The sequence below is a fragment of the Tessaracoccus luoxuelianae genome, from assembly GCF_055326245.1.
On the sequence record NZ_JBUZNO010000006.1, the window covers coordinates 111,276 to 167,309 of the forward strand.

General features: G+C 70.7%; 52 protein-coding genes, 2 tRNA genes and 1 pseudogene (2 of these 55 running past the window's edge). 38 read left to right on the plus strand and 17 right to left on the minus strand.

Annotated features, from left to right (window positions below; genetic code table 11):
• A protein-coding gene (locus tag ACZK39_RS10510) for a hypothetical protein (protein ID WP_463613288.1) crosses the window boundary here: on the minus strand, window positions 1-731 show its 5' portion. The gene continues 91 nt to the left of window position 1, outside the view; the window shows 731 of its 822 coding nt (coding positions 1-731); the start codon lies at window positions 729-731; the stop codon falls past the left edge of the window.
• 174 nt (window positions 732-905) lie between these two features.
• On the opposite strand from ACZK39_RS10510, the gene nagB reads away from it, so the two are divergent.
• From nagB to ACZK39_RS10535, 5 genes are all read left to right on the plus strand, one after another.
• Window positions 906-1,697: a glucosamine-6-phosphate deaminase gene (gene nagB, locus ACZK39_RS10515; RefSeq protein ID WP_182781724.1), complete on the plus strand. Its 792-nt coding sequence runs from the start codon at window positions 906-908 to the stop codon at window positions 1,695-1,697.
• A gap of 84 nt (window positions 1,698-1,781) precedes the next feature.
• Window positions 1,782-2,165, plus strand: a complete 384-nt coding sequence (locus ACZK39_RS10520) for a cold-shock protein (RefSeq protein WP_182781725.1) — start codon at window positions 1,782-1,784, stop codon at window positions 2,163-2,165.
• Between the two features lie 5 nt (window positions 2,166-2,170).
• On the plus strand, window positions 2,171-2,941 hold the full coding sequence (locus tag ACZK39_RS10525) for a DUF3027 domain-containing protein (RefSeq protein ID WP_182781726.1): 771 nt from the start codon (window positions 2,171-2,173) through the stop codon (window positions 2,939-2,941).
• Window positions 2,942-3,008: 67 nt separating this feature from the next.
• Window positions 3,009-4,556 carry an NCS2 family permease gene (locus ACZK39_RS10530; RefSeq protein WP_370585677.1) on the plus strand — a complete coding sequence of 516 codons (1,548 nt, stop codon included), beginning with the start codon at window positions 3,009-3,011 and terminating at the stop codon, window positions 4,554-4,556.
• Between the two features lie 115 nt (window positions 4,557-4,671).
• On the plus strand, window positions 4,672-8,073 hold the full coding sequence (locus ACZK39_RS10535; protein ID WP_463613289.1) for a pyruvate carboxylase: 3,402 nt from the start codon (window positions 4,672-4,674) through the stop codon (window positions 8,071-8,073).
• Window positions 8,074-8,082: 9 nt separating this feature from the next.
• Here the strand turns inward: ACZK39_RS10535 and ACZK39_RS10540 are convergent, their stop codons facing one another.
• Entirely contained in the window at window positions 8,083-8,703 is a 621-nt protein-coding gene (locus ACZK39_RS10540) for a hypothetical protein (protein WP_182781728.1), read from the minus strand.
• Window positions 8,704-8,739: 36 nt separating this feature from the next.
• Between ACZK39_RS10540 and ACZK39_RS10545 the strand changes: the two genes are divergently transcribed.
• The 9 genes from ACZK39_RS10545 (at window position 8,740) to ACZK39_RS10585 (ending at window position 20,281) form a co-directional block, all read left to right on the plus strand.
• On the plus strand, window positions 8,740-9,720 hold the full coding sequence (locus ACZK39_RS10545) for a hypothetical protein (protein ID WP_182798638.1): 981 nt from the start codon (window positions 8,740-8,742) through the stop codon (window positions 9,718-9,720).
• A gap of 12 nt (window positions 9,721-9,732) precedes the next feature.
• The gene (locus tag ACZK39_RS10550; protein ID WP_463613290.1) at window positions 9,733-10,866 is read left to right on the plus strand and encodes an N-acetylglucosamine-6-phosphate deacetylase; all 1,134 of its coding nucleotides are present in this window, start codon (window positions 9,733-9,735) and stop codon (window positions 10,864-10,866) included.
• Between the two features lie 50 nt (window positions 10,867-10,916).
• Window positions 10,917-11,606 carry an iron-dependent transcriptional repressor DtxR gene (locus tag ACZK39_RS10555; protein WP_182781731.1) on the plus strand — a complete coding sequence of 230 codons (690 nt, stop codon included), beginning with the start codon at window positions 10,917-10,919 and terminating at the stop codon, window positions 11,604-11,606.
• Window positions 11,599-12,354: a class I SAM-dependent methyltransferase gene (locus ACZK39_RS10560; protein WP_463613291.1), complete on the plus strand. Its 756-nt coding sequence runs from the start codon at window positions 11,599-11,601 to the stop codon at window positions 12,352-12,354. Before ACZK39_RS10555 ends, ACZK39_RS10560 begins: the two co-directional genes overlap by 8 nt.
• Before the next feature lie 121 nt (window positions 12,355-12,475).
• A complete protein-coding gene (gene trxA, locus ACZK39_RS10565) occupies window positions 12,476-12,835 on the plus strand; it encodes a thioredoxin (RefSeq protein ID WP_463613292.1) in 360 nt (119 codons plus the stop codon).
• A gap of 122 nt (window positions 12,836-12,957) precedes the next feature.
• Window positions 12,958-14,595 carry an NAD(P)-binding protein gene (locus ACZK39_RS10570; RefSeq protein WP_463613293.1) on the plus strand — a complete coding sequence of 546 codons (1,638 nt, stop codon included), beginning with the start codon at window positions 12,958-12,960 and terminating at the stop codon, window positions 14,593-14,595.
• Complete coding sequence (nifJ, locus tag ACZK39_RS10575; RefSeq protein WP_463613294.1) at window positions 14,592-18,164, plus strand: pyruvate:ferredoxin (flavodoxin) oxidoreductase; 3,573 nt, start codon at window positions 14,592-14,594, stop codon at window positions 18,162-18,164. The genes ACZK39_RS10570 and nifJ overlap by 4 nt, the downstream gene beginning before the upstream one ends.
• Entirely contained in the window at window positions 18,164-19,177 is a 1,014-nt protein-coding gene (locus tag ACZK39_RS10580; protein ID WP_463613295.1) for a dihydroorotate dehydrogenase-like protein, read from the plus strand. Before nifJ ends, ACZK39_RS10580 begins: the two co-directional genes overlap by 1 nt.
• An 18-nt stretch (window positions 19,178-19,195) precedes the next feature.
• A complete protein-coding gene (locus tag ACZK39_RS10585) occupies window positions 19,196-20,281 on the plus strand; it encodes a calcium/sodium antiporter (protein WP_463613296.1) in 1,086 nt (361 codons plus the stop codon).
• Window positions 20,282-20,347: 66 nt separating this feature from the next.
• Here the strand turns inward: ACZK39_RS10585 and ACZK39_RS10590 are convergent.
• From ACZK39_RS10590 to ACZK39_RS10610, 5 genes and pseudogenes are all read right to left on the minus strand, one after another.
• Window positions 20,348-20,423: transfer RNA gene (locus tag ACZK39_RS10590), tRNA-Arg, on the minus strand.
• A gap of 168 nt (window positions 20,424-20,591) precedes the next feature.
• Window positions 20,592-20,819 carry a type II toxin-antitoxin system RelE family toxin gene (locus tag ACZK39_RS10595; protein ID WP_463613297.1) on the minus strand — a complete coding sequence of 76 codons (228 nt, stop codon included), beginning with the start codon at window positions 20,817-20,819 and terminating at the stop codon, window positions 20,592-20,594.
• Window positions 20,816-21,079: a type II toxin-antitoxin system Phd/YefM family antitoxin gene (locus ACZK39_RS10600; RefSeq protein ID WP_220489031.1), complete on the minus strand. Its 264-nt coding sequence runs from the start codon at window positions 21,077-21,079 to the stop codon at window positions 20,816-20,818. The genes ACZK39_RS10595 and ACZK39_RS10600 overlap by 4 nt, the downstream gene beginning before the upstream one ends.
• Before the next feature lie 131 nt (window positions 21,080-21,210).
• On the minus strand, window positions 21,211-21,558 hold the full coding sequence (locus ACZK39_RS10605) for a type II toxin-antitoxin system HicB family antitoxin (protein WP_463613298.1): 348 nt from the start codon (window positions 21,556-21,558) through the stop codon (window positions 21,211-21,213).
• A pseudogene (locus ACZK39_RS10610) lies at window positions 21,558-21,774 on the minus strand (toxin HicA). The gene ACZK39_RS10605 and the pseudogene ACZK39_RS10610 overlap by 1 nt, the downstream one beginning before the upstream one ends.
• Before the next feature lie 507 nt (window positions 21,775-22,281).
• On the opposite strand from ACZK39_RS10610, the gene ACZK39_RS10615 reads away from it, so the two are divergent.
• From ACZK39_RS10615 to ACZK39_RS10675, 13 genes are all read left to right on the plus strand, one after another.
• A complete protein-coding gene (locus ACZK39_RS10615; RefSeq protein ID WP_459054943.1) occupies window positions 22,282-23,697 on the plus strand; it encodes an MFS transporter in 1,416 nt (471 codons plus the stop codon).
• Window positions 23,698-23,700: 3 nt separating this feature from the next.
• Complete coding sequence (locus ACZK39_RS10620) at window positions 23,701-25,800, plus strand: molybdopterin oxidoreductase family protein (protein ID WP_463613299.1); 2,100 nt, start codon at window positions 23,701-23,703, stop codon at window positions 25,798-25,800.
• Window positions 25,797-27,281: an FAD-dependent oxidoreductase gene (locus ACZK39_RS10625; protein WP_463613300.1), complete on the plus strand. Its 1,485-nt coding sequence runs from the start codon at window positions 25,797-25,799 to the stop codon at window positions 27,279-27,281. The genes ACZK39_RS10620 and ACZK39_RS10625 overlap by 4 nt, the downstream gene beginning before the upstream one ends.
• A 106-nt stretch (window positions 27,282-27,387) precedes the next feature.
• Window positions 27,388-29,988 (plus strand): nitrite reductase large subunit NirB, encoded by a 2,601-nt coding sequence (gene nirB, locus ACZK39_RS10630; protein ID WP_463613301.1) that lies wholly within the window; start codon window positions 27,388-27,390, stop codon window positions 29,986-29,988.
• Window positions 29,985-30,380 carry a nitrite reductase small subunit NirD gene (nirD, locus tag ACZK39_RS10635; protein WP_463613302.1) on the plus strand — a complete coding sequence of 132 codons (396 nt, stop codon included), beginning with the start codon at window positions 29,985-29,987 and terminating at the stop codon, window positions 30,378-30,380. The genes nirB and nirD overlap by 4 nt, the downstream gene beginning before the upstream one ends.
• Complete coding sequence (locus ACZK39_RS10640) at window positions 30,381-31,526, plus strand: uroporphyrinogen-III synthase (protein WP_463613303.1); 1,146 nt, start codon at window positions 30,381-30,383, stop codon at window positions 31,524-31,526.
• Window positions 31,523-32,209 (plus strand): sirohydrochlorin chelatase, encoded by a 687-nt coding sequence (locus ACZK39_RS10645; protein ID WP_463613304.1) that lies wholly within the window; start codon window positions 31,523-31,525, stop codon window positions 32,207-32,209. The genes ACZK39_RS10640 and ACZK39_RS10645 overlap by 4 nt, the downstream gene beginning before the upstream one ends.
• Before the next feature lie 66 nt (window positions 32,210-32,275).
• Window positions 32,276-32,557 carry a DUF2249 domain-containing protein gene (locus ACZK39_RS10650; protein ID WP_182781753.1) on the plus strand — a complete coding sequence of 94 codons (282 nt, stop codon included), beginning with the start codon at window positions 32,276-32,278 and terminating at the stop codon, window positions 32,555-32,557.
• 47 nt (window positions 32,558-32,604) lie between these two features.
• The gene (locus ACZK39_RS10655) at window positions 32,605-33,015 is read left to right on the plus strand and encodes a hemerythrin domain-containing protein (protein ID WP_463613305.1); all 411 of its coding nucleotides are present in this window, start codon (window positions 32,605-32,607) and stop codon (window positions 33,013-33,015) included.
• Complete coding sequence (locus tag ACZK39_RS10660) at window positions 32,975-34,078, plus strand: DUF8744 domain-containing protein (protein WP_463613306.1); 1,104 nt, start codon at window positions 32,975-32,977, stop codon at window positions 34,076-34,078. Before ACZK39_RS10655 ends, ACZK39_RS10660 begins: the two co-directional genes overlap by 41 nt.
• Complete coding sequence (locus ACZK39_RS10665; RefSeq protein ID WP_463613307.1) at window positions 34,075-36,669, plus strand: multicopper oxidase domain-containing protein; 2,595 nt, start codon at window positions 34,075-34,077, stop codon at window positions 36,667-36,669. Before ACZK39_RS10660 ends, ACZK39_RS10665 begins: the two co-directional genes overlap by 4 nt.
• A 70-nt stretch (window positions 36,670-36,739) precedes the next feature.
• Window positions 36,740-38,119: a UTP--glucose-1-phosphate uridylyltransferase gene (locus tag ACZK39_RS10670; protein ID WP_463613308.1), complete on the plus strand. Its 1,380-nt coding sequence runs from the start codon at window positions 36,740-36,742 to the stop codon at window positions 38,117-38,119.
• Complete coding sequence (locus tag ACZK39_RS10675) at window positions 38,112-38,453, plus strand: hypothetical protein (RefSeq protein ID WP_459054929.1); 342 nt, start codon at window positions 38,112-38,114, stop codon at window positions 38,451-38,453. The genes ACZK39_RS10670 and ACZK39_RS10675 overlap by 8 nt, the downstream gene beginning before the upstream one ends.
• Before the next feature lie 60 nt (window positions 38,454-38,513).
• Here ACZK39_RS10675 and mscL read toward each other — a convergent pair whose 3' ends face one another.
• The 4 genes from mscL to ACZK39_RS10695 form a co-directional block, all read right to left on the minus strand.
• A complete protein-coding gene (gene mscL, locus ACZK39_RS10680; protein ID WP_182781758.1) occupies window positions 38,514-38,879 on the minus strand; it encodes a large conductance mechanosensitive channel protein MscL in 366 nt (121 codons plus the stop codon).
• A gap of 178 nt (window positions 38,880-39,057) precedes the next feature.
• Window positions 39,058-39,678 carry an SAF domain-containing protein gene (locus ACZK39_RS10685; RefSeq protein ID WP_459054928.1) on the minus strand — a complete coding sequence of 207 codons (621 nt, stop codon included), beginning with the start codon at window positions 39,676-39,678 and terminating at the stop codon, window positions 39,058-39,060.
• A gap of 48 nt (window positions 39,679-39,726) precedes the next feature.
• Window positions 39,727-40,014 (minus strand): FmdB family zinc ribbon protein, encoded by a 288-nt coding sequence (locus ACZK39_RS10690; RefSeq protein ID WP_182781760.1) that lies wholly within the window; start codon window positions 40,012-40,014, stop codon window positions 39,727-39,729.
• 39 nt (window positions 40,015-40,053) lie between these two features.
• Complete coding sequence (locus tag ACZK39_RS10695) at window positions 40,054-40,638, minus strand: 5-formyltetrahydrofolate cyclo-ligase (protein WP_459054926.1); 585 nt, start codon at window positions 40,636-40,638, stop codon at window positions 40,054-40,056.
• Between the two features lie 18 nt (window positions 40,639-40,656).
• Between ACZK39_RS10695 and ACZK39_RS10700 the strand changes: the two genes are divergently transcribed.
• From ACZK39_RS10700 to ACZK39_RS10710, 3 genes are all read left to right on the plus strand, one after another.
• The gene (locus ACZK39_RS10700; protein WP_459054924.1) at window positions 40,657-41,952 is read left to right on the plus strand and encodes a molybdopterin molybdotransferase MoeA; all 1,296 of its coding nucleotides are present in this window, start codon (window positions 40,657-40,659) and stop codon (window positions 41,950-41,952) included.
• A gap of 83 nt (window positions 41,953-42,035) precedes the next feature.
• Window positions 42,036-42,776 carry a hypothetical protein gene (locus ACZK39_RS10705; RefSeq protein ID WP_459054923.1) on the plus strand — a complete coding sequence of 247 codons (741 nt, stop codon included), beginning with the start codon at window positions 42,036-42,038 and terminating at the stop codon, window positions 42,774-42,776.
• 45 nt (window positions 42,777-42,821) lie between these two features.
• Window positions 42,822-42,897: transfer RNA gene (locus ACZK39_RS10710), tRNA-Ala, on the plus strand.
• 46 nt (window positions 42,898-42,943) lie between these two features.
• Here the strand turns inward: ACZK39_RS10710 and ACZK39_RS10715 are convergent.
• On the minus strand, window positions 42,944-44,134 hold the full coding sequence (locus ACZK39_RS10715; RefSeq protein WP_459054921.1) for a MarP family serine protease: 1,191 nt from the start codon (window positions 44,132-44,134) through the stop codon (window positions 42,944-42,946).
• Window positions 44,135-44,220: 86 nt separating this feature from the next.
• Here ACZK39_RS10715 and ACZK39_RS10720 point away from each other — a divergent pair, with 86 nt between their 5' ends.
• Together ACZK39_RS10720 and nhaA are read left to right on the plus strand one after the other, a co-directional pair.
• Complete coding sequence (locus tag ACZK39_RS10720; RefSeq protein ID WP_459054919.1) at window positions 44,221-44,817, plus strand: hypothetical protein; 597 nt, start codon at window positions 44,221-44,223, stop codon at window positions 44,815-44,817.
• Between the two features lie 268 nt (window positions 44,818-45,085).
• Window positions 45,086-46,360 (plus strand): Na+/H+ antiporter NhaA, encoded by a 1,275-nt coding sequence (gene nhaA / locus ACZK39_RS10725; protein WP_459054917.1) that lies wholly within the window; start codon window positions 45,086-45,088, stop codon window positions 46,358-46,360.
• A gap of 14 nt (window positions 46,361-46,374) precedes the next feature.
• Here the strand turns inward: nhaA and ACZK39_RS10730 are convergent, their stop codons facing one another.
• Complete coding sequence (locus ACZK39_RS10730) at window positions 46,375-46,860, minus strand: flavin reductase family protein (RefSeq protein WP_182798611.1); 486 nt, start codon at window positions 46,858-46,860, stop codon at window positions 46,375-46,377.
• 50 nt (window positions 46,861-46,910) lie between these two features.
• A complete protein-coding gene (locus ACZK39_RS10735; protein WP_182798610.1) occupies window positions 46,911-48,344 on the minus strand; it encodes a uracil-xanthine permease family protein in 1,434 nt (477 codons plus the stop codon).
• A 93-nt stretch (window positions 48,345-48,437) separates the two neighbouring features.
• Between ACZK39_RS10735 and ACZK39_RS10740 the strand changes: the two genes are divergently transcribed.
• Entirely contained in the window at window positions 48,438-49,523 is a 1,086-nt protein-coding gene (locus ACZK39_RS10740) for an FAD-dependent oxidoreductase (protein ID WP_463613309.1), read from the plus strand.
• A 12-nt stretch (window positions 49,524-49,535) separates the two neighbouring features.
• Here ACZK39_RS10740 and ACZK39_RS10745 read toward each other — a convergent pair whose 3' ends face one another.
• A complete protein-coding gene (locus ACZK39_RS10745) occupies window positions 49,536-51,116 on the minus strand; it encodes a dolichyl-phosphate-mannose--protein mannosyltransferase (protein ID WP_255421954.1) in 1,581 nt (526 codons plus the stop codon).
• Here ACZK39_RS10745 and rsmI point away from each other — a divergent pair.
• From rsmI to ACZK39_RS10770, 5 genes are read left to right on the plus strand one after another with little or no spacing between them, the layout of a single operon-like run.
• Window positions 51,115-51,966 carry a 16S rRNA (cytidine(1402)-2'-O)-methyltransferase gene (gene rsmI / locus ACZK39_RS10750; RefSeq protein ID WP_182798608.1) on the plus strand — a complete coding sequence of 284 codons (852 nt, stop codon included), beginning with the start codon at window positions 51,115-51,117 and terminating at the stop codon, window positions 51,964-51,966. The genes ACZK39_RS10745 and rsmI overlap by 2 nt on opposite strands.
• The gene (locus tag ACZK39_RS10755; protein ID WP_459054913.1) at window positions 51,963-52,829 is read left to right on the plus strand and encodes a TatD family hydrolase; all 867 of its coding nucleotides are present in this window, start codon (window positions 51,963-51,965) and stop codon (window positions 52,827-52,829) included. The genes rsmI and ACZK39_RS10755 overlap by 4 nt, the downstream gene beginning before the upstream one ends.
• The gene (gene rsmA, locus ACZK39_RS10760; RefSeq protein WP_463613310.1) at window positions 52,822-53,676 is read left to right on the plus strand and encodes a 16S rRNA (adenine(1518)-N(6)/adenine(1519)-N(6))-dimethyltransferase RsmA; all 855 of its coding nucleotides are present in this window, start codon (window positions 52,822-52,824) and stop codon (window positions 53,674-53,676) included. The genes ACZK39_RS10755 and rsmA overlap by 8 nt, the downstream gene beginning before the upstream one ends.
• 45 nt (window positions 53,677-53,721) lie before the next feature.
• The gene (locus tag ACZK39_RS10765; protein ID WP_463613311.1) at window positions 53,722-54,621 is read left to right on the plus strand and encodes a 4-(cytidine 5'-diphospho)-2-C-methyl-D-erythritol kinase; all 900 of its coding nucleotides are present in this window, start codon (window positions 53,722-53,724) and stop codon (window positions 54,619-54,621) included.
• On the plus strand, window positions 54,618-55,106 hold the full coding sequence (locus ACZK39_RS10770; RefSeq protein ID WP_182798604.1) for a MarR family winged helix-turn-helix transcriptional regulator: 489 nt from the start codon (window positions 54,618-54,620) through the stop codon (window positions 55,104-55,106). Before ACZK39_RS10765 ends, ACZK39_RS10770 begins: the two co-directional genes overlap by 4 nt.
• On the opposite strand, the gene ACZK39_RS10775 is transcribed toward ACZK39_RS10770, so the two are convergent.
• The gene (locus ACZK39_RS10775; RefSeq protein WP_459056593.1) at window positions 55,073-55,753 is read right to left on the minus strand and encodes a TetR/AcrR family transcriptional regulator; all 681 of its coding nucleotides are present in this window, start codon (window positions 55,751-55,753) and stop codon (window positions 55,073-55,075) included. The two genes, ACZK39_RS10770 and ACZK39_RS10775, sit on opposite strands and share 34 nt — an antisense overlap.
• 101 nt (window positions 55,754-55,854) lie before the next feature.
• A protein-coding gene (locus tag ACZK39_RS10780) for a hypothetical protein (protein WP_182798602.1) crosses the window boundary here: on the minus strand, window positions 55,855-56,034 show its 3' portion. 33 nt of this gene lie beyond the right edge of the window; only the last 180 of its 213 coding nucleotides appear in the window; its start codon lies beyond the right edge, outside the window; its stop codon occupies window positions 55,855-55,857.

Genomic DNA, 56,034 nt, shown 5'->3' on the forward strand with positions numbered 1-56,034 from the left:
AGCAGCTGCCAGCCAAGCGTGGCCAGGCCGATCGCCAGCGCCGAGCGGCCCGCGCGGCCGGTGAGCGCCTCGGTGCGCATCCCGAGTCCTCCGGCGGCCGTCAGCACGAACGGCGACAACGACGGCAGCACGAAGCCGAGGAAGCACAGCCCGCCGGCGATGAAGGCCAACTGCTTCTGCGCGGCCAGTGGGCGTTGAGGCGGGCCGACGGGTGGGGGCGGCGGATACCCAGTGGGGGTCGGGTAGCCGGTGGGCGTCGGGGCCGGGTATGGCGCGGGTGGCTGTGCGCGCCTGGGGGCCGCCTCCGCGAGGGGGTGGGGAACAGCCGGGGGCGGCGAGGGCGCCAACTCGCCCGGCGGCGGGAGCCTGGGGCCGGTGGGCGGCGGCAATTGGTCCCCCATGGCGCTCGCCCATTCCCGCCCTACGGGCTGGGGTGCGGAGGTGACGATGGGGTCGCGCGGGTCCCGCTTCACCGCGACACCCGGGCCCGGCGTCAGCGCGGACGCCGCGACGGCGAAGGAGTCCCGAGGGTCCCTGGCCTGCTTCGGGCCGCTGGACAGTTGGGCGAGTGGAGCCTGGGGGGCCGCGTCGAAGCCCGAGGGCGCCGCGATCGGGCCGGGCGTGGCGGACTTCCACTGGTCCCCGGAGGGCAGTGGCTCGACGCGGGGGGTGGCGAAGCCCTCGGGCCGCTCCGTGGGCGCGTAGGCCGCGCCGTCCTTCCAACTCGCCATGCCCCCATGCTACCGACGCCTCCGGCACCTGACGCGGGCAGGCGACTGCGCACTCAAGATGCTCATGTTCCGCTCATGTGATCAGAAAACGCGCGTTCTGGCTGGCCCGGGCCTACTGTCATCGTGACGCGCTGCCAGACCTGGCTGCGCACGGTTGAGGCGGAGGTCCGGAAGATGGAAGTGGTGCTGTGCGCGGATGCGCAGGCCGTGGGTGAGCTGGCGGCGGACCGGGTGACCCAGTATCTGCAGGGAATCCCCACCCCGGTGCTCGGCCTGGCCACGGGCAGCTCGCCGCTGCGCCTCTACGAGGAGCTGGCCCGCCGCGTCCAGGCCGGGACGCTCGACGTGTCGCACGGCCTCGGGTTCGCGCTGGACGAGTACGTGGGCATCGACCCCGGGCACCCCGAGAGCTACCGCAGCGTGATCACCCGCACCGTCGTCGAGCCTCTGCGGATGGACCCCGCCAGGGTGAGCGTGCCCGACGGCACCGCGACAGACCTGCAGGCGGCGGCGGACCGCTACGACGCGGCCATCGCGGCTGTCGGGGGCGTCGACGTCCAGATCCTCGGCATCGGCACCAACGGGCACATCGGCTTCAACGAGCCCTTCTCGTCGTTCGCCTCCCGCACGCGGATCAAGACGCTCACTCCCGAGACCCGCCGCGACAATGCCCGCTTCTTCGACGCCACCGAACAGGTCCCGTCGCACTGCGTCACCCAGGGCCTGGGTACCATCATGGAGGCCCGCGTGGCGCTCATGGTGGTCACCGGAGAGCACAAGGCGGCAGCTGTCGCGGCGATGGTCGAGGGCCCCGTCGCGGCCTCCTGCCCGGCCTCGATCCTGCAGTTCCATCCGCGGGCGGTGATTATCGTCGACGAGGCGGCTGGGTCCAGGCTGAGGAACGCCGGGTACTTCCGGGAGATCGCCGAAACAGAGCGCACGCTCCCCGGTCTCGGCGGGCGCTGACGCGGCTGCGGCTCCATTGGGGTTCGGCGCTCCGGAGCGGATAGACTGCGCGTTCTGACTACTCCTAGTGCAAGTGAGGGCGACGTGCCTACCGGTAAAGTGCGATTCTTCGACGCTGAGAAGGGCTTTGGGTTCATCACCAAGGACGACGGCGGCGATGTCTACGTGCGCTCCAATGCGCTTCCCGCCGGCGTCGAGGCGCTCAAGGCGGGGCAGCGCGTCGAGTTCGGCGTGATCGAGGGCCGCAAGGGCGAGCAGGCGCTGAGCCTGCGGGTGCTGGAGCTGCCGCCGTCGCTGTCCAAGGCCTCCCGCAAGGACCCGGAGCAGATGGCGGTGATCGTCGAGGACCTGATCAAGATGCTCGACGGCATCGGTAACGACTATCGCCATCGCAGGCACCCGGACACCAAGCACGCCACGCGCGTGGCCGAACTGCTGCGCCGCGTCGCCGACGAACTGGAGCTGTAAGACAGATGCCCAAGCCCAAGCTTGATGTCGTGGCGGCCTCGGCCGTGGATCTGGCCCGCGCCGCCGCCGTCGAGGTGGGCGGCGGGGACTCGGTCGGCGAGCACCTCGGCGTGCTGGCGGAGGACGGCGACAGGGTGGTCACCCACTCGTTCGAGAGCCTCCACCCCGGCTACCGGGACTGGCATTGGGCGGTCACGCTTGTGAGGGCCTCGCGCGCCAAGGAGGCCACCGTCAACGAGGTGGTGCTGCTGCCGCTGCCCGGTGCCCTCCAGGCGCCGGCGTGGGTGCCGTGGGCCGATCGGATCGGGCCTGGGGACATCACCCCCGGCACGCTGATGCCCACCCCCGACGATGATCCGAGGCTCGAGCCCGGCTTCGCTGCCACGGACCTGCCCGCGGACGCGGACACCTCCGAATGGGTGCAGCTGCGCACCACTGTGGCCGAGCTCGGCCTGGGCCGCCCGCGGGTGCTCAGCAGGTTCGGCCGCGACGAGGCGGCTGAACGCTGGCTCGAAGGCCCGCCCGGGCCCGACGACGAGGGCTCCCGAGAGGCGCCCGCCCCGTGCATGACCTGCGGCTACTTCGTCGCGCTCCGAGGCTCACTGGGCACGCTGTTCGGGGCCTGCACCAACCAGTACTCGCCCTGGGACGCGCACGTGGTGTCGTTGGAGCACGGCTGCGGAGGGCACTCGGACGTCGTGGACGCCGAGCGCGCCAGGGAGCTGCCGGCCCCGTCGTTCGACACCATCACCATCGACGAGAACCTGTTCGACTGAGCCTGGCACCGCCCACAACCCGGGGCTGGTGCTGACGCGGCGCCGCGAGGCCGTACGATAACCGTCCGTGGTTACCAATACTCCCAAGGCAGCACGGCTGCACCCAGAAACCGAGCCCCCGCGATCCGGCCTCGACGGATTCTTCGAGATCACCAAGCGCCACTCCACCGTCGGTCGGGAGATCCGCGGCGGCCTGGTGACGTTCTTCGCGATGGCCTACATCATCGCCCTCAACCCACTCATCATCGGCACCGCCGTCGACAAGAGCGGCAACCTCATCTCGGGGCAGCCGAAGTTCACCGACGCCGCCATGACGGTGGTCAACGACGCGGCGGTCGGCCAGTCGATCGGCATGGTCGCGGCGGCCACGGCGCTGATCGCGGGCCTCCTCACGCTCGCGATGGGTGTCATCGGCCGGTTCCCGATGGGCCTGGCCACCGGCCTGGGCCTCAATGCGCTGGTCGCCTACGTCCTGGCGCCCCAGATGACCTGGCCGCAGGCCATGGGTCTGGTGGTGTGGGAGGGCATCCTCATCTTCATCCTGGTGTTGACCGGCTTCCGCACGGCGGTCTTCAAGGCCATCCCACGGACGCTGCGCACGGCCATCTCCGTCGGCATCGGCCTGTTCATCGCCTTCGTCGGCCTGATCAACGCCGGCATCGTGCGCAAGCCCGCCGGCGCGCCCCCCGTCGAGCTAGGCATCAACGGCTCGCTCATGGGCTGGCCCATCGCCGTGTTCTTCCTCGGCATCATGGTGCTCATCGCGCTGCACGTGCTGAACGTCAAGGGCGCGATGCTCATCTCCATCCTCGTGGCGACGGTCGCCGCGGTGATCATCGAGGCCATCGCGAAGATCGGGCCGCAGTTCACCGCTGACGGACTCAACCCCGTCGGGTGGTCGCTCAACGTGCCGCAGCTCTCCAACCTCGCCCTGCTGCCGGACCTGGGCCTGATCGGCCGCGTCGACATGATCGGCGCCTTCTTCCCCGAGGGCGAGTTCTCGATCACCAACTTCCTCGCGCTGGCCATCCTCGTGTTCTCCCTGTTGCTGGCCGACTTCTTCGACACCATGGGCACCGTCGTGGCCGTGGGCAGCGAGGGTGGGCTGCTGGACGAGCACGGCATGCCGCCGCGCACCACCGAGATCCTGCTCGTGGACTCCGTGGCCGCCGCGGCCGGTGGCTTGGGCTCCGTGTCGTCGAACACCTGCTACATCGAGTCGACGGCTGGCGTCGGCGAGGGTGCCCGCACGGGCCTCGCGTCGGTGGTGACCGGCGCTGCCTTCCTGGCGGCGATCTTCCTGGCGCCGCTGATCAACATGGTGCCCTCCGAGGCCGCCGCACCGGTCCTCGTCTTCGTCGGGTTCCTCATGATCGCCCAGGTGGTGGACGTGGACTGGAACGACGCCGAGGTGGGCATCCCCGCGTTCCTGACCATCATCCTGATGCCGTTCTCCTACTCGATCACCACGGGCATCGGCGCCGGTTTCCTCGCCTACGTGTTCATCAAGCTCGTCAAGGGGCACGCCAAGCAGGTGCACCCGCTGATGTACGTGGTGGCGGCGCTGTTCGTCATCTACTTCATCCAAGGCGCCCTCATCGGCCTGATCAACTGAGCCCAACCTCCCGGCCCACGCGGCCGCGACACAGCCCATCGGGATCCGTCAAGCAACCACGGATGGCGATGGAAGCGTCAGTGTCGCGTCCGCGTGGGCCGGTAGTCTGTCGCCCATGTTCCAGAAGGTATTGGTAGCCAATCGAGGCGAGATCGCCGTCCGCGCCTTCCGCGCGGCCTACGAACTCGGCTTCCGCACCGTCGCCGTCTTCCCGTACGAGGATCGCAACGCGGACCACCGGATCAAGGCGCAGGAGTCCTACCTCATCGGGGAGGAGGGCCATCCGGTCCGCGCCTACCTGGACATCGACGAGATCATCCGCGCGGCCAAGGAGTCCGGCTCGGACGCCATCTACCCCGGATACGGCTTCCTCTCGGAGAACCCGGACCTCGCCTCGGCCTGCGCGGCCAACGGCATCACGTTCATCGGCCCCTCCGCCGACGTGTTGACCCTGGCCGGCAACAAGGTGCGCGCCATCACCGAGGCGCGCCGCGTGGGCGTCCCCACCCTCGCGTCCTGCCCGCCCTCCACGGACACCGACGAGCTGATCAGGGCCGCCGAGGAGATCGGATTCCCCGTCTTTGTCAAGGCTGTCGCCGGCGGCGGGGGCCGCGGAATGCGCCGCGTGGACGACCCCTCCAGGCTGGCCGACGAACTGGGCGCGGCCATGCGCGAGGCCGAGGCCGCGTTCGGAGACGCCACCGTCTTCATCGAGCAGGCCGTCGCGGCACCGCGACACATCGAGGTCCAGATCCTGGCAGATACCCAGGGCAACGTGGTGCACCTCTTCGAGCGGGACTGCTCCATCCAGCGCCGGCACCAGAAGGTGATCGAGATCGCGCCCGCGCCCCACATCTCGCAGGAGCTGCGCGACGCTCTCACTGCGGACGCGGTGAAGTTCGCTCGTGCCATCAACTACACCTGCGCCGGCACCGTCGAGTTCCTTGTCGAGACCGAGGGTGAGCGCGCGGGGCGTCACGTGTTCATCGAGATGAACCCGCGCATCCAGGTGGAGCACACCGTCACCGAGGAAATCACCGACGTCGATCTGGTGCAGGCGCAGATGCGCATCGCCGCCGGCGAGTCCCTGGATGAGATCGGCGTACGGCAGGACGAGCTGCAGATCCGCGGGGCCGCGCTCCAGTGCCGGATCACCACCGAGGACCCGCAGAACTCGTTCCGCCCCGATACCGGCCTCATCACCGCCTACCGCTCCGCCTCGGGGGCCGGCATCCGGCTCGACGGCGGCACCACCGGAACCGGCGTCGAGATCAGCCCCCACTTCGATTCGCTGCTGGTCAAGCTCACCGCCCGGGGCCGCGACTTCCCGATGGCCGTTGCCCGAGCCCGTCGGGCGCTGGCGGAGTTCCGCGTCCGTGGCGTGGCCACCAACATCCCCTTCCTGCGGGCGGTCCTGGACGATCCGGACTTCGCCGAGGGCGCTGTCACGACGGCGTTCATCGACCAACGCCCGTATCTCCTCCACGCGCGCACCCCCGCGGACCGGGCCACGAAGCTGCTGCGGCACCTCGCCGAGGTGACGGTCAACCGGCCCAACGGTGAAGCGCCGACCACGCTCGAACCCCTGACGAAGCTGCCCAAGGCAGACCTCGCCTCGCCCGCGCCCGACGGCGCCCGCCAGCGGTTGCTGGCGCTCGGGGCGGAGGGCTTCGCGCGGGAGTTGCGCGAGGCTGTGCCCGTGCGAATCACCGACACCACCTACCGCGACGCCCACCAGTCGCTGCTGGCCACCCGGGTGCGCACCCGGGACCTGCTCGCCGTCGCCCCCACCCAGGCGCGCCTGCTGCCGCAGATGTTCTCGGTGGAGTGCTGGGGTGGGGCCACCTACGATGTGGCGCTGCGGTTCCTCGGCGAGGATCCGTGGGAGCGCCTCGCCACGCTCCGCGAGGCGATGCCCAACCAGAACCTGCAGATGCTGCTGCGCGGCCGCAACACCGTCGGCTACACCCCCTACCCCACGGAGGTGACCAATGCCTTCGTCGCGGAGGCGGCCGCCACGGGCGTGGACATTTTCCGGATCTTCGACGCCCTCAACGACGTCGAGCAGATGCGCCCGGCGATCGAGGCCGTGCGCGGCACCCCGTCGGTGGCGGAGGTGGCGCTCTGTTACACCTCCAACCTCCTGGACCCGGCCGAGAAGATCTACACGCTGGACTACTACCTGCGGCTGGCCGAGCAGATCGTCGACGCCGGCGCGCACATCATCGCCATCAAGGACATGGCCGGCCTGCTGCGTCCCGAGGCGGCCCGCCGGCTCGTCACAGCGCTGCGTGACCGGTTCGACCTGCCCGTCCACCTGCACACCCACGACACCACCGGCGGCCAGCTCGCCACGCTGATGGCGGCCATCGACGCCGGCGTCGACGCGGTGGACGTGGCCAACTCGGCGATGAGCTCGACGACGTCGCAGCCCCCGATGTCCGCACTGGTGGCGGCGCTGGACCAGACCGAGCGCCAGTCCGAGCTGGACCCACAGGCTGTGCTGGACCTGGAGCCGTACTGGGAGGCGGTGCGCAAGATGTACCGGCCGTTCGAGTCCGGGCTTCCCGCCCCGACGGGCCGCGTGTACAGCCACGAGATCCCCGGGGGGCAGCTGTCCAACCTTCGCCAGCAGGCGATCGCGCTGGGCCTGGGGGAGAAGTTCGAGGCCATCGAGGACATGTACGAGGCGGCCGACAAGATCCTCGGCCGGCCCACGAAGGTCACCCCGTCGTCGAAGGTGGTGGGAGACCTCGCCCTGCATCTGGTGGCGGTGGGCGCGGAGGCCGCCGCATTCGAGGCGGACCCGCAACGCTTCGACATCCCGGACTCGGTGATCGGATTCCTCAACGGCGAGCTGGGCGAGCCCGCCGGCGGCTGGCCCGAGCCGTTCCGGAGCAAGGCAATCGAGGGCCGCCGCACGCCAGCGCGCGTGACCGAGGTGGCCGACGACGACCTCGCCCTCCTCGCCCAGCCCGGCCGCACCCGTCAGGAGACCCTCAACCGGCTCCTGTTCCCCGGCCCCACGAAGGAGTTCCAGCAGCAGCGTGAGGACTTCGGGGACATCTCCGTGCTGCCCACCGTGCCGTACCTGTACGGCATGGAGCGGGGCAAGGAGTACCCCATCACGCTGGAGAAGGGCGTCACGCTGCTGGTGGGCATCGAGGCGATCTCGGAGCCGGACAAGCGCGGCAAGCGGAGCGTGATGTGCCTGCTCAACGGCCAGATCCGCCCGGTGCGGGTGCGCGACCTGAAGATCAAGTCCGAGGTGGCGACGGCGGAGCGCGCCGATTCGAAGAACAAGGGCCATGTCGCGGCGCCGTTCAGCGGTGCCGTCACGCCGACGGCCGAGGAGGGCGCGAGGGTCGCGGTGGGGGATCAGGTGGCCACCATCGAGGCCATGAAGATGGAGGCCGCCATCAACGCCCCCGTCGCGGGCGTGGTCAAGCGAGTCGTCCTGACCGGCACCACGCAGCTCGAGGGCGGCGACCTGGTGCTGGTGATCGATCCCGAGTGATCGGCGGGGCTAGGCGGTGGTTCCCACCACCACCACGTCGAGGTGCGGCTGCCCTGAGGCAACGGTGAGTACCTCGATGAGGGGGGTGAGGAACCTCCGGTCCTCGTCGGTCAGCTCGGGGTGGTCGAACGCCGCGCGCAACCCGGCCAGTGTCTCGACGGCGTGCACGTGCTTGGCGTAGCCGGCAACCTGTCCCGGCTGGATGCGCAGGGCGATGCCCAGGTCGCGGTCCGCGAGGCTGCGCAGCGAGTAGTCGCTGTTGAGCCCGGCCCGGGCGAGGTTCCATTCGGTGCGCTCGAAGGCGGCCTCGTCCCAGACCACCCTCCTGGTGGCGGCGGCCAACTCCTCCAGCCACGCGATCAGCACCCGCCACGACGGGGCCACCCGGTCCGGGGCGATGTAGGCGCCGTCGAGCAGCGCGTCCACGTCCGCGCTCGAGGGCGCGGCGGGATCGACGGCCATGGAGGGGTCGCGGCGAAGGAGGGGACGCAGCCAGCTGCGGTGTGCGGGGGCGGGGCGGGCAAAGTAAGCGGCCGCCGAGGCCCGAAGCCGTTCGGCGAGGGCGGGGGAGGCGCCGAAGATGTCGCGCACATCGTCGATGGCGATGGCGCACGCGACGAGCTGTTGCATGCATCCAACGGTAACCGTGGGCGTACCATCGGCACAGTGAATCCGAGAACTCGCCGCATCATCGTCACGGGCGTCCTGGTGGCGCTCGTTCTCATCGCGGTGATCGGCGCCATCCTGCCTGCCTGGGCCGAGGACGTCGAGCCGCCGGAGGGTTCCACGCCGGTGGTGGGCATGGCCTACGGCTCGGGCTCGTCGACGCTGTGGCTGGCCGGTCCGTCGGCCGACGACGGGGTGGTCGTGTCCGCGGAGGACGGCAGGGAGATCTCGTTCGGGGGTGACCCTGAATCGGTCCAGGCGCTCGCCTGGCGGGGAGACCGGTTGTGGGTGGGCGACATCGGTGATCCGGACGCGTCCCGTGACTTCGTGGTGGTGTTCCGGCTCAGTGAGCTGACCGAGTCGCGGCTGACCTACTTCGCCTACGACTTCGTCTACGAGGACGGACCGCACGACGCGCAGGCCATGATGATCTCGGGCCGCGGCCGCATCTACATCGCCACCGCAGGGGCGGACCCCGGCATCTACCGCGCCGAGCTCGAACCGTCGCGTCAGGAGATGAACACCTTGACCCGCGTCGTCGACGCTCCGGAGGGAGTCACGGACGGGGTGTTCCTCTCCGACGGCACCACACTGGCGCTCCGAACGGGCGTGGGCATTGAGTACATCGACGCGCTGACGTGGGAGCCGTTGGCCACCGACACCATCATCGGGGCCCCTGAGGGCGAGTCGCTTGCAGTGGGGCCGGATGACCAGATCTTCGTCGGCGGCAACCCTCTGATCCGCGAGGTCGAGGTTCCGTCGTCGGACGTCACCACGACGGTCGCGCCCCCGGTGGATCCATCGGCATCGGCATCCCCCTCGCCGGACGCCTCGGCGTCCGCGTCGCCGTCGGCCAGCGCCGAGGCGGAGGTTCCCGGGCCGGAGTCGGCCCCGGCGCGCACCGGCACGACGATCGCGCTGCTGCTCGCCGGCCTCGTCGCCCTGATCGCCGGCGCGGTGACCTTCCTCGTCCGCACCTGATTGGATGAGGCCATGGCCCATCAGCTCACCGTCGCCCACGCCGTCACTCCGGAAGGGGTGATCGACGACGCCACCATCGTGATCGAGGGCGGACGGATCGTGTCCATTGAGCCGGCCGGGGGAGGGGGCGCGCTGTGGGCGGTCCCAGGCTTCGTCGACACCCACTGCCACGGCGCTGTCGGCGTCAGCTTCGGCGACCCGGACCCGGCCCGCAACCTCGAGGCCATCGCGTACCACCGGACGCACGGCACCACCACGATGTTCGCCAGCACCGTCACCGAGCCGTTGGAGAAGCTGGAGGCGCAGTTGGCGGTCCTCCGCGCCCTGCATGATGCGGGCGATCTCGCGGGCATCCACCTCGAGGGCCCGTTCCTGGCCCCGGAGCGCAAGGGCGCCCACGACGAGGCGCTCCTGCGGGTCCCGGACCCGGCCTCGGTCGAACGGCTCATCGCCGCGGGCGGCCCGGCGCTGCGGATGATCACCCTCGCCGTGGAGCTCGAGCATGCCGAGGCCGCGACCCGTCGCTTCACGGAGGCGGGTGTGGCGGTGGCGTTCGGGCACTCCGACGCGGACGACATCCGGACCGCGGAGTCCATCGAGTGGGGCGCCACCGTCGCCACCCACCTGTTCTCAGCGATGCGCTCGATCCACCACCGCGACCCCGGCCCGGTGCCGGTCCTGCTGGCCGACCAGCGCGTGATGGTGGAGCTGATCTGCGACGGTGTCCACCACAAGCCCGTGATCGCCGCGATGAGCATCGACGCCGCGACACCCCGCCGCGTCGCCCTGGTCACCGACGCCATGAGCGCCACCGGCAAGGGCGACGGGCGCTACATCCTGGGTGAGCTCGAGGTGGAGGTCTCCGACGGCACCGCGCGGCTGGTCACCGCCGACGGAGCAGCAGGCGCGATCGCGGGCTCGACCTTGACGATGGACAAGGCGTTCGAGTTCGTGGTGCAGGAGGTGGGGGTGAGTATCCCCGACGCGGCCCTGATGGCGGCCACCACGCCCGCGGCCTGGCACCGGCTCGACGATGTGGGCCGCCTCGCGCCCGGCTGCCTGGCCGACGTCTGCCTCGTCGACGACGATGGGCGCCTGCACGCCGTGATGCGTCGCGGCGAATGGGTGGTCCCGCCTCGGCCCTGATCGTGCCGCGTCCACGACACTAGGATGGGCGGCGAAGGGGGCAACCGGACATGAGCGACCTGATCGACACCACGGAGATGTATCTCCGCACCGTCTACGAGCTGTTGGAAGAGGGGGTGCAGCCCCTCCGTGCCCGGATTGCCGAGCGGCTGCACCAGTCCGGCCCCACCGTGTCCCAGACCGTCGCCCGCATGGAGCGCGACGGCCTCCTGCACGTCGACACCGACCGAACGATCCGCCTCACCCGCACCGGGGCCACGCTCGCCCGCGACGTGATGCGGAAGCACCGCCTGGCCGAGTGCCTGCTGACCGAAGTGATCGGGCTGGAGTGGGAGAAGGTGCACGACGAGGCCTGCCGCTGGGAGCACGTCATCTCCATCGACGTCGAGAAGCGGCTGGTGGCCATCCTGGATTCGCCCACCCGCTCGCCCTACGGCAACCCCATCCCGGGGCTCAAGGAACTGGGCGTGGACGTCGAGCACACGCCGTTCCGGGAGCACGCGGACCCGCTTGCTGACCTCGTCACAGATCAACCGCAGCGCTTCGTGCTGCAGCGGATGAGCGAGAATCTGCAGGCGGATCACGGCATGCTGCCCGCGCTCGCTGCCGCCGGGTTCAGGCCGGGCGTCTCGCTCCTGGCCCACCGCGACGTGGACGTGGTGCGCGTGGACATCGACGGAGTCACCACGGACGTGGGTCTGTTCGCCTCCGAACTGCTGTTCGTGAGTCGCGATGAGTGAGAACCACGAGGAGCTGAGGTGGCTCGGGACGAGCGGCCCGGGCGCCATGGAGGACGTGCTGAGCCGCGCCTACGGCGGTGATCGGACGCCCTACGAGTGGTTGGCGCGCTCGGTGTCGGCCTCGGCGTCGACGGTGCTGGACCTGGCCTGCGGCGCCGGTGCGATGATCGAGCGGCTGCAGCGGCCCGGCCGGACGGTGATCGGGCTGGACCGCTCGGAGGCGGAGCTGGTCGAGGCGGCGCATCGTCACCGCGGACCGCTGGTGCTGGGCCACGCGTCGTACCTGCCCTTCTCGGACAACAGCTTCGACGCCGTGGTCTCGTCGCTGGGCATCGCCGTCGTGGCGGACCGGCCGCGGCTGATGTCCGAGGTGTCGCGGGTGCTCCGCCCGGGCGGCGTGTTCGCCGCGCTGACGCCGTCGCTGCGCCCCGCCAACACCCAGGACCTGCGGCTGGTCACCCGGCTGGCCCAGATCCTTCGGGTGGCGCCGCTGCTGCCCGGGATCACAGAGTTCCGGGCGCGCGACGCGCTCCTCGCCGCCGGCCTCACCAAGGCCGAGGACCGTCGGGCGAAGTACTACGTGGAGGTCGCGAACCGCGAGGACGCGGAGCGGCTCTTCGCCGGGCTCCGCGGGGCGACGACCCGGAACCGCACCATGGCCGCCGTCGACTTCCTCGTGGCCCGCGCCGAGCAGTCAGGGCCGGTCCGGGTACCGCTGCCCATGCGCCGGCTGATCGCCATCAAGTAGCCGATCCGAAGGTCGGCTACGCTGGGCCATACCCCACGGGGTGTCCCACTGCGGGAATACCGCGCCGCAGTCGCGTGTTGTACCCCGCGACGAACGACACAAGGAAGAAAGGGGATCGCCCATGGCGACCACAGCCCTGACCGCAGAGAACTTCAACGACACCGTCAGCGAGAACGAGGTCGTGCTGATCGACTTCTGGGCCGACTGGTGCGGCCCGTGCAAGCGCTTCGCGCCGATCTATGAGGATGCCTCGGCCCGTCACGACGACGTTGTGTTCGCCAAGGTGGACACCGAGGACGCCCGTGACGTGGCCGCCGCGTGGGAGATCCAGTCCATTCCCACCATCATGGCCTTCCGCCGCGGCAACCTGGTCTTCCGCCAGGCCGGCCTGCTCAACGGCAAGCAGGTGGACTCGCTCATCGAGCAGATCAAGGCCCTGGATATCGACACCCTCGTCGCGGAGGCGCAAGCCAAGCCGTGAGCGTGAGCCACAGCTGACGCGAAAGGCCCGCTTTCACAAGCGGGCCTTTTGTCTGCCCCCAGGTCTCCCGGCATACCCCGCCCCCCTACGATGCTTGGTAGTAGCTACGAAAAGGGGCAACGATGGCCGCCGAGCGCAGGGACATGACAGTCCAGCCGGATCTCAGTCACACAGCGGGGCGGGTGGCCCCGGTGCGATCCCGGAAGCCGATCTATCTGGACATGCTTCCGCCGTGCAACGCGGGCTGCCCTGCAGGGGAGAACATCCAGGAGTGGCTGCGGCTGATCAAAGCGGGCGAGGCGGAGGCGGCGTGGCGTCAACTCGTCACCGACAACCCGTTCCCGGCCATCCACGGCCGCGTCTGCTACCACCCGTGCGAGACGGACTGCAACCGCAAGGACCTCGACGAGGCGGTCTCCATCCACTCCGTCGAGCGCTATCTCGGAGACCTGGCGATTGAGAAAGGCTGGCGCGTCCCGCAGCCCCGACGCCGCTCCGGCAGGCGCGTGATGGTGGTGGGCTCCGGCCCGGCCGGCCTCTCCGCCGCCTACCACCTTGCCCGGCTCGGCCACGCCGTGGAGATCTTCGACGCGGGCGACAAACCCGGCGGGATGATGCGCTACGGCATCCCCGAGTACCGGCTTCCGCGCGACGTGCTGGACGCCGAGCTGCTGCGGTTGGTGGAGCTCGGCGTGGTGTTCCGGCAGAACACCCCCATCAAGGATCTTCTCGCCACCCAGCGCGATGGCGCGTTCGACGCGGTCTTCGTGGCAGTGGGTGCCCACATCTCCAAGCGAGTCGACATCCCGGCGGCAGACGCCACCCGTGTGCTGGACGCCGTCAGCTTCCTGCGCGACGTCGCCTCCGGCGAGCGCCCCATCATCGGGCGCAAGGTGGCGATCTACGGCGGCGGCAACACCGCGATGGACGCCGCTCGGGTCGCGCGCCGGCTCGGCGCCGAGGAATCAGTGGTGGTGTATCGACGCAGCATGGCGCAGATGCCCGCCCACGCCGACGAGCTGGAGGGAGCCCAGGCCGAAGGCGTGCAGATGAACTGGCTGCGGACCATCACCTCGATGAACGACGAGGACCTCACCGTCGAGATCATGGAACTCGACGAGGACGGCAAGGCCCGCGGCACCGGGGTGTTCGAGAGGTTGGAGGCGGACACCGTCATCCTTGCCCTCGGCCAGCGTGCCGACACCCACTTCCTGCGCGCCATCCCCGGGATGAGCTTCAACGACGACGTGGTGGAGGTGGACCCGCACAGCCTGATGACGGCGGTGCCGGGCATCTTCGCCGGCGGCGACGCCGTGCCGTCGGACCGCACCGTCACCATCGGCGTGGGCCACGGCAAGAAGGCGGCCCGGCGGATCGACGCCTGGCTCAACAAGGAGGAATGGGTGCCGGTGGAGAAGCACCCGGTGGTCACCCTCCCGATGATGAACCTGTGGTATTTCGGTGACCACGAGCGCCGTGTCCAGGCCGAGACCGACATCGAGGAGCGGCTCGAAGGCTTCGGCGAGGTGGTAGCGGGCCTCACCGACGCAGAGGCCGCCTACGAGGCCGACCGGTGCCTGAGCTGCGGCAACTGTTTCGAATGCGACGGCTGCCTGGGCGCCTGCCCCGAGGACGCGGTGATCAAGCTCGGCAAGGGCAACCGGTACCGCTTCGACTACGAGAAGTGCACCGGCTGTGCCAGCTGCTTCGAGCAGTGCCCCGTCCACGCCATCGAGATGATCCAGGAGGGCCCCCGATGAGCACCAAGGCCATCATTGACGGCAACGAGGCGGCGGCCGACGTCGCCTACCGCGTCAGCGAGCTGTGCTCGATCTACCCCATCACCCCGTCGTCGACGATGGCGGAGCTGGCCGACGAGTGGTCCGCGCACGGCCGGGCCAACATCTACGGCCAGGTTCCCACCGTCATCGAGATGCAGTCCGAGGGCGGCGCGGCCGGAGCCATGCACGGCGCCCTCCAGGGCGGTGCGCTGTCCACCACGTTCACGGCGTCGCAGGGCCTGCTCCTGATGATCCCCAACATGTACCGGATCGCCGGCGAGCTCACCTCGACGGTGTTCCACGTGGCCGCGCGATCCCTGGCCACGCAGGGCCTGTCCATCTTCGGCGACCACCAGGACGTGATGGCCGTCCGGCAGACCGGGGTGTGCCTCCTGAGCTCGGCCTCCGTGCAGGAGGCCCACGACATGGCCGCGGTGGCGCACTCGGCCACGCTGCGCACCCGGCTGCCGATCGTGCACTTCTTCGACGGGTTCCGCACCTCCCACGAACTCAACACCCTGACCAAGCTCACCGACGACGAGCTGCGCCAGTTCATCCCCCGCGAGCTGGTGATGGAGCACCGCGCCCGTGCGTTGAGCCCCGCCAACCCGTTCATCCGCGGCACCGCGCAGAACCCCGACACCTACTTCCAGTCCCGCGAGACGGCCAACCTGTACTACCAGTGGGCGCCGAAGGTGATCGCCAACGAGATGGACAAGTTCGCCGAACTCACCGGCCGCCGCTATGGGCTCGTCGAGTATCACGGCGCGCCGGATGCGGACCGCGTCGTGGTGATCATGGGCTCCGGCGTGGAGGCCGTCACCCCCGTCGTGGACCGCATCAACGAGGCAGGGGGGCGCGTCGGCGTCATCCAGATCCGTCTCTACCGGCCGTTCCCCACCGACGCGTTCCTGGCCGCACTGCCGGCCAGCGCGAAGAGGGTCGCGGTGCTGGACCGCACCAAGGAGTCGGGCGCCTCCGGCGAACCGATGTTCCTGGACATCACCTCGCTGTTGGCGGAGGCTGTCGCGGGCGGGCTGCGCGACGAGCTGCCGATCACCATCGGCGGCCGCTACGGCCTGTCGTCGAAGGAGTTCACGCCCGCCATGGTGCAGGCGATCTACGAGGAGCTCGGTCTCGATTCGCCCAGGCCGCGGTTCACCGTCGGCATCCACGACGACGTCACCCATCTCTCGTTGGACTACGACCCGACGCTGGACCTGGAGAACCCCGAGACCCTGCGCGCCGTCTTCTACGGCCTCGGCTCGGACGGCACCGTCGGCGCCAACAAGAACACCATCAAGATCCTCGGCTCCTCCGAGGACACCTTCGCGCAGGGCTACTTCGTCTACGACTCGAAGAAGTCGGGGTCGAGGACGGTGTCGCACCTGCGCTTCGGGCCTCACCCCATCCACGCGCCGTACCTGATCAACCAGGCGGGCTTCATCGGCTGCCACCACTGGTCCATCCTGGAGCGGGTCGACGTGCTCGAGTTCGCCAGGCCCGGCACCGTGCTGCTGCTCAACGCCCCCTATGGGCCGGAGGGGACCTGGCATCAGCTGCCCCTTCCTGTTCAGCGCAGGATCATCGAGCTGGGGATCAAGGTCTACGTCATCGACGCAGGGAAGGTCGCGCGCGCCGCCGGGCTGGGCAGCCGCACCAACACCATCCTGCAGACCTGCTTCTTCGCCATCTCCGGCGTCCTGCCACGCGACAAGGCCATCGACAAGATCAAGGACGCGATCACCAAGACCTACGCCCGCAAGTCCGCCGAAGTGGTGCGCAAGAATCACGAGGCCGTGGACGCGGCGCTGGCCGAGCTGCACGAGGTGGTCGTGCCGGACTTCGCCTCCTCGGATCACGGGTTCATCCCGCCCGTGCCGGCCAACGCGCCCAAGTTCGTGCGCACCGTCACCGCGACCATGCTGACGGGTCGCGGCGACGACCTGCCGGTCTCGGCGCTGCCGGTGGACGGGACGTACCCGTCGGGCACCACCAAGTTCGAGAAGCGCAACATCTCCGAGATCGTGGCCGAATGGGACGCCGAGTCCTGCATCCAGTGCGGCAACTGCGCGTTCGTCTGCCCGCACTCGGTGCTGCGCGCCAAGAGCTACCCGGCAGACGCCATCGGCGACGCGCCGGAGGGGTTCCAGTCGGCGCCGCTCAACGCCGCCGGCCTGCCGCAGACCCGCTACACCCTCCAGGTCTACGTGGAGGACTGCACCGGCTGCGGGCTGTGCGTGGAGGCCTGTCCGGTCAAGCCGGTGGACCAGCCGTCGCGGCGCGCGATCAACCTGGTGCCCCTGCTGGAACGGGAGAAAGAAAAGGAGGCGGTCGAGTACTTCGAGACCATCCCGCAGAACGACCGCTCCCGGGTGGACTTCGGCACCATCCGCGGCACGCAGTTCCTGGAGCCCCTGTTCGAGTTCTCGGGCGCCTGCTCCGGCTGCGGCGAGACCCCGTACCTCAAGCTGCTCAGCCAACTGTTCGGGGACCGCGCCACGATCGCCAACGCCACCGGCTGCTCCTCGATCTACGGCGGCAACCTGCCGACGACGCCCTGGGCCAAGAACGCCGCGGGCCGCGGGCCGGCCTGGTCCAACTCCCTGTTCGAGGACAACGCCGAGTTCGGCCTGGGCATCCGCCTGGCCGCGGACCTGCACGAGAACCTCGCCCGCACCAGGCTCGCCGAACTCCGCGACGAGATCGGCGATGACGCTCTGGTCGACGGCATCCTGGGCGCGCCCCAACGCCAGGGCTCCGAACTGACCGCGCAGCTGGAGCGGGTCAACCGGCTCAAGGAGAAGCTCGTCGGGCTCAAGGGGATCGCTGCGGAAGACCTGCGCAGCGTCGCGGATCACCTGATGCGCCGCTCGGTGTGGATCGTCGGCGGCGACGGGTGGGCCTACGACATCGGCTCGGGTGGCGTGGACCACGTCCTGGCCTCCGGGCGCAACGTCAACATCCTTGTCCTGGACACCGAGGTGTATTCCAACACCGGGGGCCAGGCCTCGAAGTCCACGCCGCTGGGCGCCGTCGCGAAGTTCGCCTCCGGCGGGAAGCTGACCAACAAGAAGGACCTGGCCATGCAGGCGATGGCCTACGGGTCGGTCTACGTGGCCCGCGTGGCGATGGGCGCGGACCCGCAGCAGACGCTCAAGGCGTTCCGCGAGGCAGAGGCCTACGACGGCCCGAGCCTGATCATCGCCTACAGCCACTGCATCGCGCACGGCTACGACATCCGCAAGGGCCTCGAGCAGCAGTACCGGGCCGTCAACTCCGGACACTGGCCGCTGATGCGCTACAACCCCGTCATCCGCGACTCGGGCGGCAACCCGTTCCTGCTGGATTCGCCGCGGCCGCGGATGTCGCTGCAGAAGTACCAGTCCGCCGAGCTGCGCTACAAGGTGCTTCGCGCGGCGGATCCCGTGGAGGCGGACCGCCTCCTTGCCCTGGCGCAGGAGCAGGTGGACCGCAAGTGGTCCGAGTACGAAGAGCTCGCCGGCCGGGGCGCTCACCAGTTCGCAGCCGATCCGAGGAACCGATGATGACCGATCTCGCCACCACCTACCTGGGGCTCACCCTGCGCAACCCGGTCGTCGCGTCCGCAGGGCCGCTGTCGCAGACGGTGGCCGGCGTGAGGGCGCTGGCCGACGGCGGCGTCGGTGCCGTCGTGCTGTACTCGCTGTTCGAGGAGCAGCTGCGCCGCGAGGCTGAGGCGGTCGCGGCGCTGGAGGAGATGTACGAGGACTCACACGCGGAGGCGCTGTCCTACTTCCCGACGGTACCGAGGGCGGCCCACGACGCCAGCCACGCCTACCTCACCCTGGTGGAACAGGCGGCCGCGGCCGTCGACGTCCCCCTCATCGCCTCGCTCAACGGGGCCTCGGTGGGCGGCTGGACGCAGACGGCGCGCCAGCTGGAGGAGGCCGGAGCCGCCGCCATCGAGCTCAACATCTACTTCGTGCCCGGCGACGTGATGATGTCGGGCCACTCGGTGGAGGAGCGGCACCTGGCCATCCTCGCCGCGGTCAAGGGCGCCGTCGGCATTCCCGTGGCGGTGAAGCTCAGCCCCTACTTCTCCTCGGTGGGCAACATGGCGGTCCGCCTCGACGCGGCGGGGGCGGACGGCCTGGTCCTGTTCAACCGGTTCCTCCAGCCGGACATCGACCTGGACCGCATGACCGTGGAGTCCGGGGTGACGCTGTCGTCTCCGGTGGAGGCGCGGCTCCCGCGGACGTGGATCTCGGTGCTGCACGGCGCGGTGGAGGCCTCGCTGGCCGCCACCACCGGTGTGGACACGGCCGACGACGTGGTCAAGTACATTCTCGCCGGCGCGGACGTGGTGATGACCACCTCGTCGCTCATCCGACGCGGGCCGGCCTATGCGCAGGTGCTCGTCGACGGCCTCGGCCAGTGGCTGACCGCTAAGGGCCTGACGCTGTCCAAGGCCCGCGGGCTCCTGGCGGTGCCCGCGGAGGCCGCGCCGGACGCCTACGAGCGCGAGGGCTACGTGTCGGCACTGCAGAAGGCGCAGCACACCTACGGTTCGCTGCGCTGACGTCCCTACGATAGGGGCGTGCTGACAGACGTCCTCCTCATCCTCGGCGGTCTCGTGCTGCTCGTCCTCGGCGGCGAACTGATGGTCAGGGGAGCGGGGTCGCTGGCCAGGCGCCTGGGAATGTCGCCGCTGGTGGTCGGTCTCACCGTGGTCTCAGTCGCGACGTCGGCGCCCGAGCTGGCGGTCACCGTCGACTCGGTGCTGGCGGGCGCCCCGGAACTGGCCGTCGGCAACGTGATCGGCAGCAACACCGGCAACGTGCTGCTCATCCTCGGCGTCGGCGCGCTGATGGCGGCGCTCAGCGTGCAGCGCCAACTGCTGCGCTTCGACCTCCCCGCCATGGTGGGCCTGTCCTTCGTGCTGCTGCTGCTCAGCCTCGACGGTTCCCTCGGCCTGATCGACGGCGTGATCCTGATGGCTGCCTTCGTCACCATCATGGTGACCACCGTCATCCTCGGCAGGAGGGCGGTGGCCCGGGAGGCAGCCTCCGGCGGCGACGACGCGGAGGTTGAGGCCCCCTCCCCGGTGTGGGTGTCGGTGGCGTTCGTCGCGGTGGGGGTCGCGGCGCTGGTGTTCGGCGCACAGCTGCTGGTCCGGGGGGCGGTGTCCATCGCCTCCGGACTGGGGGTCTCGGAACTGATTATCGGCCTGACCATCGTGGCCCTGGGGACGTCGCTGCCGGAGCTGGCCGCAACGGTCGCGGCCGTGCGCCGCGGCGAGGTCGACATCGCGGTGGGCAACATCGTGGGGAGCAACATCGCCAACATCGGTCTCATCCTGGGTCTTCCCGCACTGTTCTCGCCCGGTGGACTGCCGGTGCCGGCGTCGTCCGTGGCGCTGGACCTGCCGCTGATGATCGCGGCCGCGTTGGCGCTCGGCACCGTCGCGTTCACAGGGCATCGGGTGGTGCGGCTCGAGGGCGGCGTGTTCGTCGCCCTGTACGCGGCGTACCTGGGTTACATGGTGCTGGCCTCCGCGGAGCACGACGCGCTGCGCGGGTTCTCGCTGGTGATGGTGGCGTTCGTGCTGCCGCTGCTGCTCGTGGTGGGAGCGGTGACGGTGTGGGAAGAGGTCCAGCTGCGCCGATCCCGACCAGCTGGTTGAGCCAGCCGGGCGCGTAGCGCCACCGGCTGCGTCGAAACCGACCCGCACACGGGACGGGGATGATGCTGGCGACCCCGGGAAGATTCGAACTTCCGACACAAGGTTTAGGAAACCTCTGCTCTATCCCCTGAGCTACGGGGCCACGCGACCCCTGAGGCGGAGTCAACCCGGACAGGATACCGGGCTTCTTCTATACCGCAGAACCGGGACATCCCCTTCTGGTGGCGAGGAGCGAACACGACATCCGTCCCCCATGCATGCCTCGCAGATTGAGCCGATCCTGCTGCCGCGTCCCGCGGATGCACTCTTGCTAGCCCGCCAGGACGAGCAGCACGTTGTCGTGGATCTCGTAGACGATCCTGTAGTCGCCGGTCCGGACACGCCACTCACCGTCGCCGCCAACCAGCTTCTTGGCACCGCTCGGGCGCGGTTCGCCCGCCAGCAACTCGATCGCCGCCTGGACCCGCCGCTGGGCGACCCGGTCCAGCTTGCGTAGCTGTCGGACCGCAGCGGGCGCGACCTCGATCCGGTAGCTCATGCCAGGCCGAGGTCGGCCTTGACCTGCTCCCAGGGGATCGCCGACTCACCATCGGCCATCTCGGTACGTGCCACACGGCCAGCCTCGAGATCGGCCAGGTCTTCCGCGGCCGCAATCAACCGGTCCAGGTCGTCGGCGTCGATGACGGCTGCCACCCGCTGGCCCCGACGGGTCAGGTACACCGGGTCGTGCCCCACGCGGGCCGCGTCCACGACATCAGCGAGGCGGGCCCGGGCGTCGCTCACAGTCATCTCAGTCATGCCACCCATGATAGCCGCTGGAACGGCTGAAACGTACAACTCAGCGCCCGCGGTTGCTGTGCGCCGAAAGCGCGACTCTCGGCAGGATCGAACGCGCTGGCTGCGGCAATTGCGGATGTTCCAGAGGTGGCTCAGGAGGCCTCTGAGAGGCGTTGCACGACGTACTGGTTGAGGCTGAGGTGCTCTTCGGCAGCTTGGATCGCGAGGCGGCGGTGCAGGCTTTCACCGACACGGAGGTTGAACTTGCCCGAGTAGGTCCGCTCCGACAGCGGTTCGGGGACGGCCTCACCCTCTGCCAAGAGGTCGGCCACGGTGTCGGCGACCAGGTCAACCAGCCCCTGGAGGGCAGCCGGCTGGGAGTCGGCGAGCCACGACAGCGAGGGGAACTCGGCGCAGGTGGCGACGAACTCGTCGTCTTCGACCGACCACGTCACGCGGTAGGTATAACGGGACACGTCGGCCGTTTCGGTGTGGGACATCACTTCGCCTCCTTCTTGTCGATCGCGGCCAGCACCTGCCGCACCTGGTACGGCTTGGCCTGGCCATTGCTGTTGGAGGATATTCACCCGGGGATCACCGGGCCAAGGGGTCTTGAACACCGCGTGTGATCCGCCGGTTCTGCGGGGCGGACCGAAGTAGTGCTCGCAGACCTGGTGGAGGTCGTCGAAGCGCACGTTCCGTGGATTCTTACGCATCGCTGCCACGAGCTTGTCCACGGTCGCCACAGAGATATGGTACCGCGGGCAGTACCACCGTCAAGCCTACATCGGTCGATCTTCGCCATCCAGATCACACCAGGAGCGGCAGGTCCGTGCGCTCAGCCCGGGTGCTCCGTCAAGGCCGGAGGGGGATCCCGGTCGAACCCACCCCTCCTGCGAGGAAAAGACGGTCCCACTGTTTGTGTGTCTGCAACTTCCTATCCATAGAGCGGCATCTGCGCATATATGCAGAAGCCGCTCTATGGATCGCAAGTTGCAGACCCCTCGTCGATATCGACGACGACACCATTAGGGTCGCCTGACGCGGGCTCTCGGCCTGATCGGCCCCGCGTTCTCCTCACGCTCGGCGGGGAATCCGCGTGAGGAAGAGGTCACAGGCCCGTTACCGGGCGGCTCATCGCCCGTCACATCCTCTACGTAGTTTCTGTGGGGAGCAGCGTCGCTCAGGTATCCCGTGACCGAGAAAGAGCCGAAGGAGCGACCATGACTACCACCCAGACACATCCGTCGAACGAGCCGGAGGGGATCGTCGACGACACCCTGACGGCTGACCAGGTCGCCGCCCGGGCGCTTCCCGCCGCTGGAGGCCTCACGCACCGTCCCGGCCGCTGGATCGACGGCTGGGACCCCGAGAACCCGGAACAGTGGGGGAGTGTGGGCCGGCCCATCGCGCGCCGCAACCTCACGCTGTCGATCTTCGCCGAGTTTCTCGGCTTCGCCGTCTGGGCGCTGTGGAGCATCGTCGTCCCGCAGCTCAACGGCGTGGGCTTCAACCTCAGCATCAACGAAATGTTCTGGCTGGTCTCGACGCCGGCCCTTGTCGGCGCCACGCTCCGCCTTCCCTACACGTTCGCCGTGCCCCGCTTCGGCGGCCGCAACTGGACCGTGGTCTCCGCCCTGCTGCTCCTCCTCCCGGCTGGGGCGCTGGCGTGGGCCGTCAACCACCCCGAGCTGCCATTCATGGCGCTGATGGGGATCGCGGCCCTCGCGGGATTCGGCGGCGGCAACTTCGCCTCGTCGATGGCCAACATCTCCTTCTTCTTCCCCGCCAAGGAGAAGGGCGCCGCCCTCGGCCTCAACGCCGCCGGTGGAAACCTCGGCACCGCCGCCGTGCAGCTCGCGGTCCCGATCGTCATCACCATCGGGGCCGGGGTCAGCCTGGACCGGGCAGGCTTGATGTTTATCCCGCTCGCACTCCTGGCGGCAGTGCTGGCCTGGCGCGGGATGGACAACCTGTCCAACGCCAAGTCCGACCCACGCGCCTACGCGGCCGCGCTGCGCAACCCGCACACCTGGATCCTGTCGTTCATCTACATCGGCACCTTCGGCTCGTTCATCGGCTACTCCGCCACCTTCCCGACGCTGCTGAAGAACCTCTTCCCGGCGGTGACCCTCTCGCTCGCCTTCATGGGCGCGCTGGTGGGCTCGGTCTCGCGCCCCTTCGGCGGATTCCTCGCAGACCGGGTGGGCGGCGCCCTGGTGACCTGCGCATCCTTCGTCGCGATGGCGGTGGGGGCGGTCGGTGCGATCATCGGGCTTCGGCTCGAATCGTTCGAGATCTTCTTCATCTCCTTCCTCTGGCTGTTCGTCTTCACCGGCATCGGAAACGGCTCCGTCTACCGGATGATCCCGGCGGTCTTCGCCGGCACCGTCCGCGACAGCGGCACCGGATCCTTGATGGCGGCGGGCCGCGCGGCCGCCGGCTGCATCGGCATCGCCGGCGCGATCGGCGCCTTCGGCGGCTTCCTCATCCCGCAGGGATTCGCCCTCTCCAGGACCCTGACCGGGGACCTGCAGGCGGCCCTCTGGACCATGGTGGGCGCCTACCTCCTCATGCTGGGTGTCACCTGGTTCACCTACCTGCGCCGCGGCTCACGCATGGCCGCGCTGAAGGTCTGACCCATGGCCGCCACCCACTGCCCCTACTGCGCGCTCCAGTGCGCGATGAACGTGGCGCCGTCAGACCCGGGGGTGACCCCGACGGTGACCCCGCTGGAGTTCCCCACCAACCGGGGCCGGCTCTGCCAGAAGGGGTGGACGTCCGCCGAGGTGCTGACCACGCGGGACCGCCTCACCAGCCCGCTGGTGCGGCGCGACGGTGAGCTGGTGCCCACGGACTGGGACACCGCGCTGACGCTGGTCGCCGACACGCTGATCCGCCTACGGGTGGAGCACGGGCCGGAGTCGGTGGCGGTGTTCGGGGGCGGCGGGCTCACCAACGAGAAGGCCTACCATCTCGGCAAGTTCGCCCGGGTGGCGCTGCAGACGCCCAACATCGATTACAACGGCAGGTTCTGCATGTCGTCGGCCGCGGCCGGCGGCCGGAGGGCCTTCGGGCTCGACAGAGGGCTGCCCTTCCCGCTCACCGATCTCGACGGCGCCGGCGCGATCCTCCTGGTGGGGTCCAACCCCGCCGAGACGATGCCTCCGTTCTGCACCCACCTGTCTGGGGCGCAGGAGGCGGGCGGGCTGATCGTCGTCGACCCCCGCCGCACGCCGACGGCGGCCCTCACCGGCGACGGCCGGGGCCTGCATCTCAGCCCGCTGCCCGGCACCGACCTCGTGCTGCTGCTGGGCCTCACCCAGATCCTGTGGAGCGAGGGACTCGTCGACCTGGGCTATCTGGAGGAGCGGGTCAACGGCGTCGACGAGCTGCGCGCCAGCCTGGCCGCGTGGTGGCCGGAGCGCGTGGAGCGCGTCACGGGGGTGCCGGTGACGCAGCTGCGCGCCGCCGCCAGGATGCTGGCCGAGGCGAGCCCGGCCCGGGGTGGTAGGGGGGCCTACGTCCTCACCGGCCGCGGTGCCGAGCAGCACGCCCACGGCACCGACACCGTCACCGCCGCCGTGAACCTCGCCCTCTGCCTGGGGCTCCCCGGGAGGGTGGGCTCCGGCTACGGCTGCCTCACTGGCCAGGGCAACGGCCAGGGCGGCCGCGAGCACGGGCTCAAGGCGGACCAGCTGCCCGGCTACCGCTCGATCAGCGATCCCGCGGCCCGCGCGCACGTCGCGGCAGTCTGGGGCGTGGACCCTGACTCCCTGCCCGGCCCCGGGAAGCCGGCGGTCGCGCTGTTCGAGTCCCTGGCGACCCCCGGCGGCCCGCGCGCCATGCTCATCCACGGCGCCAACCCCGTCGTCAGCCTGCCCGACGTGCTGCGCCTCACTGAGCGGTTGGGCGACCTCGACCTGCTGGTGGTCAGTGACTTCGTGCTCTCTGAGACCGCGGCCCTGGCCGACGTGGTGCTGCCCGTCACGCAGTGGGCGGAGGAGACCGGCACCATGACCAACCTCGAGGGTCGGCTGCTGCTGCGCGCCCGGGCCGCGCTGCCCCCCGTCGGCGTCCGCACCGAGCTGGAGGTCTGGAGCGAGCTGGCCGAGCGCCTCGGCAGCCCCGTCGAGTTCAGCGCCGACCCCGCCGTCGTGTTCGAGGAGCTGACCCGCGCCAGCGCCGGCGGCGTGGCCGACTACGCCGGATTCAGCCACCAGCGGCTCCGCGACGGCGACGCGCTCTACTGGCCGTGCCCCGCCCCTGACCACCCCGGCACGCCGCGGGTGTTCCTCGACCGCTTCGAGACCCCGGACGGGCGCGCAGTCCTCCACCCCGTCGACCAGACCCCGCCTGACGACGAGCTCACCCCGGAGCTGCCGCTGTACCTCGTGACCGGCCGGGTCCTGCAGCACTACCAGTCCGGCGCCCAGACGCGGCGCGTCCCGGCCCTCAACAGCGTGGAGCCCGAGGCCTATATCGAGCTGCACCCTCTCCTCGCGCAGAGGTTGGGTGTCGCGGCGGGTGACCGGGTGGCGGTGCATTCGCGTCGAGGCAGCTGCGAGGCGGTGGCCAGGCTCACCGAGGGCATCCGCCACGACACGGTCTTCATGCCCTTCCACTACCCGGACGCCGGCGCGGTCAACCGGGTCACCAATGCCGCCACCGACCCCATCTCGGGCATGCCCGAGCTGAAGGTCGCGGCCGTGCGGCTGACCCGGATCGGAGCTGCGTCATGAGTCACCGGATCGTCGTCGTGGGCAACGGCATGGTGGGGCACCGCTTCCTCGCCGACCTGGCCTCCCACCGCCTCGACGACGTCGAGGTCACCGTCCTGGGCGAGGAGGGGCACGCCGCCTACAACCGGATCCTCCTACCCGATGTCATCCTCGGCCGGGCGGACCTGCCGGGGCTCACGCTGCCCGAGAGCCGTGGCGTGCGGATGCTGCGCGCCCGCAAGGCCACCGGGATCGACCGCCGCAACCGCACGGTCGTCGACGCTACGGGGGAGGAACACCCCTTCGACACACTCGTGCTGGCCACCGGGGCCGATCCGGTGTTCCCCACCGTCGACGGCGTGGTCCGCGCCGACGGCACCCCCATGCCCGGCGTGGCCGCGCTACGCACCTGGGACGACGCGGACCGGGTCCGCTCGGCCGCGGCCGCCGGCGCCAGGGTCGTGGTCATGGGGGGAGGGGTCCTCGGTATCGAGGCCGCCGTCGCGCTCGCCGAGGCCGGCAGCGACGCCACCATCGTGCACCGCGGCTCGGCCCCGCTGGACCGCCAGTTCGACCCCGCCAGCGGCGCCGTCGTCCGCGCCGGGCTGACCGACCGCGGGATCACAACGCTGGTCGACGTGCGCGTCGCCGGGGTTGAGCGCCGCCGCGACGGCGCCCTCACCTCCGTCAGGTTGACCAGCGGCAAGCACATCCCCGCCGACCTCCTGCTCGTCGCCATCGGGGTCCGGCCCCGCACCCGCCTGGCGGAGGCGGCCGACCTGTGGGTGCGCAACGGCATCCTGGTCAGCGACACGTGCCGCACCGACGACCCGGCCATCTACGCCATCGGCGACTGCGCCCGCACCCCCCGCGGCTGCCCGGGGCTGGTCGGCCCCGGCTGGGAGCAGGCGCGCGTCCTCGCGCACCACCTGGCCGAGAAGATCAGCGGCCGGTCCGGACCCCGCCCAGTGCTCGGCGCCGACTCCGGCGTGTTCCGGGTCAAGGCCGAGGGCCTCGAGGCGGTCACCATGGGCGAGTTCCCGGCCGACGAGTACGCGCCCGGCGCGCCGCGGGTGCTCTCCCTCACCGACCCTGTGGGCCGCCGCCGGGTGCGGGTCGCCGTCGCCGACGGACTGCTGGTGGGCGCCACCTGCGTCGGCGATCCCCAGGTCGCGGCCGACCTGACGGTGGCGTTCGACTCACGGACGCCTGTCCCCGACGACCCGGCCGCCCTGCTGGCCCGCCCGCTCGCCGGCGCTGCTCCCGCGACCTCAGTGGCGGACCTGCCCGATGCCGCGATCGTGTGCCGCTGCAACGCTGTGACCAAGGCGGCCATCACCGACGCCGTCAGGGCCGGTGCAGACACGCCCGAGGCCGTCGCGACGGCGACCCGCGCCTCCACCGGTTGCGGCAGCTGCACCTCGGACGTCTGCAGCCTGGTCGCCGCTCTCTGCGCAGCCGGCAGCCCGCGAACCTCACTCGAGCGGGTCACCGTCGCGTGAGTGGCTTGTTGCACAGCCGAAACGTGAATGATCCAGCCCCGGAAACTGCGCCGCCTAGCGTCGTAGATACCGAGGAGCCCAACCGACAAGACCCCTGGAGGCCGATATGAGCAAGCTGTGTGTGGTGGTCGGGGGTGGCATGGTCGCCCACCGATTCGTCGAGGCGCTGCGTTCGCGCGACGAGGCCGGCGAGTGGCGCGTGACCGTGCTGGCCGAGGAGCCTCGCCCGCCCTACGACCGGGTGGCCCTGACCAGCTACTTCGAGAACCGCGACCCCGAGCTGCTCAACCTCGGCGAGGCGCACCTCTGGCAGGACCCGAACGTCAAGCTGCGCCGCGGCGCCAAGGTGGTCTCCGTGGACCCGGCGGCGCACACCGTCATCACCGAGAACGGCATGTCGCACGCCTACGACTCCCTGGTGCTGGCCACCGGCTCCTACGCGTTCATGCCGCCGGTGCCCGGCCGCGAGCTGCCCGGTTGTTTCGTGTACCGCACCATCGACGACGTGGCGGCCCTGCGCGGCTACGTCGAGACCCTGCAGGAGCGCAACCCGAAGCGTCGCGTCAGGGGTGCCGTCATCGGCGGTGGCCTGTTGGGCCTCGAGGCCGCCGGCGCGCTGAAGAAGCTCGGCGCCGACACCACGGTGGTCGAGTTCGCGCCCAGGCTGATGCCCCTCCAGGTGGACGAGGGCGGCGGCGAGTCGCTCAAGCGCCTCATCGAGGCCATGGACGTCGACGTCCGCGTCGGCACCGCCACCTCGGCCATCAAGGGCCGGATCGCCGTGGAGAAGATGGTCTTCAACGACGGCTCCTCCATCGACGTGGACGTGGTGATCTTCGCCACCGGCGTCCGCCCCCGCGACGAGCTCGCCCGCGAGGCAGGCCTCGAGGTGGGGGAGCGCGGCGGCATCGTCGTCGACGACTCCTGCCGCACCGCGGACCCCGACATCTACGCCATCGGCGAGGTGGCCTGCATCCAGGGCCGCGTCTGGGGCCTCGTCGGCCCGGGCTACACCATGGCCGAGGTGGCGGTGGACCAGATGCTCGGCCGCTCCGGCACCTTCACCGGCGGCGACCTCTCCACCAAGCTGAAGCTCCTCGGAGTCGACGTGGCCAGCTTCGGCGACGCCTTCGGCACCACCGACGGCACCCTGTCCGTGGTCTACACCGACCCGATCGCCGGCGTCTACAAGAAGCTCGTCCTCTCCGACGACGCCCGCACCCTGCTCGGCGGCATCCTGGTGGGCGACGCCTCGGCCTACGCCGGCCTCCGGCCCCTGCTGGGCCGGCCGCTCGGCGTCGACCCCGCCGCGTACCTGGTGCCCGCCGGCGCGGAGGGCGCCCCCGTCCAGGGCGAGCTGCCCGACGACGCCCCCGTCTGCTCCTGCAACAACGTGACCGCCGGCGCCATCCGCTGCTCGGTCACCGAGGGCGGCTGCACCGACCTCGCCGGTGTCAAGGCGTGCACCAAGGCCGGCACCAGCTGCGGCTCCTGCCTGCCGCTGGTGCGCAAGCTGATGGTGGCCGAGCTCGAGAAGTCCGGGACGGTGGTGAGCAACGCCCTGTGCGAGCACTTCGAGCTCTCGCGGGCCCAGCTGTTCGACGTCGTCCGGATCACCGGCCTCACCACCTTCTCCGAGATCATCGGCCGGCACGGCCGCGGCCGCGGCTGCGACATCTGTAAGCCCGTCGTCGCCTCGATCCTGGCCAGCCTCGGCAACGGGCACATCCTGGCCGGTGAGCAGGCGGCGATCCAGGACACCAACGACCACGTGCTGGCCAACATCCAGAAGGACGGCACCTACTCCGTGGTGCCCCGCGTGCCAGGCGGCGAGATCACCCCGGACGGGCTCATCGTGATCGGTCAGATCGCCCGCGACTTCGGGCTGTACACCAAGATCACCGGCGGTCAGCGCATCGACATGTTCGGCGCACGGATCGACCAGCTGCCCGACATCTGGCGGCGCCTCGTCGACGCCGGGTTCGAGTCGGGCCACGCCTACGGGAAGTCTCTGCGCACCGTGAAGTCCTGCGTGGGGTCCACCTGGTGCCGCTACGGCGTCCAGGACTCCGTCGGCCTCGCGATCGACCTGGAGCTGCGCTACCGCGGCCTCCGTTCGCCGCACAAGCTCAAGCTCGGCGTCTCCGGCTGCGCGCGCGAATGCGCCGAGGCCCGCGGCAAGGACGTCGGCATCATCGCGACGGACAAGGGCTGGAACGTCTACGTGGGCGGCAACGGCGGCTTCACCCCCCGACACGCCGTACTCCTGGCGGAGGACCTCACCACCGAGGAGCTCGTGCGCACCATCGACCGCTTCCTCATGTACTACGTGAGGACGGCGGACCGGCTGCAGCGCACCGCCGTGTGGCTGGAGTCGATCGAGGGCGGCCTGGACCACGTGCGCACGGTCATCATGGAGGACTCCCTCGGCATCGCCGCGGACCTCGATGCCGCCATGGCCGGCCACGTCGACGGCTACCGCGACGAATGGCGCGACGTGCTCGAGGACCCGGTCAAGCTGGCCCGGTTCGCGGGCTTCGTCAACGCGGCCGACTCCGTCGACGACAACCTCCAGTACGTGGGGGAGCGCGGACAGGTCCGGCCCGCCACGGACGCGGACCGCACCTCCGGCGTCGAGCTGGTCGATTCCGAGCGGCGGCCGGTCCTGGTCGCCGGACCCACCATCCCCATCGGAGGAGCACGATGATCACCACCACCGAACCTGTCTGCCGCCTCGACGACCTGCTGCCGGAGAGACCTGTCGCCGCCCTGATCGACGGCCGGCAGGTGGCCATCGTCAGGCTCCACGACGACCGCGTCGTCGCCGTCGGCATGTGGGACCCCTTCGCCCGCGCCAACGTGATGGCCCGTGGACTGGTGGGCTCGTCCCTGGTGGACGGGGAGGACGTGCCCGTACTCTTCTCTCCCATGTACAAGCAGGCGTTCGACCTCCGCACGGGCGTGTGCCTGTCGGACCCTGCGAAGGCGCTCGGCACGTGGGCGGTGGCGGTGTTCGACGGCCGGGTGTTCGTCGGTTCGCAGGTCACCGAGGAGGCCCCGCTCCGCCGGCCCGCTGAGGGCCTGGCCAGGGCGGGCTGAATGGACGCGACGGTGACCGCCATCGGTTCCACCGCGGCAGCCGGCGCGCACTCGCTCGCCGGCTGCCGCGTCGTGCTGACGGCGAAACGACGCGCCTCCGAACTTGCCTCGGCGCTGGAGCGCCGCGGTGTCGAGATCATCCGGGCCCCCATCCTCTCGATCGTGCCCCACGCAGACGACGAGCAGCTCATCGCGCAGACCAGGGCGCTCATCGCCGATCCCCCTGATGCGGTGGTGGCCACCACGGGCGTGGGGTTCCGCGGCTGGATGGAGGCCGCGGATGCCGCAGGGTGTGCCGACGAGCTGCTGGCGGTGCTGCGGGGAGCCCGGATCATCGCCCGCGGGCCGAAGGCCCAGGGCGCGGTCCACGGCGCGGGCCTGACTGCCGACTGGGTGGCGGACTCGGAGACGGCCGCCGAGATCAAGGAACTCTTCGAGACCGAGGGCGTCGCGGGCCTGCACGTGGCCGTGCAGCACCACGGCGCGGGCAGCGACGGCATCGACGAGCTCCTCGTCGAGTTGGGGGCCCGCGTCACCTCGCTGGTCGTGTACCGGTGGGGGCCCTCTCCGGACCCCGAGGCCGTGAGTCGGGCCGTCGCCCTCGTGGCCGCAGCCGAGGTCGACGCGGTGGCCTTCACGTCGGCGCACGGCGTGCTGGAGTTCATCGCCGCGTGCGAGCGGGAGGGCTTGCGGGACGCCGCGATCGAGGCGATGGCGGGGCCCGTTCTCCCCGCGACCGTGGGGCCTGTCACCGCGGCCCCCCTCGTCGAGCTCGGCCTCACTCCGCTGATCCCGGACCGGTTCCGGCTGGGCGCACTGGTGCGGGAACTCACCGCGGCGCTGTCGGCCCGCGGCGTGGCGGAGGTGGCCACCCCGGCGGGCGTGCTGTGGCTCCGGCGGTCCGCGGCGAGCCTGGGCGGGCGCGCGCTGCCGCTCAGCCAGGTGCAGTTCGCGGTGCTCCGCTCACTGGTGGAGGCGAACGGGGGAGTGGTGTCGCGGGAGGAGATCCTGGCCGTGCTGCCCGGCAGCTCCAACGACCCGCACGCCGCCGAGGTCGCGGTCGCGCGGCTGCGTGACAGTATGGGGGATCGCTCGCTCGTGCGCACCGTGCCGCGGCGGGGTTACCGGTTGGAGGTGAGCGCATGAGACCGGCGCTCGTGGTCTGTGCTCACGGCACCGACGACCCGGACGGCCAGGCCGCCGTGCTGGCCATCGCGGACGCGACGGCGACAAGGCTGCCGGAGGTCACCGTCGAGGTGGCCTACGTGGACGTGCAGGAACCGAAGCTCGATGTCGTGGTGGACCGCCTCGTCGCGGCGGGTCACCGCGTGGTGGTGGTGCCCGTACTGCTCACGCTCGGCTTCCACACGGAGGTGGACGTGGCCGAGGCGATCGCCGGCCACCCTGGGCGGGTGGTGTCCACGGGCCCGCTGGGGCCGGATCCGCGGCTGGAGGACGCTCTCGTGGAACGGCTCCGCGAGGCCGGCGCCCCCGAGGGGTCGGCGGTGGTGGTGGCCGTGGCCGGTTCGTCGCGCCCGGAGGCGGCGGAGGTGGGTCGCGGTGTGGCGCGCGCCGTGCAGGATCGGTGGGCCGGGCCCGTCACGGTGGGGTTCCTCTCAGCGGCCGAGCCCAGGGTCCCTGAGGCTGTCGCGGAGGCCGGCGGATCTGGCCCAGTTGCTGTGGCGTCCTACCTGATCGGGCCCGGCTTCTTCCAGCGCAGGCTCTCCAGGGCCGGTGGAGACGTGGTCGCCCAACCCCTCGGCGCGCATCCCGGCCTGGTCTCGGTGGTTGTCGACCGTTACCGAGCGGGCGCGGGTCAGCTCGGCTGATCCGTCGGAGTCCATGGGGGCTACCCCGGAGATTAGATACAAGTTTCTTGTAGTAATCTGTGGGGCATGACAGAGATCTCCCTCACCCCCAAGTCAGGCTGCGGTTGCGGCGGTCATGACGAGTCCCTTCCCGAACTCGACGCGCGCATCATCCCGCACGCCGTTCGCCACGCCGCCATTCACGGCGTCGTCGACGGCCTCCAGCCGGGCGCGGCCTTCGTCCTGGTGGCCCCGCATGACCCGGTGCCGCTGCTCCGCCAGATCACAGAGCGCCACGGCGAGTCGATTGCAATCAGCTACGTGCAGGAGGGCCCCGAGGCCTGGAAGCTGAAGCTGGCGCGCCTCTGATGTGCAGCTACTGCGGGTGTGACTCGATCACGGTGATCGGTCGGTTCATGAATGAGCACGTCGAGATCGTCAACGCGTGCGGACAGTTGCGCCGCGCCGTCGTCGACGGTGGAGACGTGCCTGAGCATGCCCGCGCCCTCGCCCTCCTCCTCGGGCCGCACACGCAGTCCGAGGAGGTGGGTCTCTTCACGGTGATGAAGCGCCGCGACGAGTTCGCTGACCACGTCAGCATTCTGTGCGGCGAGCACCGCTCGCTCGACGAACTGCTGGCTGCCATCGCCGCAGGCGACCACTCGCTCATGGACGTCTTCGAGGACGCCCTACGTGACCACATCGACAAGGAAGACAACGGATTGTTCCCGGCCGCTGCCCTCGGGCTCGACGGCGACGAATGGGCCGAGATCGATACCGCCACCCATGAGCACGACCACGCCGCCGGCACCCCGCACCATCACTGACCCAGGGGCGCGCACGCGCCCCCTCCGCGTCGCGCTCATCGCGCTGGCCGGGGTCTCGCTGCTGACGGGCCTCAACGCGGCGTTGCTCCGTCTCGGGATGTGGGCCCCCGTGGATTCCGACCGGCTGGCGGACCTCCACGGCCCCGCCATGACGCTCGGCTTCATGGGCACCCTCATCTCCCTCGAACGGGCCCAGGCACTGCGTTCCCCCCTCGCATACCTGGCGCCCGCCCTGCTGGGTGCGGGGTCGCTGACGTTGATCGCCGGCGCCCCGCCCCTGCTCGGCGAACTGCTGCTGCTCGACGGCGGGCTGGCATTCCTGGCGGTGGCCGTCGCGCTGTGGTTCCGCGCGCCCCTGCCGCTGGTGGCGGCCCAGGCGCTCGGCACGCTCTTCGTCCCGCTGGCCGCGGCCGCGATCCTGCTGGCCGACATCCCGGCCGCCCTTCCGCTGCTTGCCGCCTTCGTGGTGATCACCATCGCCGCGGAGCGCGCCGAATTGGCGCAGCTCACCATGGGCGCCCGTGCGGTGCCCATGCTGCTCGCCCTGGCGACCGTGGTGGCGCTCGGCGCCGCCCTCGCGACCGCCCTCCCCGCCGTCGGCTATCGGGTGCTGGGGTTGGGCTGCCTGCTCGTGGCCGCCTGGCTGATCCGCGACGACGTGGGCCGCCGCATGATCCGCGGCACCGGGTTCCGCCGCTTCAACGCCGCCGCGCTGCTGGCCGGCAACGTGTGGCTCGCCGTGGCGGGCGCCGTGTGGCTCGTGGTTGGGCAGCCGGTCGCTTCGGGCCACTACGATGCCACCATCCACGGCGTGTTCCTCGGCTTCGGGGTGTCCATGATCATGGCGCACGCCCCCACCATCTTCCCTGCCGTCATCGGCCGGCCCCTGCCGTATCGTCGGTCGATGTGGCTCCCGCTCGGGCTGCTTCACGCCGGCATGACCGCGCGGATCCTCGGCGACCTTCTCGCCGTCGGTGACCTGTATCGAACCGGAGGAACCCTGACTGTGATCGCGCTGCTCGTGTTCGCCCTCACCGTGATCGCATCGGCGGTGAGGGGATGAGGCGCCGCCGCGGGCTGCGCGACTTCGCGCTGGTGGTGTGGCTGGCGGCGGCCGTCGTGGTGGCCCTCGCGCATCGCTGGATCCCGGAGTCCACCTGGCTCATGGTGCACCTCGTGGCGCTCGGCGCGCTGACGCACTCGGTGATGGTGTGGAGCGCCCACTTCACCGCGGCGCTGCTGAAGACCCGCGACGACGACGCCACCCGCCGGCTCGCGGACGTACGGCTGGGCGTGCTGGGTGCCGGCTCCCTGCTGGTGTTCCTCGGCGTCCCGACGGCTCAGTGGTGGCTCGCGGTCACCGGCGCCACCGTCGTGTCAGCCGCCGTGCTGTGGCACGGCGCCGTCCTGGTACGGGACCTCAGACGCGCCCTGCCGGGGCGGTTCCGGATCTGCATCCGCTACTACATCGCGGCGGCGGCCTGCCTGCCCGTGGGAGCCGGGTTCGGCGCGACGCTGGCCTGGGGGCTCGACGACCGCTGGCACGCCGCCCTCCTCGTGGCCCACACCATGACCATGCTGCTGGGCTGGATCGGGCTCACGGTGGTGGGCACCTTCGTCACCTTCTGGCCCACGGTGCTGCGCACCCGGATGGACGACCGGTCCGAGCGCCTCGCCAAGCAGGTGCTGCCGGTCCTGCTGGCCGCCATCGCCGTCGTGATCGGGGGCTCCCTCACGGGCCTCCGGCCGGTCTCGGTGGCCGGGCTGGTCCTCTACGCCGCCGCGCTGGGATGGTGGGGGCGCTGCCTCATCGTGCCGTTGAGGAAGCGTCCGCCGCGCGAGTTCGCGGCCGCGTCGATCCTTGCCGGGGCCCTGTGGGCGTGCGTGGCGGTCCTCGCCACCGCCGTCCATGTCGGACGCTCCGACGACATCGAGCTGGCGTCCGGATACCCGATGCTGGCCTCGCTGTGGGTGGTGGGCTTTCTGCTGCAGCTGGTCACCGGCGCTCTGTCCTACTTGTTGCCGTCGGTGATCGGCGGCGGGCCGCGCGTGGTCCGCGCAGGCGCCGCCGAGTTCGACCGGTTCGCCACCGTCCGGCTCGTCGTCATCAACGGCGGGCTGCTCGCCTGGGTGGCGCCACTGCCCAGCTGGGTCAAGGTCACCGTCTCCGTGCTGGTGCTCGCCGCGCTCGTGACATTTCTCCCGCTCATGGTGCGCGGCATCCGCGCGTCCGTGGCGGAGCGACGCCGGGCCGCGGCCGGCGAACCTGCACCCGAGCTGAAGGAACGCCGCAGCGTCTTCACCGGCGACGGACTGGTCGCGGGCGTGGCCGCGCTGGCGATCGCGCTCAGCGTCGGAGTCGGCCTGGATCCGGCGGCGGCAGGCGTGGCCTCGACCACCGCCCCGGCCGCGTCGGTGCCGGCCACGGGCGAGACCGTCCGGGTGAAGGTGGCGGCGCGCGACATGACGTTCGTGCCCGCCAGCGTGGAGGCCCAACCGGGCGACCGCGTGATCGTTGAACTCGTCAACGAGGATCCCACCACCGTGCACGACCTCCTCATCGGAACTCTGCGCACTCCACGGCTCGCGCCGGGGGAGAGCGCCGAGCTCGACCTCGGCATCGTGGGCCGGTCCATCGAGGGCTGGTGCACCGTCGTGGGGCACCGTCAGATGGGCATGACGTTCGACGTGGTGGTGGCCGGTGCGCCCGCCGCAGCCTCCGACACGGAGGCCGATCAGCCGCAGCACGGCCACGCGGCCGGCGACCCGGACGCGACGCTCAGCGCTGTGGTCGACCCCCTGGCCCCGCCGCTGACCGACGAGACCGTCCGCCGCTACGAGTTCCGGGTGACCGAGGTGCCCCTGGAGGTGGCGCCGGGGGTGTGGCAGCGGCGCTGGACCTTCAACGGGGGCAGCGTGGGTCCCACGCTGCGCGGACGGGTGGGTGACACCTTCGAGATCACGCTGATCAACGACGGCTCCATGGGCCACTCGATCGACTTCCACGCCGGCGCCCTGAACCCTGAGGGGCCCATGCGCACGATCGCGCCCGGCGAGCGGCTCGTCTACCGGTTCACGGCCGGGCGCGCCGGCGTCTGGATGTATCACTGCTCGACGATGCCCATGAGCGCGCACATCGCCGCCGGCATGCACGGTGCGGTCATCGTCGAGCCGGAGGGTGGGTTGCCGGAGGTGGACCGCGAGTACGTGGTGGTCCAGTCCGAGGTCTTCGTCGCAGACGACGCCGCCACCGCCGAGGCCGCCACCGAGGTGGACGCGGATGCCGTCTCCGCCGAGCAGCCGGACCGGGTGGCGTTCAACGGCGTGGCCAACCAGTACGACCAGGAGCCCTTCGTGGCGCGGGTGGGGGAGCGGGTGCGTTTCTGGGTGCTGGACGCCGGCCCCAACCGGGCCACCAGCTTCCACATCGTTGGCGGGCAGTTCGACACCGTCTACCGCGAGGGCGGCTACCTGCTGAAGGACGGCGTGGACGCCTTCGGCGGCAGCGGCGGGGGCGCCCAGGCACTGGCGCTGGCGCCGGCCGAGGGCGGGTTCGTGGAGTTGGAGTTCCCGGAACCCGGGCGATACCCCGTCGTCAGCCACGTGATGGTGGACGCCGAGCGCGGGGCGCACGGGATTGTCGCGGTGTCCTGATCGCGAGGGCGCGCCCCGGGCGACCGCTGGCCTAGGATCGGTGTCGAGAACCGCAACGAAGGGAACAGCTGTGTCCGAAGCCGGCCTCAACGCCGCCCGCCAGAAGATGATCGACGCCGGGGTCGCAGCCCCCGCGATCGAGGTCTTCTCCCGCTTCTACGAGCTCCTCGAGTCCGGTGCCACCGGGGTGATCCGGGAGGACACCATCGAGCCGCTGCTCGACCCGCCGATGCTCGCCGACGTGGACATCTCCGAGACCGAGGCCCGCGAGGCGATCGGCAAGACCGTCATCATCAAGCTCAACGGCGGCCTCGGCACGTCGATGGGCCTGGACAAGGCCAAGACGTTGCTGGAGGTGCGCGACGGGCTCAACTTCCTTGATCTCATCACCCAGCAGGTCCTGGCCGCCCGCGACCGCTACCACGCCCGACTTCCGCTGCTGCTGATGAACTCGTTCCGCACCGAGGACGACACGTTGGCCCACCTCGAGCGCTACGAGGAGCTTCCGGTGGAGGGGCTGCCGCTCAGCTTCACGCAGAACCAGGAGCCGAAGCTGCGCGCAGATGACCTGACCCCCGTCGAGTGGCCCGCAGATCCCTCCCTGGAATGGTGCCCGCCCGGCCACGGCGACCTCTACCCGGCGCTGGAGGGCTCCGGCGTGCTGGACCAGCTCCTCCAGCACGGCTTCCGCTACGCGTGCGTCTCCAACGGGGACAACCTGGGCGCGGCGCCCAACGCCACCATCGCCGGCTGGTTCGCCCGGTCCGGCGCCCCGTACGCCGCCGAGGTGTGCCGCCGCACCATCAACGACAAGAAGGGCGGACACCTGGCCGTCCGGAAGGCGGACAATCAGCTCATCCTGCGCGACACCGCCCAGACCGCGCCGGAGGAGATGGACTTCTTCACCGACGAGCACCGCCACCCGTTCTTCCACACCAACAACCTGTGGTTCGACCTGCAGGTCCTCCGCGACACCCTCACGGAGCGCAACTCCGTCCTGGGCCTCCCGCTCATCCGCAACGACAAGACGGTGGACCCCTCCGACGGCGACTCCACGCCCGTCATCCAGGTGGAGTCCGCGATGGGTGCTGCCATCGAGGTGTTCGAGGGGGCCACGGCCATCTGCGTCGGCCGCGACCGCTTCCTGCCGGTCAAGACCACCAACGAGCTGCTCCTGCTGCGCTCTGACGTCTACGACCTGACCGACGAGGGCCGCCTGGTGGCCACCACCTCGAGCTCCCCGGAGATCAGCCTCGACTCCCGGTTCTACAAGAAGGTGGACAAGTTCCTGGCCCGGATCCCGGTGGCACCATCCCTACGGCAGGCGAGCTCTCTCAAGGTGGACGGAGACTGGACCTTCGGCGCGGGGGTCACCGTGGTGGGGGACGCGGAACTCGCCGACGAAGGCTCTCCCCAGCAGGTCCCCGACGGCGCCACCCTCGGTGGGTGACCGCGACCTGTCGGCGGCGCTTGGCCTGGCGCTGACGGGGGAACGGCTTCCGCTCAGCTCCCCGTCCTCGCTGCCCGAGGAGCTGGCCCGCCTGGGCTTCGACGCCGGGCGGCTGCCCGCCCTGCGAACGCAGCGGCAGGAGGCCTGCGAGCCGTGGCCGTTCCCGGTGCCGCTGGAGGAACGGCGCGCTCTCGGGTTCGCACGGTTCGACGCCGCGCTGGCGGAGGCCCGCCGGGAACTGGGCCTCACGGGCCTCACGCCGTCGGCGCCGGCTTCCCGGCCGCTTGACCGCCACGAGCAGCGCCTCGCTGACGACCGGCCACCCCACTGGTGAGGTGACGCCACAGGGACGCCACCCAGTGGGTGACGCCCCTGTGAGAACGACGAGCGGGGCTCAGACGCGGTTGTTGACCAGCGAGTCGCGGATCTCTTCGAGCAGCTGCTCCGACTTGGTCAGCGAGGGGGCCTCGGCTTCGGTCTTGGCGAAGCGCTCCTTGGCCTTGGTGTAGGGGAGCACCACGCCGAAGTACACGACGAAGGCCACGATGACGAACGCGACCAGTGCGGTGAGGAACGCGCCCACCGACACCCCGCCCGGCGAGTAGGACGAGAAGTCCGGGGTGCCGCCGAGCTTGCCCAGCAGGTCCATGAACATGGCGGTGAACGCGGTGACGACCGTGGCGAACGAGGCGCCGACGACGAACGCGACGGCAAGCTCGACGAGGTTGCCGCGCATGAGGAATTCCTTGAAGCCCTTCATGGGAATCAGGTCTCTTTTCTGTGTTCCGCTGAAGCGGGAGACGACCCGTCACGCGATGCAGCGACGGGGGCGATCCGTGGGGAAGGCCACACGAGAGGCCGTCCGGATCTGGGTTGAGCCGTCAATGACGCTAGCGGGCATGTCGCGAGGATGGCAAACCGGCGCGGCTACACGCGTCTCACAAGGCGCCCAGCACCACGCTGAGCTGGCCGCTCTGACCGAGGGCGGCCACCATGGCGGCCTCATCGGCCGGCACGTCCATGAGCACAAGGCCGTCATCGCCGGCCCCAGCCACCGCGAGCGCGGACCCGCCTGGCGGGGACGGCAGCGCCGCGACCCTGGCGTCCCGCGTCAGTACCTCAGCCGACTCGGTGGAGGTGACCACAAGCGTGACTGGATCCCCGGGGCGCAGCAGGGACCGCAGAGCCTGGTCCGGCAGGGTGATGGGCACGACGGCGCGGCCGGGAGCAACGCCTTGACCCGTGGCCAGGAGCCCGGTCTGGAGCAGGGTGCCGGCGGCTAGATTCACCGCTGTCACCTCACCGATGACGTCATCGAGGCTAGGTGGAGCGGCCGAGAACACCAGGTGGGCGGGGACGTCGGTGAGCGTCACGTCCGCCGAGGTGAGCGTGTGGCCCGCGGCCACCGGCCCGGTGAGGACCGGCGCCGACACCGTGGGACCGCCCGGCTCCGCGAGCCATTGCGCCACGAGCACCACCGACAGCGCTGCCAGCAGCGCGGCGACGGCCCGGCGATGCCAAGACACGAACGAGGCGATGGGGGTGAGGAGGCGTCTCATGCCCCCTTGATCGCAGGTGGAGAGCCCGATTTCCCGCTGTCCACAGGTTCAGGCGGACTTGGCCTCCACCTTGGGCGCCGACGCGGCCTTGACCGGCTCGGACTTGGCCGGCTCCGTCTTGGCCCCGGACTTGGCGGGGGAGGAGGCGGCCTTCTTCGCGGCGCGCGAATCCGTGGCGTAGAAGCCGGAGCCCTTGAACACCACGCCGACGGCGCTGAACACCTTCCGCAGTCCGCCGTCGCACTCGGGGCAGTCCGTCAGTGCGGGGTCCGTGAACTTCTGCACGGCCTCGAGATCGGTGCCGCAGTCTGTGCAACGGTACTGGTAGGTGGGCATACAGGATCCTCCGTGGGAGACGACTCCACCCATGGTAGTTCAGAGCGTCAATCTGACCGATTCGCGCTCTGTGACGTAGCCGTCGACCGGGATGTCGTGGGGGAGCGTGAGGGGCCCCAGATCGTCGCGGATCTCCTCGTGGCGCGCCAGTGCAACCACGAAGGACAGCGGGTCGCGGTGGGGCAGCGCCCGGTCGTACCAACCGCCGCCGGTACCGAGGCGCGCGCCGTCGGTCCCCACGGCAAGGCACGGCGCCACCACGAGGCCGGCCTCTGCCAGCGCCTCGGGAGGGAGGACGGGCCCGGTGGGTTGCGCGATGCCTCCCCACCCCGTGGCCATCGCGTCCCACCCCTCGAAGCGCGCCCACGCCACCCCGCGGCCGGTGATCCTCGGCAGCAGGAGGCCCCAGCCGCGGGCGGCAAGCGCGTCGATGGCCTCGACGGTGCCCGGCTCACCGTCGCGGGATACGTACGCGGCGACGGTGCCGACGGGGAACCCCTCCGCCAGGGCGAGGAGGAAACGAGTGCGTGCGGCGTTGTCAGCGGCCCATTGTTGGGCTGAGACCCGGGCGCGGGCCGCGGAGATCCGGGCGCGCAGCGCGTCCTTCCGGGCCGAGAGGGTCATTGGCCTATCGTAGGCAGCATGGCTTGGTTTGCCCGGAAGAAGCAGGACGACGTCCCCGGTGAGGAAGAGGCGGTCGAGGAGGAGCCGCGGCTCCCCGATCCGCCAACCCTGGACGCCTCCGGGCTGCGGAGCGTGACTGATCACACCGCCTACCTGCTCCGCCTCGTCGAGCCTCTGCGGCCGTTCGGGATGTCGTTGCTGGAGGCGTGGAACCAGGTCCTCTGCGAGGACATCGACTCGATGATCGCGGTGCCACCCAACAGCACCTCCAAGGTGGCCGGCTACGCCGTCCGCGCCAAGGAGTTGCTGGACGACGAAGGGCACCTCGCCGCACCGATGGAGATCGTGGACCTCACCGTCGCCAGGCTGCCCGAGCGGGCGGCCGCGTCGGTGGCGCCCGGAGACGTGCTGCCCCGCGGCGCCACGGCGGTGCTGCCGGCCACCTTCGGCACCGTCGAGGACGGAAAGGTCCGGCTCATCGAGCGCGTCGGCGAGGGGGAGTACGTGCGCGCCGCCGGGGAGCACCTCAAGCTCGGCACACGCCTGCTCAGCGAGGGAGACCTGCTCGACGATCGGGGCATCGGCCTCCTCGCCAGCGCGGGCATCGACAAGGTGATGGTCCGGCCCCGCCCCCGGGTGGTGGTGGTCAGTTCCGGGGATCACCTCGTGGATCCCACCAGCAGCGTCCAGCACGGCGAGGTCACCGACGCCAACTCGTTCATGGTCGCCGCGGCGGCCAAGGCAGCGGGCGCGACCGTCTTCAGGGTGGCCGTGCACTCCAACGATCCCTCAGCCATCGAAGAGGCGGTCACGGATCAACTGATCCGGGCTGACCTGGTGATCTCCACCACCGGCGGACGCCGCGAGGATTACGAGGCGGTGGCGTCGGTGATGGAGCGGCTCGGCCTGGTGGACTCGGTCAACGTGGCCATGTCGCCCGGACGGACCCAGACCTTCGGGCTGATCGGCGAGGACCATGTGCCGATGCTGATGCTGCCGGGCAACCCCGTGAGCGCCTACGTGTCGTTCCATGCCTTCGCCCGCCCGCTGATCAGGCAGCTGATGGGCGCCCACACCGGACACCGGAGTGTTCGCGCCATCGCCTCGAGCGGGCTCCGCTCGCACCGGGGCCAGATGCATCTCCTGCGGGGCCGGGTCACCACAGAGGGGAGCGTCCGCCACGTCGCCCAGGTGACGGAGAACTACGCGCTGGCCGAGCTGGCCCATTCCAACGCGTTGATCGTGCTGGACGAGCACGTCGAGCAGGTCAACGCCGGCGAGGCCGTCAAGGTCTGGTTGCTGGACGAGGAGTGAGAACTCGAAATAACCGGCGTTGATCCGCCGACTCGCCGCAGCCGGGGGACCAAATCACAGCGTTGTTGTTTAACGTAGGCGGCGTGCTCGCCGGAATCCTCATCGCCATCGTCGTCGTCGTCGGTCTGGCCCTAGGGCTGCCCTGGGTGAGGAATGCCCGTGAGTTGGACGCGGACCTCGACGGGGACCCCTCGCAGCGGTTCTCGGACTCGGTCCGGATTCTCCATCGCGACGTCGTCGATCACGTCGAGGACGACGGTGCGGCGCAGGTCTCGACCCCGTTGACGCGCCGGACCGACCTTCTCGAGCTTCGCCTCATCGCCCGCCAGGCGGCCCGCCGTCGGCTCGTCGTCGCGGCTGTGCTGGGGGCGGCGCTGGTGACGCTGGCGGTGCTGGCCGGGCTGGGCGTCGTCGCATGGTGGAGCGTTCTCATCCCCTCCGGGCTGCTGGTGGCGTTCTTCGCCGTGGCGCGGGTTTCGGTGGTGGCGATGCATCGCAGTCTCGACGCGCGCTCGGCCGCGGTGAAGGCGGGGTTCGACGAGGACGAGGACACCGTCGTCATCGACCTGTCGGACCGCGAGGCCACCGAGAACATCGAGATCTCGATCGATCTGTCGATGCCCACCACCATCGGCGCGCTGTGGGATCCCATCCCCGTCGCTCCGGCCACCTACGTGCAGCAGCCGCTGCTGCCCCGGACGGTGCGCACCATCGACCTGTCTGCTCCGGTGAGCCAGCAGCCGGCGCAGATTCCGACGGCGGACAACCCGGCAGGCGAGGCCCGGGAGGTCTCCGAGTACCGGCCACGGGCGGTCGGGGACTGACTTGGAGCCCCGCTCGGCTCGGTGCTAGGCTTCGTGATGCTTCAAGGGGCTATGGCGCAGTTGGTAGCGCGTCTCGTTCGCAATGAGAAGGCCGGGGGTTCGAATCCCCCTAGCTCCACCAAGGTCGGTCCCCCGGGACCGGCCTTTCTGGTTTCACCCCTTCTGGTTCACTGCGTGCACGCCTGGGTGCTGACCTCCTGCGTGGCCGAGGCCGCCCCGTCGATCAGGGCGTTGGTCTGAGCGTTGGTGAGTGCATAGGTGGTCTCTGCATCGACGAGCGAGATGGCGAAGACCGTCCCGGCCACCTCGCCGTTCTCGTTGAGCACCGGACCCCCGGAGTTTCCCTGCTCGGCGTGGGCGCGAAGCGACAGGACCTCCCGCGACACCACCGTCGAGCCGTAGATGTCGTCGCCGCGGGCGTCGATCGTGCCCCGGACGCGCCCCGAGGTGACCGTGTACGGGCCCCCTCCGGGGAAGCCGGCCACCGCCACCGGCGTCTCGGCAGCCAGCGGGCCGCTGCGGGTCAGCGGCTCGGCCTCCAGCCCCGGCACGTGGAGGACAGCGATATCGATGTCCGGGGCGAACGTGACGACGGTGGCGGCGAGTGTGCGTCCACCCACCTCGACCGCCACGGCGTCGGAGCCGGCCACCACATGGGCGTTGGTGACCACCCGTTCCGGGGCGCTCACCCACCCGCTGCCGCTGTTGGCGGCCAGCGGGCCGCGACACTCGGGCACTGCGGCCGCGATCTTCAGCACGCTGTCGGCTGCCGCCTGCACCCCGGGGGATTGCGCCGTGGCGTCGTCCGGGGCTGGGACCGGCAGCTCGGGCTCGGGGAAGAGCCCGCTGAAGACCCGCGGGAGGCCCGCGGCGTCGAGCATCACCGTCAGTCGCGATGCCTGCCGGGCCGCCTCCTCGGGCATCGCGCGCCCGATGACACCGAGGCTGACCGACGAGTCGATGGTGCGCACCCATGCGGGCGGGGCGATGGGCTTGATCGCTGCGGCGAGCACGCCCAGCACCAGGGCGGAGACCACCACGGCCCCGCCGGCCCCGAGGATCGCGTCGACGGGGTTCGGCCTGCCCGGCCCGCGGAAGCGGCGGCCGATCGAGCCGATCACGGCGTCGCCGAGCGCCGCGCCCGCCATGGCTGCCCCGACCAGGGCCATCGTCTGGCCCAGGACCGGCCAGTCGGAGCCGAACGCCGCCACCAGCCGCGGCCCCGCCCACAGGCCGGCCAGGATGCCCGCCACCGTGCCCGCCAGGGAGAAGGCGCCCGCGACCAGCCCGGTGCGCCAGCCGCGCGCGCCGTAGCTGAGGAGCATCAGGACGATGGCGGCTTCGAGGATCCAGTTCATGGGGGCTCCTGACTAGTGGGACCCTCTCAAGAGTGCCACCTCCCGCGGGCGCCCGACGCTGCTGCCCCGTCGCGTAGCCTGGTGGGGTGTCCGAGCCCCGCAAGCCTCGCCGTCCCGCCCTCCGCGCACCATCGGTGCTCGATGAGATGGGCGAGAGCGTGGACCCCGTCGCCGAGCTGCACGCCGCCCACGCCACCGCGGCCACGCTCGTCGGAGCGGGCCGCCAGGGCAGGGATCCGGAGCTCACGGCGCGCCTCATCGGTGTGGTCGACGAGGTGGGGATCACCACGCTGGCAGACCTGTGGGCCTCGCGTCCGGCCCGCTCGCTTCCCGGGGCGCTGTACCGGCTCTACGTTCTCCGCGAGTGGGTGCGACGCGACGCGGACGTCGCCGCCCGCCAGTACTCCGCCGGAACCCACCTCTCAGAGTCCAACCACGCCATCGCCGGCGCAGATCCCACCGGGCCCGACGAGGTCCTGCGGGTGGCCGACGACATCCTGCGCGGCGTGTTCGAGGGCGACCTGGCGCTCGCCTTGGAGCGGGCCGGGGCGTTCGCCCGCGTCGTCTCCGCCGGGCGGGGAAACCTGCAGCCGCACGACGACGTGCACGCCGACCGCCTGATGCACCTGGCGGAGGATCTTGCGGCCAGCGCCCGGCTCTGGCGTCGCGGCGAATTGGAGTGACCGGTTGGCACTGGGGATCGGGGCGGGTATTCTCCAGACGGGTGCCGAGCTGCGGTAGCCCCGGGCTCCACACTTAGCCGCTTTGAGCGGCCCCGCGCCGAGAGGCGCTCCCGGCTCGGCACCCCACACCTCCGTCCCGCTGGGATCCGCGCTGGACGTCGTGCGGGTTTCCGTAGGGTGTTTCGCTAGTCTTGGTCCCCGGAGTGTCGGGAAGTCTGGTCGACGTCGTGACTGGCGTGCTGTCATCACGGCCTACCGAAGGAGACGCATGACCCCGCCAACCGAGCAGAACCGTCGGAGCCGGCTGCGGCACTGGGTGACCCTGGAGACCACGAGCGGCGTGCTGCTCCTCATCGCCGCCGTCGTGGCCCTGATCTGGGCCAACTCTCCCTGGCGCGAGGCCTACCAGGCGCTCTCCGGGCTCGTGGTCGGCCCCGAGGCGCTCCACCTGGATCTTTCTCTGGCGAAGTGGGCGGCCGATGGCCTGCTGGCGATCTTCTTCTTCATCGTGGGCGTGGAGCTCAAGCACGAGATCGTCGCGGGCAGCCTCCGCCGCCCGAAGGAGGCGGCCGTGCCGGTGTTCGCCGCGATCGGAGGGATGGTGATGCCGGCCCTCATCTACGTGGCCGTCGTCACGCTGCTCCAGGACCCGACGGCGCTCCAGGGATGGGCCATCCCCACCGCCACCGACATCGCGTTCGCGATCGCGGTGCTGGCCATCTTCGGGCGTGGCCTGCCGCGGGCTCTGCGGACCTTCCTGCTGACGCTCGCCGTCGTCGACGACCTGCTGGCCATCATCGTCATCGCCGTCTTCTACACCTCAGGCCTCAACCTCCTCGGGTTGGGCGCCTCGCTGGCGGTCATCGCGCTGTTCGCGCTCGTGGTGCGCTCGCGCACGCCGGCCCCGTGGCTGCTGCTCATCCTGGCGCTGACCGCTTGGGCCCTCATGCACGCCTCCGGCGTCCACGCCACCATCGCCGGCGTGGTGCTTGGTTTCGTGGTGCCGGCCGTCGTCATCCACGGCGAGACGGAGACGCGCACGCACCGCTACGAGCACGCAGTGCGGCCCATCTCCTCAGGCATCGCGCTGCCTCTGTTCGCGTTCTTCTCGGCGGGCGTCTCGCTCGTCGACGGCGACGGCCCCGCCAGCGTGCTTGCGCAGCCGGTGGTGCCGGCGATCGTCCTCGGACTCATCGTCGGCAAGCTGGTCGGCGTGCTCGGGGTGACGGCACTGGTCACGAAGTTCACGCCGCTGCGGCTGCCGGACAGCATCGGCCTGCGCGACCTGCTGCCGGTCGGCTTCCTCACCGGCATCGGGTTCACCGTGTCCCTGCTCATCGCCGAACTGTCGTTCCCGGATGCCGAACACACTGCAGGGGCGAAGCTCGCGATCCTCCTCGCCTCGTTCCTCGCGGCAGGTCTGGCCGCGGTCTTCCTCCGCTGGGACGCCAAGAAGCTCCGCACCCGTGACATGAACCTGGACGGCATTCCGGACATGGACAGCGCCCCGATCCGCGACGCGCGGGACGTCTCAGACCACTGACGCCTCAGCGTCGGTCATGGGTGCCGGGTGGGGACGAGGGCCTGGAACTGGCGCATGTGGTAGGCCAGGGACGCGTCACCCTGGAACGATGCCGCTGCCACGGTGCCCAGGATGATGGTGTGGTCACCGCCCGGCTCGAACGACAGTTCGTCGCAGCGCAACCAGGCGACGGCGCCGTCGAGGCGCGGGAGGCCGTGGTCGTCGTGCCAGACGAGGCCTGAGAACCGGTCGGGGAGATCGTTGCGGGCGAACCGGAGAGCCAGCTCAGCCTGGTCCTCGCCGAGCACGTTGACGCCGATCCGCCCGGACGCCCGCACTCTCCCGATCATTCCGCCCCGGTTGTCCAACGCGAGGAGCACCATGGGCGGGGAGATGGACAGCGACGAGAATGCCGAGACCGTGGTGCCGGTGGGGACGCCGTCGACTGTGGTGGTGATCACGGTCACGGGCGCCGCCACGCGAGCCATGGCGTCGCGGAAGGTGCTCTGCAGGTCATCCACGGCCCCCACGGTATCGCCCCGCGGCAAAGGGCCGCGGGGCCGTCCGAGCCTCAGCGGGGCGAGTCGTCGTCCTCGTCGACGTAGATGCCGGGGGCGTCGTAGATGAGCGAGGCGCCGTCGGCGCTCTCACGCATCTCTCGCGGCGCGATGACCCGGGCCAGGTGGTAGATCCCGATCGTCACGATGGTGCCGAGTGCGATGCCTCCGATGCTGAAGTCGTCACCCAACGGCAGCTGCACGTCGCCGACACCGATGATGATGCCCGCCGCGGCAGGGATCAGGTTGAGCGGGTTGCCGAAGTCGACCCCGTTCTCCTTCCAGATCTTCGCGCCGAGGAGGCCGATCATGCCGTAGAGGACGACGGTGATGCCGCCCAGCACTGCGCTCGGGGTGGCGGAGATGACGGCGCCGAACTTCGGGGAGAAGCCGAACAGGATGGCCACCAGGGCAGCCACCACGTAGGCGGCTGTGGAGTAGACGCGGGTGGCGGCCATGACGCCGATGTTCTCCGCGTAGGTGGTGGTGGGGCCGGCGCCGACGAGGGTGGCGATCATCGAACCCGCGCCGTCTGCCGCGATGGCCCGGCCCATGACGGGGTCCAGGTCCTCGCCGGTCATCTCGGCGACCGCCTTGACGTGTCCCGTATTCTCCGCGATGAGCGCGATCACGACGGGCAGCGCCACGATGATGGCCGCGAACGAGAAGCTGGGCAGGTGGAAGCCCACCACGTTGTCCGTGGCGCCATAGGTCCAGTTCGCCAGATCGCTGACCGGCGGGAGGCCGAACCAGTTGGCCTCCGCCACCGGGGCCCAGTTCACGCGCAGCTGCTCGGTGACCGTGCCGTCCTCGGCGACGCGCTGGAGGGGCCCGAGGACCAGGTCGAAGACCCAGCTGAGGACGTATCCGATGATCAACGACAGGAAGATGGCGATGCGGCCCATGAAGCCACGCAGCCCGATGCTCAGTGCGATCACGATCAGCATCACGGTGAACGCCACCCACGGATCCACCGGCCAGTAGACCGACGCGACCACAGGGGCCAGGTTGAAACCGATCAGCATCACGACGGCGCCGGTGACCACCGGCGGCAGCGCCTTGTGGATCACGCGGGCACCCGCGAAGTGGATGATGAGACCCACCATGAAGAGGGTCAGGCCCACCACGAACAGCGCACCCGTCAGGTCCGCGGGGTCACCGCCGGCGGTGTAGATCGCGGTGGCCACGCCGACGAAGGAGGCCGACGATCCCAGGTAGCTCGGCACCCGGTGCTGGACCGCGAACAGGAACACCAGCGTCGCGACGCCGGACATCATCACCGCGAGCTGCGGGTTGAGGCCCATCAGCAGCGGGAACACGAACGTGGCGCCGAACATCGCCACCACGTGTTGGGCACCGAGCCCGACGGTGCGGCCCCAACTGAGCCTCTCCGTCGGCTTCACCACCGCGTCCGGGGCGAGAATTCCGTTGTTGTGCAGCTTCCACATGGGGCGCTTCCTTTCGTCGGCCAGACTTTACTGCCTTCGCGTGGCGGGCCTGTCACCGGTCCCGCCGTCGTGGTCTCGGGCTAGGCTGAACCCATGGCACACGACGTGGTTGTCCTGGGGGCGAGCGTCGCGGGGCTGACCGTGGCCCGCCGCTTGGCGGCAGAGGGTTACGACGTGCTGGTGCTCGACCCCAACCAGGAGTTCCGCAGCGCCGCGATCGGACACGGGGTCGCGGCGTTGGGCCACGCGTCCACCGTGGCCACCATGACCATCGCCTACGGGGTCGCGGGCGCGCTGGAGCACGCCCGGCGCAACCTCGCCGCCATGGCGGAGATCAGGCAGATCCATCCCGGCCTGACCACCATGACGCTCCGCGACAGTTCGCTGCCCGGGGGCGACGAGCGGGAGACGCGGGAGGTGGCGGAGCTGTTCCGCACCGCGGGCGCGGAGGCGCAGGTCGACGGCGGGCCTGGCGGGGCGGCACTGGTCACCCAGGCGCTGTGCGTGGACACCGACGAGTACGCCCGGCTGCTGAGGGCTGCGGCTGTGGCCGCGGGCGCCCAGGTGGTGCACGAGGTGACCGTGACCCACCTGACGCGACGCGAGGGCATCACCCGGATCGGGTTCCGCAACAACCTGGCCTGGGTGCGAGACGCCGGCTCCGTGGGCGGAGTCGCCGTCATCGACACCCTGGGCATCAGCCCGTGGGGGAGGGCTGCGCGCATCGGCCCGGCGCAGTGGGTTCCGGTGCTTCGCTGCATCCCCGCCCGCCCCCGCACGGAGGTGAGCCTGCACGCCACTGGGCCCGCGTGGATGATCCGACCGGTGGGGGAGGCCGCCCTCGTGGTGGGCCAGAAGGTGAGCCTCTCGTCGATCGACGCCGCGACGGCGGGGCTGGCGCAGTGGGCGCGCTCGGAGCTGGGCGCCTCGGCCCTCGAGACGGGCCGGATGGCCATCGATCCCAGTGACCACGGCCGCCCCGTGGTCGGTGCCTCCGCGATCCCGGGCGGGTTCTACGCGCGCGGCAACGGTCGCGGTGAGCTGATGAACGGCACCGCCAGCGGCTACTACCTGGCCGGCCTGCTGTTGGGGGACTCGCCGGCCAACGCCCTGCCGCGGTTCAGCAGGATGCGCGCCTACGGGTCCCGGCTGCTCAGGCAGCGCGGCGCGGAGGGCTAGTCCGGAGACCGCCTAGATCCAGGCGTTGCCGAACCACATGCGCATCAGCCAGGCCGGCCGCGTCATGATCTCAGCGGTGAGGATGGGGTAGAAGAACGCGAAGTTGAGGATGATCAGGGCCAGCAGCACGCCCACCGCCATCGCCCGCACGCGCCGTCGAGGATGGTGGGCCGGGCCCAGGATCTTGCCCAGGGCCATCGCCAGCACCGTGGCGCTGAACGGGATGATCATGATGGCGTAGAAGAAGAACAGGGGCCGGCCGGCGTAGCGGAACCACGGCAGGTAGGTGGCCGCGACGGCCAGCAGCGGAACGGAGAACCGCCAGTCCCGGCCCATCAGCCACCACACCAGCCCCGCGCCCAGCGCGAGCGCCGCCGCCCACCACAACAACGGGGTGCCGATGCCGTTGACGATGCTCACGCAGGTGGTGCCCACGGCCTCGCAGCCGTCCACCCCCGGCTCGATGTCGTTGACGGCGTAGATCGCGATGGGGCGCTGTAGGAACAGCCAGCCGGCCGGGTGGGCCTCGTAGGAGTGGGTGGCATCCACCATCATCCCGTCGCCGGTATGGAAGCGGTACATCTCAACGTGGTAGTGCCACAGTGAGCCGAGCGCCTCGCCGAAGCGCTGCACGACGGGGTCCTCCGGGTTGTCCGCGCCCCAGCCGCGGTAGTAGCCGCCGTCGGTAGTGAACCAGCCGAACCAGGAGCCGAGGTAGATCGGCACCACCACGACCACCAGGTTGACGAACGCCATCGGGGCGTCCACCAGCACCGACCACCACTGGGCGCGCCCGGCGCCGGCCAGCCGCCGCGCGCCCAGGTCCCAGAAGACGACGACGATCCCGAACATGGCGATGAGGAACAGCGAGTTCCACTTCACGGAGACCGACAGAGCCAGCATCACTCCGGCCGCCACGCGCCAGGGCCGCCACAGCAGCAGGGGCCCGAACGAGCCGCCCAGGTCCGGCAGGTCGTGGGCCCGCAGGTGGGCGGCGAGCTTGTGGCGCATCCAGTCCCGGTCCGCCACGAGCGCCGCGACACCCGCCACCGCGAAGGTGGCCTGGAAGATGTCCAGCAGGGCGATGCGGCTCATCATGAAGGCCAAGCCGTCGAAGGTGATCAGCAGCCCCGCGACGCCGCCGATCAGCGTGGAGCGCGACAGGCGCCGGGCCATCCGGATGGTGAAGAACACCAGCAGCGTGCCGAAGATCAGCGCCATGAACCGCCAGCCGAAGGGATTCATGCCGAACATCGCCTCGCCGGCCGCGATGAGCAGCTTCCCCACCGGCGGGTGCACGATGTAGGCGGCCGCCTCCTTCATGCCGGAGAGGTCCCCGGCCAGGATCATGTCGTTGGCGTCCTCGACCCACTGCCGCTCGTAGCCGGACTGCAGGATCGCCCACGCGTCCTTGGCGTAGTAGGTCTCGTCGAACATGATGGCGTGGGGCTGGCCCAGGTTGTGGAAGCGCAGCAGGAACGCCATCAGCGTGATGCTGAGGGTGACCACCCATCCGGCGGTGCGGTCGCGGAGCCGGCCGTCGTCGAGAGCCTGGAGCGTGGTCAGCACCCATGCATCATAGGCTGAGCTCATGCACCCCCTTCCCGACGGAGCCCTGATCCTGGCGGCCACGCCCATCGGGTCCTCCGACGACGCCAGCCAGAGCCTGCGCACCGCCCTGGCTTCGGCGGATGTCATCGCGGCGGAGGACACCCGCCGATTCCTCCTGCTCACCAAGCGGTTGGGGATCGAGCCGACGGCGCGGGTGGTCAGCTACTTCGAGGGCAACGAGGCCTCCCGCACCGTCGAGCTCGCGGCCGCCGTCGCGGCGGGGCAGCGGGTGGTGCTGGTGACCGATGCCGGCATGCCGTCGGTCAGCGACCCGGGGTATCGGCTGGTGGTGGCCTGCATCGACGCCGGCCTTCGGGTGACCGCCGTGCCCGGGCCTTCCGCGGTGCTGACCGCGTTGGCCGTCTCCGGGCTGCCCGTGGACCGGTTCTGCTTCGAGGGGTTCCTGCCCCGCAAGGCCGGCGAGCGGGGCCGTCGATTGGCGGCCCTGGCAGGCGAGGAGCGCACGATGGTGTTCTTCGAGGCCCCCCACCGCCTGGAGGAGTTCCTCCGCGACGGCGCCCGCGAGCTGGGCCCGGACCGTCCCGCGGCCGTGTGCCGCGAGCTCACCAAGCCCTACGAAGAGGTGATTCGCGGGCCGTTGGCCGAGCTGGCCGAGTGGGCTGGGGGCGGGGTGCGCGGCGAGGTCACCGTCGTGGTTGCCGGGGCGCCGCCGTCGACGGCATCGGCTGACGACGCGTTGGAGCTGGTGCGGCGGGCGCGGGCCGGTGGTGCGAGACTGTCCGAGGCGGTGGCGGACGTGGCGAAGGTCACCGGAGCCAACCGCAAGGAGCTGTACGCGGCTGCGTTGGCAGACAAGGAGAGCGCCAAGTGAATCCCCTCGACACCCTCGGCCTGCCGCCCCTGCCGGAGGCGCTGCCCCGGCCCGTCGTCGACAACCACACCCACCTGTGGTCCACCCACGAGTATTCGGGTCTGCCGGTGGGTGACTCTCTTCGGCTGGCCGCCCAGGTGGGGGTGTCGCGGGTGATCGAGGTGGGCTGTGACGTGGAGTCGTCGCGGGCGGCGATCGAGCTGGCCGAGCGCCAGCCCGCGGTGCGCGCCGCAGTGGCGCTGCACCCCAACGACGCGGCCCGGGTGTTCCTCCGCGACGGGGCCGCGGGTCTCGCCGCGGTGCTGGCGGAGCTGGAGCCGCTGGTCGCGGCGCCCGAGGTGGTCGCGGTGGGGGAGACCGGCCTGGACTACTTCCGGACGCGCGAAGCGGCGGGCCAGGAGGCTCAGGAGGTGTCCTTCCGGGCGCACATCGGGTGGGCGAAGACCTACGAGCGGACGCTGGTGATCCACGACCGCGACGCCCACGACGACATCCTGCGCGTGCTCGACGACGAGGGCCTCCCGGGCCGGGTGGTGATGCACTGCTTCTCCGGCGACGCCGACTTCGCGCGGCGCTGCGTGGAGCGAGGGGCGTTCCTGTCGTTCCCCGGGGTGGTCACTTTCGGCTCGGCCGGGGCGTTGCGCGACGCAGCGCTGGCGACGCCGCTGGACCGGATCCTCGTCGAGACCGACGCGCCGTATCTCACCCCGGCACCCCGAAGGGGCAAGGCCAACGCGCCCTACCTGCTGCCGCACACCGTCCGGTTCCTTGCGGACCTGCTCGGGGTGGAGCTGGCTGAGTTCTGCGACCGGATCGTCACCAACACTGCCGCGGCGTACGGGGAGTGGGGGACGGATGCCTGAGCTCGGACTGCTGGACCCGGCCTCGGTGCGCCGCATCGCGGCGGAGCTGGACCTGCGCCCCACCAAGCAGCGGGGGCAGAACTTCGTGGTGGACCCCAACACGGTCCGGCGGATCGTCGCCCTCTCCGGCGTGACGGCCGAGGATGTGGTGCTGGAGATCGGGCCCGGGCTCGGGTCCCTGACGCTGGGGCTGCTGGAGACCGGTGCCCGGGTGGTCGCCGTCGAGATCGAGGATCGGCTCGCCGCGCGGCTGGAGCGGACCGTCCGCGAGCGGATGGGCGAGGATGCCGCCGAGCGGCTGACGGTGGTGGCCGCGGACGCGCTCCAGGTGGACGCGCTCCCGGGGCCCGCACCGTCGTCGCTGGTGGCCAACCTTCCCTACAACGTCTCCGTGCCGGTCCTGCTGCGCATGCTCGAGCTGTTCCCGGACTGGACCGACGGCCTGGTGATGGTGCAGCTGGAGGTGGCGGACCGCCTGGTGGCGCCGCCCGGAAGCAAGGTCTACGGCGTGCCCAGCGCGAAGGTGGCCTGGTACGCCGAGTCCGCGAGGGTGGGGACGGTGCCGCCCAAGGTCTTCTGGCCGGTGCCCAATGTGGAGTCCGGCCTGGTGCGGATCACACGCCGGCCGGCCCCCGCGACGACGGCGTCCCGCGAGGACACCTTCCGGGTGATCGACGCGGCGTTCTCGCAGCGACGCAAGATGCTGCGCGCCGCCCTGGCGGGGCTGACCGGGTCGTCGGCGGCAGCGTCGGAGCTGATCGAGGCGGCGGGCGTGGACCCTCAGCTGCGCGGCGAGATGCTGGACGTGGCCGCGTTCGCGGCCATCGCCGAGCGGGTCTCTGGCTGACGGACTGCGCTGGGCCGGCGGCGTGGTTTGCGCTACGTTCAGGGGGTGACGGCGGTCAGGGTTCGCGTGCCCGCGAAAGTGAACCTCACCCTGCGGGTCGGCGGGACCGACGCCCAGGGCTATCACCAGTTGGGCACCGTCTTCCAGGCCGTCTCCCTCGGCGACGAGGTGGTGGCCGAATCGGCGCCCGCGGGCGAGTTCCGGCTTGCGTTCCAGGGTGAGGGCGCCGCGTTCCTCCCCGTCGACGACACCAACCTGGCGATGCGTTCGGCCAAGCTGCTCGCGGAGCGCTTCGGGCGCCACGACGTTGGTGTGAGCCTGCTGGTGCGCAAACGGATCCCGGTGGCTGGCGGCATGGCGGGGGGGTCGGCGGACGCAGCAGCGGTGCTGGTGGCGTGCAACGCCCTGTGGGCGCTCGGCGCCACGCGGGAGGACCTGCACGACCTGGCTGCCCAGATCGGCTCGGACGTGCCGTTCCTCCTGCTGGGCGGCACCGCGATAGGCACGGGGCGAGGGGAGATCCTCACCCCGGTGATGTCGAGCGGCACCCTCCACTGGACGCTGGCCCTCTCCCACACCGGGCTGTCCACGCCCGCGGTGTTCAAGGAGTTCGACCGGATGTGCAGCCCCCAGGACACGAGCATCCCCGTGGCGCTGCTCGAGGCGCTCCGGGCGGGTGACGCCCCGGGTGTGGGCGCGGCCCTCATCAACGACCTGGAGCGGCCCGCGATCTCGCTGCAACCCACCTTGGCCCGCACCCTGGAGATCGGGCTGGGCGCCGGCGCTCTGGGCGCCATCGTCAGCGGGTCGGGGCCCACGTGCGCGTTCCTCGCAGGCTCGGACGCGCACAGCCATGAGTTGGCCGAGGTGCTCGGCGTCTTCAGCGGGGTCCGGGCCGTCCGCCGCGCCTACGGGCCGGTGCAGGGAGCGCAGGTGCTCGGATGACCGGCGACGAGGTCGACGAGGTGGTGACCGCGTGGGCGCGCGAGCGCGACGACCTGGCGCTGGAACCGATGCACATCTGGTCGCGCATCGACCGCCTGGCCGGCATCCTGGCCGGTCACCGCAAGCGCGCCTTCTCCGCCCACGCCATCGAGGGATGGGAGTTCGACGTCCTCGCCGCCCTGCGCCGGGCCGGTGAGCCTTACAGGCTCTCGCCGGGGCAGTTGTTGCGCGAGACCCACGTCACCTCGGGCACGATGACCAACAGGGTGGACCGGCTGGTGGCGCGCGGAGCAGTGACGCGGGATCCCGATCCCTACGACGGTCGCGGGATGCTGGTGACGCTCACTGCTGCCGGTCTGGAGCTTGTGGATGCGGCGTTGCTGTCGCTGCTGATGCTCGAGGAGGCGCTCCTCGCGGAGTGGGACCCGCATGACCGGGCGGAGATGACCGACTACTTGAGGCGGCTGCTGATCGGCTCGGTCTGATCCTCGGCTTCAACTTCGGGCGTGTTGCCGGCGCGGCGCCGGTCGATGCCTTCCATGATCAGCCTCGGCTCGGCCTGGAGATGGGCCATGCCGTTCCAGGCGAGGTTGATGAGGTGGCTCGCCACCACCTGCCGGGACGGCTCGCGGTTCTCCAGCCACTGCTGACCCGTCTGCGCCACCAGCCCGACGAGGGCCTGGGCGTAGAGGCCGGCGAACTGGGGATCGTGCCCGGTGCGCTCGAACTCGCCCGCCAGAATGTCCTCCACCTGTGCGGCGATGTCGCTGAGGATGGAGGCGAACGAGCCGCTCGCCTGCCCCGTCGACGAGTCCCGCGAGAGGATCCGGAAGCCGTCGGGGCAGCCGTCGATGTAGTCCAGGAGGGCCATCGCGCCTCTCTCCAGCAGCTCTCGGGATCCGGCACCGGGGGTGGTCAGTGCGCTCCTGATGGAGGTGTGCAGCACCTGGGTCTCCCGATCCACCACAACGGCGTAGGCGCCCTCCTTGCCGCCGAAGTGCTCGTAGACCACGGGCTTGGAGACTCCGGCCCGCGCCGCGATCTCCTCCACCGAGGTGCCCTCGTAGCCGCGCTCGGCGAAGAGTTCGCGGGCGATCTCCAGCAGCTGCTCGCGGCGCTGCGTGGCCGTCATCCGGGTGCGGGAACGGCGTGCGCGGGCAGGTTGGCGGGTGGACACGGGTGCCATTGTCTCACGGCCGCCAGAGGTCGGCCCCGACGGCGGATCCACGCCTGTCACTCGGGGCCGGTGGCCCGCTTGAACCGCTGTTGGGCGCCCTGCTTCGTCAGTCCGTAGAGCTCCCCGATGCGGGACCAGGAGGCGCCGGCCCTGCGGGCGTCGCGGACGGCGGCGTTCTCGGCCAGGTCCGCCGCTTCGCGGGCGAGGCGCGCGGCGTCAAGGGCGCCGAGCGCCGC

What these genes read in the sequence shown, in the direction of transcription:
- ACZK39_RS10525 (WP_182781726.1), top strand. Translation starts at nt 2,171, where the DNA reads ATGCCCAAGCCCAAGCTTGATGTCGTGGCGGCCTCGGCCGTGGATCTG.
- ACZK39_RS10745 (WP_255421954.1), bottom strand. Translation starts at nt 51,116, where the DNA reads ATGAGCTCAGCCTATGATGCATGGGTGCTGACCACGCTCCAGGCTCTC.
- ACZK39_RS10555 (WP_182781731.1), top strand. Translation starts at nt 10,917, where the DNA reads ATGAGCGACCTGATCGACACCACGGAGATGTATCTCCGCACCGTCTAC.
- ACZK39_RS10620 (WP_463613299.1), top strand. Translation starts at nt 23,701, where the DNA reads ATGGCCGCCACCCACTGCCCCTACTGCGCGCTCCAGTGCGCGATGAAC.
- ACZK39_RS10740 (WP_463613309.1), top strand. Translation starts at nt 48,438, where the DNA reads ATGGCACACGACGTGGTTGTCCTGGGGGCGAGCGTCGCGGGGCTGACC.
- ACZK39_RS10735 (WP_182798610.1), bottom strand. Translation starts at nt 48,344, where the DNA reads ATGTGGAAGCTGCACAACAACGGAATTCTCGCCCCGGACGCGGTGGTG.
- nhaA (WP_459054917.1), top strand. Translation starts at nt 45,086, where the DNA reads ATGACCCCGCCAACCGAGCAGAACCGTCGGAGCCGGCTGCGGCACTGG.
- ACZK39_RS10625 (WP_463613300.1), top strand. Translation starts at nt 25,797, where the DNA reads ATGAGTCACCGGATCGTCGTCGTGGGCAACGGCATGGTGGGGCACCGC.
- ACZK39_RS10640 (WP_463613303.1), top strand. Translation starts at nt 30,381, where the DNA reads ATGGACGCGACGGTGACCGCCATCGGTTCCACCGCGGCAGCCGGCGCG.
- ACZK39_RS10660 (WP_463613306.1), top strand. Translation starts at nt 32,975, where the DNA reads ATGAGCACGACCACGCCGCCGGCACCCCGCACCATCACTGACCCAGGG.
- ACZK39_RS10605 (WP_463613298.1), bottom strand. Translation starts at nt 21,558, where the DNA reads ATGTCCCACACCGAAACGGCCGACGTGTCCCGTTATACCTACCGCGTG.
- ACZK39_RS10645 (WP_463613304.1), top strand. Translation starts at nt 31,523, where the DNA reads ATGAGACCGGCGCTCGTGGTCTGTGCTCACGGCACCGACGACCCGGAC.
- ACZK39_RS10715 (WP_459054921.1), bottom strand. Translation starts at nt 44,134, where the DNA reads ATGAACTGGATCCTCGAAGCCGCCATCGTCCTGATGCTCCTCAGCTAC.
- ACZK39_RS10600 (WP_220489031.1), bottom strand. Translation starts at nt 21,079, where the DNA reads ATGACTGAGATGACTGTGAGCGACGCCCGGGCCCGCCTCGCTGATGTC.
- ACZK39_RS10550 (WP_463613290.1), top strand. Translation starts at nt 9,733, where the DNA reads ATGGCCCATCAGCTCACCGTCGCCCACGCCGTCACTCCGGAAGGGGTG.
- ACZK39_RS10560 (WP_463613291.1), top strand. Translation starts at nt 11,599, where the DNA reads ATGAGTGAGAACCACGAGGAGCTGAGGTGGCTCGGGACGAGCGGCCCG.
- nirB (WP_463613301.1), top strand. Translation starts at nt 27,388, where the DNA reads ATGAGCAAGCTGTGTGTGGTGGTCGGGGGTGGCATGGTCGCCCACCGA.
- ACZK39_RS10570 (WP_463613293.1), top strand. Translation starts at nt 12,958, where the DNA reads ATGGCCGCCGAGCGCAGGGACATGACAGTCCAGCCGGATCTCAGTCAC.
- ACZK39_RS10770 (WP_182798604.1), top strand. Translation starts at nt 54,618, where the DNA reads ATGACCGGCGACGAGGTCGACGAGGTGGTGACCGCGTGGGCGCGCGAG.
- ACZK39_RS10650 (WP_182781753.1), top strand. Translation starts at nt 32,276, where the DNA reads ATGACAGAGATCTCCCTCACCCCCAAGTCAGGCTGCGGTTGCGGCGGT.
- ACZK39_RS10655 (WP_463613305.1), top strand. Translation starts at nt 32,605, where the DNA reads ATGAATGAGCACGTCGAGATCGTCAACGCGTGCGGACAGTTGCGCCGC.
- ACZK39_RS10775 (WP_459056593.1), bottom strand. Translation starts at nt 55,753, where the DNA reads ATGACGGCCACGCAGCGCCGCGAGCAGCTGCTGGAGATCGCCCGCGAA.
- ACZK39_RS10535 (WP_463613289.1), top strand. Translation starts at nt 4,672, where the DNA reads ATGTTCCAGAAGGTATTGGTAGCCAATCGAGGCGAGATCGCCGTCCGC.
- trxA (WP_463613292.1), top strand. Translation starts at nt 12,476, where the DNA reads ATGGCGACCACAGCCCTGACCGCAGAGAACTTCAACGACACCGTCAGC.
- ACZK39_RS10685 (WP_459054928.1), bottom strand. Translation starts at nt 39,678, where the DNA reads ATGAGACGCCTCCTCACCCCCATCGCCTCGTTCGTGTCTTGGCATCGC.
- mscL (WP_182781758.1), bottom strand. Translation starts at nt 38,879, where the DNA reads ATGAAGGGCTTCAAGGAATTCCTCATGCGCGGCAACCTCGTCGAGCTT.
- rsmI (WP_182798608.1), top strand. Translation starts at nt 51,115, where the DNA reads ATGCACCCCCTTCCCGACGGAGCCCTGATCCTGGCGGCCACGCCCATC.
- nagB (WP_182781724.1), top strand. Translation starts at nt 906, where the DNA reads ATGGAAGTGGTGCTGTGCGCGGATGCGCAGGCCGTGGGTGAGCTGGCG.
- ACZK39_RS10540 (WP_182781728.1), bottom strand. Translation starts at nt 8,703, where the DNA reads ATGCAACAGCTCGTCGCGTGCGCCATCGCCATCGACGATGTGCGCGAC.
- ACZK39_RS10695 (WP_459054926.1), bottom strand. Translation starts at nt 40,638, where the DNA reads ATGACCCTCTCGGCCCGGAAGGACGCGCTGCGCGCCCGGATCTCCGCG.
- ACZK39_RS10665 (WP_463613307.1), top strand. Translation starts at nt 34,075, where the DNA reads ATGAGGCGCCGCCGCGGGCTGCGCGACTTCGCGCTGGTGGTGTGGCTG.
- ACZK39_RS10580 (WP_463613295.1), top strand. Translation starts at nt 18,164, where the DNA reads ATGACCGATCTCGCCACCACCTACCTGGGGCTCACCCTGCGCAACCCG.
- nirD (WP_463613302.1), top strand. Translation starts at nt 29,985, where the DNA reads ATGATCACCACCACCGAACCTGTCTGCCGCCTCGACGACCTGCTGCCG.
- ACZK39_RS10615 (WP_459054943.1), top strand. Translation starts at nt 22,282, where the DNA reads ATGACTACCACCCAGACACATCCGTCGAACGAGCCGGAGGGGATCGTC.
- ACZK39_RS10700 (WP_459054924.1), top strand. Translation starts at nt 40,657, where the DNA reads ATGGCTTGGTTTGCCCGGAAGAAGCAGGACGACGTCCCCGGTGAGGAA.
- ACZK39_RS10690 (WP_182781760.1), bottom strand. Translation starts at nt 40,014, where the DNA reads ATGCCCACCTACCAGTACCGTTGCACAGACTGCGGCACCGATCTCGAG.
- nifJ (WP_463613294.1), top strand. Translation starts at nt 14,592, where the DNA reads ATGAGCACCAAGGCCATCATTGACGGCAACGAGGCGGCGGCCGACGTC.
- rsmA (WP_463613310.1), top strand. Translation starts at nt 52,822, where the DNA reads ATGCCTGAGCTCGGACTGCTGGACCCGGCCTCGGTGCGCCGCATCGCG.
- ACZK39_RS10595 (WP_463613297.1), bottom strand. Translation starts at nt 20,819, where the DNA reads ATGAGCTACCGGATCGAGGTCGCGCCCGCTGCGGTCCGACAGCTACGC.